Here is a 57,618-nt window from a genome sequence, read left to right on the forward strand (position 1 = left end):
AACAGTGTAAATCAGAAGTGGAGATACGACAAGCGATTGAAGATTATATTTATCACTACAATTACAAACGTATTCAAAAGAAACTAAAACAACGCGCGCCGATTGAATATCGACACGCGTTGGCAGCTTAGCTTTTTTATGTTGTCTACTTGACAGGGGTAAGACCATCCCACTGGATAAGGTTTTTTATTATAAGGTTGCGCGTTTTTCTTTTCGCCATTTTATACCCTTGTCAGACAAAAGCCGAGTTTTTGAAAGAGAATAAATCGTTAGTGCCGACCAAATGAATATAAATGATAACAACTGCACGTTTGAAAAATGTTCATGATAAACAAATATGCCTAAAATCAAGGTTAAGGTTGGGGCGATATATTGCAGGAAGCCAAGTAAGGAGAGCGAAATTTTTTGTGCTCCTTTTGCAAAATACAGCAGCGGCACAGCGGTCGCGACGCCTGCGCCAATTAATAGCCAATCCGTTCCTACACTAGCAGATAAAAAAGAGCTAGAGCTGTTAAAGAATAGGAACAGCATATATATCGCAGCGATGGGCATCACTACAAGTGTTTCTAATGTTAAGCCAACAGCGGAATCTACATTTATCATCTTTTTAACCAACCCATATAAACCAAAGGAAAGTGCCAAAACAATGGAGATCCAAGGAAACTTACCATGAGAAAAAGTAATAATCAATACTCCGATAGCGGCTAAACCGAAGGAAACGTATTGGTAAAAGGATAATTTCTCCTTTAGAACAATCATTCCTAATAAGATACTGACAAGTGGATTAATATAATAGCCAAGACTCGTATCAATTATATGACCGTTATTTACCGCCCAAATATAGGTAAACCAATTCATACTAATAAGGATTGCCGCAAGTGTCAGGGCATACACCTGTTTTTTATTTTGAGCAAAGCCTTTAATCGTTCGTAAAAATAATTCCCATTTTTTCGTAAAAATAAGAATAATCACCATAAAAATAAACGACCAAAAAATTCGGTTCGCGAGAATTTCCTTTGCCTCAACATCGTTTAATAGCTTCCAATAGATTGGCAATAATCCCCATAGAAAATAGGAAAAGCCTGCATGGATTGCCCCAAGTTGTGTTTCACTTTTTTTCATCTTTCCTCGAGCCCCTATTCTTTCTAGTTTCGAAATAATCTTTATTATAACGTGAAACTGTGTGAATTGGGGATTTTTTTACTTACAGCCTACTCCTTTTTATAGACAATATCTCCGCCAATAACCGTCATCACCGCATTAACAGTGGAAATCCTTGATGGGGGAAGATTAAAAATATCCTCATCTAGTACGGTAAAATCAGCTAAAAAACCTTCCTTAATCATACCGCGATCCACTTCATGACAAGCAGCATACGCACTACCCTTCGTAAATAAATTGATCGCCTCATAAACACTTAAAGCCTGTTCTTCACCATAGACAATCCTTTTTGAATCATTTCTATTTGTCCTTGTTACGGCAGCATGGATGCCAAACATTGGGTTAGGTAATTCAATCGGTGCATCGGAGCCGCCAGCACAGTTAAGCCCTTCGTTTATTAATGTTTTCCATGCATAGCAATATTCCATTCTGTTCTTGCCGACGCGGTCGATAACCCAAGGAAAATCCGATGCTAAAAATACCGGCTGTATATCGAGAATAACCGGAAGTCTTTTTGCACGCTCAATTAGGTCTTGCCGTAAAATCTGCGCATGAATTAACCGGTCACGCCCAGTACCTACCAGCGGGTGTTCCTCAATCGCATTTAATACATACTCAAAGGCTAAGTCACCGATCGCATGGACGGCAACAGGGAGGTTGTGTTTCCGTGCTTTGACAACTAAATCATTTAATTCCTTCTGACTAAAAATAGCCACTCCATTTGCCTCCGGAGCATCATGGTAGGGACGGCTTAGAAGCGCAGTCCTGCCTCCTAGGGCACCATCAGCAAAAATTTTCATCGCACCAAACTCAATCCATTCGGAACCAGATAAAAAGCTCGTTCCAGCATGTGCCATGTCCTCTACAACCTCATGGTGAACAAGCAGATGGGCACGTAGCTTTAGCCCTTCCTCCTCAATTACTTTTTTAAACGTCCTAAAGGTACGATCGAAGCCACCATAATAGTTTAAATCCTCAGTGTGGACACCTGTGATGCCAAGCTGATATAAATCTTTTATGGCTGCTCTCATTGCTTTTTGTAAATAATCTTCTGAAACAACGGGAATGGCAGCGAGAATAAAATCCTGAGCCTTGTCTTTTATCAGGCCTGTTAAACGATCCTCCACATCCTTTTCCAAGACCCCTCCAGGAGGACAAACTGTTTCTTCAGTTACTCCAGCCAATTCTAGCGCCTTTGAGTTTACAATCATGGCATGGCGGCAAATCCGTTTTAGCATGACGGGATTTTCTGGAGAAATTTCGTCTAATTCTTTCCGGTGAATCATTTCTGTCCGTGCCCAGCGGTTTTCATTCCAGCCCTCACCAATAATCCATTCTTCCTTGTTAAGCTGTTTAGCATACTCTTGAACAACAGCAAGGACCTCATCTTTTGAATTCAGCTCTGAAAGGTCAAGCCGGACTAACGTTTCACCATGGCCAATTAAATGAATATGGCTGTCTACAAAACCAGGAAACATCGTTCCGCCCATCAGGTCCACCCGTTCACATATTCTTTCGTTAAAAATTTCTTCTATCTCTGCTATTTCCCCTGTTTTAATTATTCGATTCCCTTCAGTATAAATAGCCTCAACCATTGCCCCTTCCTTTTCAAGAGTATAAATGGTGCCGCCAAACCACAATTTTCCCATTTTTCATTCCTCCGGCTTCTAAAAGTGAAGAAGCAGACGGTAATTCACCGCCTGCCTTAATCATAACCCACATAATTAAACTTGTTTGGCTGATTCCATTTCCTTTTGACGAAGTTCTATCCGGCGAATTTTCCCTGAGGTAGTTTTTGGAAGTTCATTCAAATACTCTATTTTTCTCGGATACTTATATGGTGCCGTCAGTGTCTTGACATGCTCCTGCAGGTTTTTCGTTAATTTAGGGTCATTTGAATCTACATCCTCTTTTAAGACGACAAACGCTTTTACAATAAAGCCACGAATTTCATCAGGGCTTGCTACTACCGCACATTCCTTAACAAATGGATGCTTCACAAGGGCATCTTCTACTTCAAAAGGTCCAATAGTATAGCCTGAACTAATAATAATATCATCCCCACGGCCTTCGAACCAGAAATACCCTTCCTCGTCCATTTTGGCTTTATCGCCGGTTATATAATAATCACCGCGGAACTGCATCGCTGTTCTTTCTGGATCTTTATAGTAATTTTTGAATAAGGCAGGTGTTTCCACATGTACAGCAATATCGCCCACTTCACCGACTGCGCAAACCTCTCCTTCTTCGTTAATGATTTCGACTCTATTTCCTGGTGTCGGTTTGCCCATTGAACCAGATTTCAATTCCATCCCTTTTGTTATACCCACAAGTAATGTATTCTCTGTTTGACCATAGCCATCACGGACATCAATGGTAAAATATTTCCTAAAGGTATCAATAACCTCCCGATTTAACGGTTCCCCAGCTGATACTGCACTATGGAGCTTGGGCAAATGATATTCACTCAAGTTGTCGACCTTTGCCATTAACCGGTATTCGGTAGGTGTACAGCAGAGGACGTTCACATCATATTTTTGCAGCAGACTTAAATACTTTTTGGGGTCAAATTTTCCGTTGTACACAAGTCCAGTTCCCCCTGAACCAAGAACGGATAAAAATGGGCTCCAAATCCATTTTTGCCAGCCTGGACTTGCCGTTGCCCAAACCGTATCACCCGCTTCAATACACAGCCATTTTGCGGCAGCTGTTTTTAAATGGGCAAAGGCCCATCCATGTGTGTGGACAACACCCTTTGGGTTTCCTGTCGTTCCAGAAGTATACGATAAAAACGCCATATCATCTCTAAGGGTATCAGCAATCGCAAATTCTTCTGCTGCTTTTTGCATTTCAGCATCAAGATGGATCCAGCCTTCCTCCTCGCCACCAATCGAAAACTTTGCCAGTAGCTGGTTTTCTGTAAAATTCTTAAATTGGTCAACGTAAGGATAATAACTTACGACGGCTTTCACATCACCGTGTGTAATACGGTATTGCAAATCCTTTTCCCTCAACATTTCTGAACTCGGAATCACAATCATTCCTGCTTTTAAGGCTGCCAAATACACAACATATGCCTCAATCAATCGCGGCAAAATAACAAGAACGACGTCACCTTTTTTCAAACCATGTTGCAAAAAAACATTCCCAGCTTGGTTAACTTGTCTCAATAAATTCTCATATGTAACTTGGTTTGTTTCTCCAGATTCACTTTCCCATTTTAATGCAACATTATTCGGATTCTTTGCAAACCGCTCTACTTCAGAAACAAGATTATACTTTTCTGGTGCAATTAAATCTTCCCGTTTCATACTATTTCCCCCTCGTAAATTTTTCGTACATCCCACAAACTACATTATACAAAATTATTGTAAAATTTGAAATTATTATTCATCTAGATATTATTTCTGTACAACACAAAAAGAGAGCAGGAATTGTTTCCCGCTCTCTGTAGCCATTTTTATTCATTTTTAATTAACGAGAAAATCCGCCGCCTAATTGAGATTCAGCCATTTGAACTAAACGCTTTGTGATTTCACCACCAACTGAACCGTTAGCACGTGAAGTAGTGTCAGCCCCAAGATTTACACCAAATTCAGTTGCAATTTCGTATTTCATTTGGGAAAGAGCTTGCTCTACACCAGGAACTAGTAATTGATTTGAAGTGTTGTTTGCCATGTGATATCACCTCCTTGTGAGTATAGATTGTGTAGAACACACAAGGTTCATTCTATTTCACAACTGGTAATTGTTCACAAAAAATTCAAAATTTGCTTTATTAGAATAGCACGTTAAAATCTGAGTCCTTTTCGTTGTCAGGTTTAATGACAATCGTTTCAGTCTCTTGAACAGCTTCATGAAGCATTGGTTCAAAATCAAAAAAGCTTTCATAGTGCTGAACCTTTTCTCGCTTCGGTTTCGTTTTTGGCGAGGAAGGCACAAAGATGGTACAGCAATCCTCAAAAGGTCTGTTTGATATTTCAAGTGTATCAATTTCTTGGGCAATTTTAATTATATCCGTTTTATCCATCGTAATTAAAGGGCGTAACACAGGCGTATTCGTCACTTCATTAATCGCATACATACTTTCAATCGTTTGGCTTGCCACCTGCCCGAGGCTTTCTCCGGTAACAATAGCAAGACCTTCATGGTTTTTCCTAATTTCATCGGTAATTCGCAGCATCATTCTTCTCGTTGTTGTCATCGAATAATTTTCAGGTATTTGTTCGCGAATCGCTTGCTGAATATCCGTAAACGGTACAATGTGTAACGTTATCGACCCGTAAATCTCAGCCAGCTTTTTTGATAAATCAATGACTTTTTCCTTTGATCTTTCACTAGTAAACGGTGGGCTGAAAAAATGAACGGCTTCAATTTCTAAGCCTCGCTTCATTGCTAAATATCCTGCCACCGGACTATCAATGCCGCCGGAAAGCATGAGCATTGCTTTGCCGCTTGATCCGATAGGAAGACCACCAGCACCTTGAATCGTTTCACATGATAAATAAATAGCTTCTTTTCTGACTTCAATTCGCAAATTGATATCGGGATCTCTCACATCCACTTTGAGTCCAGGAATATTCTTTAGCAAATGTCCACCAATCGTTTGATTGATCCCATCTGTGTTCAGCTCAAATGTTTTATCAGACCTTTTTGGTGTAATTTTAAAGGTTTGACCTTCCCTATATAGAGAGTGAACTAATTCAAGAGAGGTCTGCTTTAACACTTCTACATCTCTGTCTACCTTTATTGCCGGACTGAAGGATTGAATCCCAAATATATTCTTTAATTTTTCGATGATTTCTATTCCATTTTCACCATTTAATAATACATACATCCGGTCTCGGCTTGCTTCCACTTTTATTTTTGGAAAGGGGGCAAGAGCACTTCTTACACTTTTCCTTAACTTTTCAACAAATTTATTCCGATTTCTACCTTTTGTTGATATTTCACCATAGCGTATTAGTATTCGATCATAATTCATTTATTCCAAAACCTTTCGTAGTTGGTTTGCTGCTTTTTCAATTGCTCTGATAGCTGTCATCGCCTCTTCTTCGGTATTATTAAACGAAAGGCTTATTCTGACGGCACTTTCAGCTAGGGCTTCAGGAACGCCCATTTCAATGAGCGTTTTACTTGGTGATTTCCTTTTTGAAGAACAAGCACTAGTTGTCGAGACAAAAATTCCTTGCTGCTCAAGGGCATGGATAAACACTTCAGATTTCAGCTCGCAGAGTGAAAAATTTAGAATATGTGGTGCTGCATTTTCTGTAGGGGTATTTACTCTAATTCCTTCGATCCGATTTAGCCCTGTTCTTAACATGCTCTGAATTTTCTTCATTCTCTCGATACCAGCTGCCCTTTTCTCTATCGTCATTCTAAGCGCTTTTGCCATCGCAACTGCACCCGCCACATTTTCAGTACCGCTGCGAATCTTCCGCTCTTGACTACCTCCGGAAAATAACGGAGCAAGTCTTGCCCCTTCCCGAATAAAGAGGGCGCCCGTACCCTTTAATCCGTGAAATTTGTGCCCTGAAATGGAACAAAAATCTATTCGATTTTCGTGTATGGAAAGGGGGATTTTTCCTACACTTTGGACTGCATCGACATGAAATAAAATGGTTGGATGTTTTTTTAACATTTGACCGATTTCTTCAATCGGCTGAACCGTACCCACTTCATTGTTCACATGCATGATTGAAATGAAGATGGTATCTTTTCGTATCGCTTTTTCGATATCAGCAACACAGACTTTTCCCTGCTTATCAACTGGCAAATAGGTTACTTCAAAGCCTTTCTGTTCAAGCTGCTCCATGGCAGCCCTAACTGAGGGATGCTCAACACTTGTGGTAATCAAATGCCGGCCTCTATTCCCATTTAATGAAGCAGCGCCTTTAATCGCTAAATTATTACCTTCCGTGCCGCCGGAAGTAAAATAAATTTCAGATGGTTTGACTGTTAAAAGCTTAGCCACTTGTTCTCTTGCCTGTAATAAGAGTTTTTCAGCTTGTCCACCGATACTATGTAGTGAAGATGGGTTGCCAAAATATTCACTAGAAACGGTTACAAAAGAATCAATTACTTCTTTATAGGGTTTAGTCGTAGCACTATTATCAAAATAAATCATTTTTTCTCCTCCAAAACGCAAATGGCGTTACCTGCCACCATCTATTATGGAAATATACTTCTTTCAAAAACCCAGTCTTACTTTCTAAAGGCGGTGTGAGCAGAGCTTATCTTATCTCCATTCAGCGTGAAAATTGTTTGTTTTTCACTGCATTAGATAAACTGATTCGTTTTTGTGGCGCTCCGCCCCTTTTCCACGCAAAGTAAATCTTATCATAAACCAAACTTTTGAAAAAGAAAAAACCGATTCGTCCTTTTATGGCTGAACCGGTTTCTTTATTGATTGTCTTACTTCTGCATAAAATAATACATATGGATTTTCATTGTTATTCAGTTTCAACAGAAGCTTTAATTTTCTTCAAAGCATCTGGATCAATTGCCTCAAGTGATGCTGCTACTTGTTCTAAAGCCTCTTGATAATCATATTGTCTAAAAGCCATTTCCGCCTCAGATAATCCTTTTGAAACTGACTGATACTGGCTTCGATAACGATTTCCATACTGAATTGCCTTCTCGGCAAGCGAGACATTCTCAATCATCTCAATTGTTGAATTAACCAATTTTTCAACAGTTAATTCAGCAATTTCTAAGTACTGATTCAAAGCAGAAACATTCAAAGGCTTTTCTTCAAGCTGATATCTAACATTTTGAATACTCTCGTTGGTGTCCTCACATAAATACTGATAATCCGCTGGCAGGCCTGGAACATTGCTTTTAGACACAAGGCGAACCATATCCCCAACCCTTTTTGTAAGCTCCTTAATCTTTTCTCTTGCCTCTAATTCATCTTTTCTAAGTGCTTGAAGTTTTTGAGCAAAATCTTGTTGCCCCTCATGGATGATATCCAGTTGTTCTTTAATTCCACTCAATTCTTCACTAAGGACTGTTTGGGCAGTTTCATTCAGCTTTAATTTTTCAACGAGAATTTCATAATGCTTATATACAATTGCAAGTTCCTTTTCCAGATTCCGTTGTGTTTCAAAATCACTTTCAGACAACTGATAGCTTTGCTGAACATGAATTATTTCATTAGAAAGTTTCTTATTCTCTTCTTGAACAGAAGTAAGGAGTTCAATGGCTTCCTTTTCATTCCTTAAAACAAAATGCTTGGCGTGAACTTCTTTCTCCATAAGATCAAAAAGGATATCCATTCTATCCTTTACTTCTTTAATTCCTTCTTCTGCTTTATCAATTTCCGTTGTTTCAATCAGAACCAAATTCTCAGCAAGCTTTTCTTCCAAGCGGATTATTTCCTTTTTGACATTAATATGATCCAAATAATATTCCTGCTTAGTCATTTCACTGTGTCCATCCAAACACTCAGAAAGCTGATTCGGCAGAAGCGATTGGCATTCAATCAAAAGCTGGGGAACTAAATCCATATGGTTTTTTATCATTCCAAGCTGACTATGAATCACTAAAACAACTTCACGGGCTTCAAGGTAGTTGCCCAGCTCTGTTTTTTCATCAAAATCTTGAAATTTTTGTGCCACATCATTAAGCTGCACTTCCAAGTGTTTTTCGGAATTACCAAAGCTGTGACGGTGTGCAAGCAAAATCTTTTTCGATTCCCGATATAGATCTTTTAGTTCCTCAATTTCAACCCTATTTTTTTCCTCACTGCCTACTAGTTCATGTAACTCTTCCAAAATCTTCTTTATCTGATCCTCTGTTTCCTGTAGTTTACTTTGAATTGCCTGTTGGACACCCTTAGCTTTTTTGAATCGATACCGATCTATGTACTCTTCTGCATCAAAAAGCATTTCTTCTAAATCAGGCAGCTGTACCGTAACAACTTCGTCCCATTGATTCCGCCAACGTTCGAAAAGCTCTTCCGTTTGTCCTGTCATATTTAATTGCTTAACCTTTGACATTTCATCCAGTACTGGTCGGTTCATTAAATCGATTTTCCACGCTTCCAATCGATCCATTTCTTTAAAATATTTTTTCTTTATAAAATATCCGATTACAAATAACGCAAGTAACAGGATGAAAAATCCAATGAAATATTTCACATCTAAGCCCCCTATTTACAACAACATTGATTCCTTTAATGCAATCCGCTCATCTATTTATAAAAAAATTCATAAGTTCCATTCAATGCTATTATGATACCATGTAAACGACAATTTTTGACTATTATTTTCAATTTTTTTGTAAAATAAAATAAACATGGGTTTCAAGTCCTAGCCCATTCATGAAAAAAGCTAGGTAATGAGTAAGATATCCACCTAATTAGGTGGTGTAGCTCAAAAAAAAAAATAGCGATTAGTCGCTATTTTATTATTGCTCCCTTATTAATTGGTATATCTGTGCAAAGTGTTTTATCAATCCAAAAATGGATATCCTTTAGATATTTTTGTTCGAAAAATGGCTCATTTGGAAAGACGTACAAGACTTCTCTCATATAATGAGTATTCATAAACGGCATCATTAAAAGACCTTTTAGCTGTATGATTAAATAGGGAATCGAATGGGGACGGAATTCATTCCATTCGAAGCCTCGTTCAAATATTTTTTGAAAATAGTATTTTTCTTTCAGAGAATACGTCGACATGATTTCCCTAACAACTTGCGAGTCTACCGACATTTCTCGATACACAAAACTGGTTAGCTGATTATTTTCACATTGATAATGAAGCAAATTGGCTACAATTCGCTTTAAACAATCTTTTGCCCCACGATCAATCGATGCGTAAATCTCCTCCATCTTGCCGATGTACTTTTCAAAAAAATACATAAAACAATATTCTAACAGACCTGTTTTATTATTAAAATGGTAGGCAATGGTTGCTGTATTGACTTTTGCTAAACTGGCAATATCTCTGATAGACGTTCCCGAATACCCATTTGCATGAAACAATGAAATGGCGGCCTTAACAATTGCTTCTTTTGCATTATTCTTCATTGATTCTCCCCCTTCAGATAAATCCCGTAATCCCCTTTACATAATGATTCTTTGTGTCACCATTGATTCCTTTATGAAAATATCGACAAAGTATGCTCATTTTCTTCAATTTTTGATAAAATAAAATATAAAATTTAAGAAATAAAGGGGTATTAACATGTTTAACGTCGAAATGTACACCGGGAACCGGGAAAAAAATTATGAATTAGTCAAAAAGCAATTGCATGCCCTGATACATGATGAGAAAAACCATATTGCGAATCTAAGTAATGCCGCTGCCCTGTTAAATCAATTTCTTGACCGCATCAACTGGGTTGGATTTTATTTAATCGATTCCAATGGTGAACTTGTGCTTGGACCATTTCAAGGACTTCCTGCCTGTGTCCGTATTCCTGTTGGTAAGGGTGTGTGTGGCACAGCAGCTTTGAAACAAGAAACTGTACGTGTGCTAGATGTTAATCAGTTCCCTGGACACATCGCTTGTGACGCCGCCTCCCAGTCAGAAATAGTCATTCCTCTCGTGAAAGACGGCCAATTACTCGGGGTATTAGATATTGATTCACCTGAAACAAACCGCTTTGATGAATTGGATCAACAGAAGCTCGAAGAATTTGCCACTTTACTTATAGAACATCTATAAAGAAAACTCGCCAGTGTGAAGTGTCGACTGGCGAGTTTTCTTTATAATTTTCAAGTGGCTAACTTACCTTAATATTATCTTCTTGGGTAACAACCTTGTTCTTTCCTGTCCCTTTTGCGAGATAGAGTGCTTCGTCTGCTCGTTTAAATAAATATTTATAAGAATCTAGACTTTCTTTATTCCAATAGGAAACACCACATGACACGGTAATATGTGGGGTAGAGCTTGCAGATACTTTTTCCACTAATCTTTCAGCTATGGTTGTACCAACATCTAAAGGTACCAATGGAAGATAAATAGCCAGTTCTTCCCCGCCCCACCGGGCGCCAACATCATTTCCACGGATGTTCCCTTTAATTAAATTGGCTACCTGTATAAGCAGTTCATCTCCGATTTGGTGCCCATAGGTATCATTGATTTCTTTAAAATTATCGATATCAATGAGAATAAACGTTCCTTCCTCATCCTTTTTCATGGAGTTCTGAATTTTTTCATCCAAAAACTTGCGGGAATGGAGCTTAGTTAGATGATCAGTGATCACCAATTTTTCTAACTCCTCTCTTAACATAGAGTTAGTTAGTGCTAATGATGAATGATGTAAAAGCGATTGAAGCAGCTTAAATGTTTCAAATGAGAAGAAATAAGGGGTTTGATGCATGATAATCGAAAAGCCCTTTAAATTCTCACTTTGTATCATCGGAATTGCGATTATGGAATGGAAACTTTTAATATTTTTAAAAGACGGGAGGGTTATATCTCCAATAAATAACGGTTCGTTTCCTTTTTGTATTTTTTCTTTTATGTAGTCGATATAGATTCGTGCCTGTTTAGTAAAAAAATATGTAGTAGAACCTGGGAGTACTTTAATTGTTTCTTGATCTTGAGAAAATAGGAAAAAGCCAACCTCTTCGGCTTCAAAAGAAGAAATGATTTGTTCAGACATGAATGTCATGGTTTCAGCTAAACGCAGGTTAGAATTTAACCGATGAGAGGTTTCGTTAATTAATTCCAAATCAGCAATTGCCCTTCTTGATTGCTGATAAAGCTGAGCATTTTCCAGCGCGCTTCCTGCACTTCCCGCCAATAAAGTAATAAATTCTACTTCCATATCGGGAAATTCAGCCGTATTCGGTGCGATTACCTGTAATACTCCATAAATTCCCTGCCTTCCCTTTAACGGGGCATAGAGAATTACATGCTTATCGACAATAGAATATTCAAATTGAACAATCCCCAGCACATAGGCATTAATGGCTGCAATATTTTCACCATCATACTCAAGATCAATTATCGGCAGGTCGCTGTGGCTATGAGTATCCTGTGACAAGAGTAAGTAATAGGAAAAATCAGGATATACCTCTTGAAGAGTTATAAATAATTCACCAATTAGAATATCCACATCCAATGAAGAATGAAATTTATTTGTTATATGAAATAATCTCTTATATTTATTTACTTCCAATAGGAAATCTCCTTCAAGATCATCCATTTTATCCACACCTAACATTCATTCCAAATTTATACATCATATCCTAATTATAGATAAAAACATAGTACTTTTGAAGTGTTTTTTTAAAAATTTGTTAATCTTTCTAAATGATTTATTAATCTAATGGATAACAATGATAGATACCTTAAATATACTTGACTTAATAGGTATAAAAATTATATAATACTCTTTGTGTAAAATATTGCAGCCTATGTGAACACTTTAATCGTCTCATTTTGTTCCTCATTAAAGCATCTTGCTTTAATTTGATGGTGCATCTTGTAACCCTCTGCTGCTAGGGCGAAGGTGCATGAAAACAAAATGGCTACTAAAGAGTCTCATAACGGTTTTTATTTTACCAAAATAAAAACACGAAGGAGGAGTCATTCATGGCTCGTTATACCGGCCCAAGCTGGAAATTATCCCGTCGTCTTGGAATCTCTCTAAGCGGCACAGGTAAAGAAGTAGAAAAGCGTCCTTACGCTCCTGGACAACATGGTCCAAACCAACGTAAAAAGCTTTCTGAATACGGATTACAATTACAAGAAAAGCAAAAACTTCGTCATATGTACGGAGTAAATGAGCGTCAATTCCGTAACCTTTTTGTTAAAGCAGGCAAAATGAGCGGCGTTCACGGTGAAAACTTCATGATTCTTCTTGAATCACGTCTTGATAACCTAGTTTACCGTTTAGGTCTTGCTCGCACTCGTCGTGGAGCTCGTCAGTTAGTTAACCACGGACACATTTTAGTTAATGGTTCTCGCGTAGATATTCCATCATACCGTGTAGCTCCTGGTCAAACAATCAGCGTTCGTGAAAAATCACGTAACCTTGATGCGATTAAAGAAGCAATCGAAGTAACTAACTATATTCCAGATTATGTTACTTTTGACGCTGACAAATTAGAAGGTACGTTCACTCGCTTACCTGAGCGTTCTGAACTTGCTGCTGAAATTAACGAAACATTTATCGTTGAGTACTACTCACGTTAATTGATTTGCTTATTAAATAGCAATCACAAAAACCCTAGGAACTGCGTTATATCAACGCTTCTAGGGTTTTTCATTTTTACTTTGCTTAGTAGAATTTTGTATTAAATAGGATGTGGCATTTTTACCATACGCTTTACACTTGTCTCTCCTAGCTAAGCAACCTTCCTTTTAACCAGGCACGGGGACGGTATGGACCGACCGGGATTTGGATTAGGCTTGTTTTTCCTTTCGAATCGATCCCGTAAAGTTCATCACATTGATTCGCGTCAAATCCTAATAGTGGGTGCCCTCCCATTCCTAAGGGACACGTTACCAAGAGCAATCGTTGTACTAGTATGCCTGCTTCCATTTGTTGAATGCGGTATCCTCTATATCCCAATTCCTTTTTGAGGTGTTCCTTATCTCCAACAACATGCAGGCAAAGCGGAACTTGAAACAGATTTACGTTGGGCATTGTTAATCCATATTGTAAAAACTCCCGAAAATCCCCCTGAGTTATTCTCCGAAGTGCATGAGCGCTTTTGTCATAAGCGTAAGCACCATTTGGAACTCCCTCCACGTTATAAAAACTGCCGTATAAAGAAACTCGGGTCTCAGCATTCCCGTGTCTGTCGTCAAGATCGTTCTGATACGGTAAGGAAAATGTCTCATTTAACAAAGTGGATAGTTGCGTTTGACTGACTTCACCTATCATAAAATCAATATCAGGAGAATGCCGCTCCCTGCAAACGGATGCAAGATCGTACGAAAAGCGCTCAGCAAAGGGAAGCAAGAGCATTTCCGAATCTAAGGAAAGTTTCACACTACTATCTTTCTTTATCTTCACAAACGACTCTGTTGTTTCAAACATTGATGCTTCATTAAATTTCCTCAGCAGCGGATAATCAATAACCCTCTTTGAACGGTTATAGGAAGCATGCTCCAATAGTGGCACTTCCCGACACAATTCAGTGGCAGAAACAATTTCCCCTCTATTATAATCGTCGTCAACACTAATGTTAGATGGATTAACCGATAATGGAATAACCGCATATACACTTTCATCCTGACTAGAAAGCCCAAGCAAATGATTAATAGACCTATCAAGAAATTGGTAGCATACCCGAGATGAAAACCCCATCGTATTGGCCACTTCTAAAGATTGCCCAATTAACACACCTGCATCTAGCCCTTGGAGCCTGTAGGAAAAATTATTGTATTTATAAAAATTTTTCCAAAAAAGTGTCGAGACAAAAATAGTACAGAAACAGTCAGAAAGATCACAGCTATTTCCAAGACTTCTTGATAAGTAGGAATCATAATTTCCTTCTCGCAGCAAGAGGAGGCGGTGGTGAGCCGCATCGTAATGGTAAATTCCCATTGGTGCGTCCTTCAGCTTTACATACACATATAATTCATTGGGATATAACGCCCCGCCAGAGGGTACAAATCTGCGGAATAACTGGGCATAGCTCACATCAGCTTTTTCCTTAGTGTCCTCGATTAAAGCGGATTGAGCGTATTGAGTAAGGCCGTATACATACCATAAGAAATGTCCCAGCTCCTTAAGACTGGGTTCCGTCTGAAATTCCCGTCCGCCCAGTGTTAATGGTACATCTGCGCTAAGTGGAACCTCTGGTAAGCCGCGGTAAAGTTTATAGGGCAGTGGTGCATCCTCCCAGTCCACTTGCCAATCTGGCGGAGCAACTTTTTCCGTATCAAAGTGAAGATGATGTACAAATGTTTCTAGCTCCAATCTTAAACCTCCTACTTTTCAATTATGGGAATGGGTGGGGATAGGGATTAAGCTGTTCATACGATAATGGCTGTTTCATAAATCCAAGTTTCATTGGCACACTAAGGACCCTCTCCAGCCCTTTCACACGGGTCAGGTGATGTCCGAATGTCATCGGTAACATACCAGGGATCAATACTTTCACACAGAATAATCCATTCCGTTTGGTTATCGGTGTCGTTTGGTCCACCACAATGACCTCCAGATCTAACTCGCGGAACTTCTGAAGAATATCCTGAAGATCTTCCTTCAAATCAGTATTTGCAGGCGGCTCCTTGAATTCTTCTGCAAACGTACGTAATGGACGTTGATCATCCAATAAAAAAGTCAGCCGTTCCTCTGCTTCTCGCAGCCCGTAGAGCAAACCATGATCCTCCATGGTACGGACTGCGAATGGATTCTGCAACATATGTTGATATTTCTGCTGGTTAGCTTCCAATATTTCGTCATGCCTAACTATCATTCCCGCAAGCTCGTAAATTGCACTTTTAACTGCCCTTACAGGATCCGGGTTAGCTCCCGCTGCACAAATGAGATTTACACCCTTGGATCTTCTGTTTTTTGCCACTGCCCACACGCTTGGAATCGTATGTTCCATCGTCGAATTGAAAAAATGAAGGTCATATCCCGCCACCTCACGCATCCGGTCGACCATCAGCTGTAATTCTTTATCGTTTGCCGAACTAAGGTCAAGACGCGGAAGGGGGAGTTTTGCATACCAAGTTAACAAGAATGAATCTCGCTCGACAACCTCCATAATGGCATGGAAAATAGCTTCTTCTAAACTCCCCCCTAAGGCACATCCATTGGAGGTTTCATAAACAAATCCCTCTCCATACCCCAAACTGTAATAGGCGAGTAACTCCGGAACAAGTATTGGACGTTCTTGTAAAAACGAATAGCCCCAGACCCAATTCATTGGGTCATCAGGATGAAACGGTTTAAACGGAAAATGCGGCTTTGTATATTGTTCCTTTTCATGCAACCCTACTCTTGCAGGATTTAGTGCATTTTGCTTTAAATTATGATAACTATCACGAACTACCGTCCTTTTGCCTCGGGGCTCGACCCCGCAATATCGTTCCAACCCTTCTAAAATGGCAGTCAACTCACTCATTTCATAAGAATTAGACCGGCCAGCGACTCCCTCGTCTGCTTCAAATAACGGCATGTTCACTATAACATCAGCAAATGGCAGCGTGAAATCTTGCACTTTTCCATTCATGACACCTGTACGATAATCCAGATAGTCTTTGACTAGTACTGTTTTAAATTCATCCATCGAACGGCAGCGATAACCTCGGCCATTAAATTTAGGGCTAGATTCTAACCTAATTTGGGCTAATTCTGGTGTATCATCAGGTAACGGCCTGCAAATCGGGCACAAGGGATTAGGTAAGAAAAGGTGACTAGAATTGGTTAACGTTCTTAGGTTCATAATGAACACTCTTTCTTCTAAATTGCTGGGTTCTCCTTGAAGAACTCTTTGAACTTCGTTACATATCAATTCTGCCATTTGAGATAGTCCCGTTCGTGATGCCCATGCATCTTGCATGACACCTTCTTCTGTTGCCACTTTTAGCTGAAGCTGCCACATTTCTTTCCGATCGGATCCAGCTATCAAGCGCCGTATGTCAGCACAGATAGAACATCCCGGTGTATCCGAGCGAACTAAAGGACCAATGATTCCCTCCCCAAATGAAACGAAACCTCGAAGCCACGGGATACCAGTGTTCCTGTATTTTTCTTCCGCTTTTTGATGAATGGCCGGATTCCAGGCATCGTGCAACACCAAAGCTAATTCTGTTTCTTCGGGAACCTTTTCTAATAGGCTTTGACGCCTTACGAGATAATTGCCGGACAATTGATCAAAGACATAATCCGCTAATAAACCCTCTCCGTCAATGACAATATGGGCGGCCATTAGGATTCCTCCTCTCGAACCTGCACACCATACACCCCTGCCAATTCCTGTTTTAAAAAAGGCTCAAACGCAAGATCATAAACGAATAGGCGTTTGCTGTTCTGGTTCAAGACCTGAACGGAAGATTGTAATAGCTCCAATTGTGTTATCTCTTCACAAGAAGGGATTTCGAGTTTAAATTCCCTTTCTTTCAAAAAAACAGCTGACTCCGATATCCTTTCGGTTGCATGCACCTGATTTTGTTTATCCAAAAGCGCTTGTTGTAATGCACTCCGTAAAGCCAACGTAATATTTAAACCTGTACTTGTATACCGACGCCCCTGCGACTTTACCCATATTACAGGGAAGCCTAGTATTTCATTATCTAAACCGATGGTCGGTGCACCATTTAAGGTAGTCAGGGCATTTAAATAAAATCTGCAGCGTTGATCTTCAATTTCTCCCAGTTGTACGCGAAAAACAGGATTCAGTAGATCGTCCTTTTTATTTCTCAATTCTTTTTCTAAATAGGCTTGCAAGCCGCGACAAACTGCCTCTTCGACTGTTTCCCCTGCACCAATGCCGATCAAACCCTCTGGTATGTTTTCACCAGCCTTATCTTTTTGATCACTACATTCCTTGACCATTTGTGAAACATACATTTCAATACCAGTCAGTCCCGCTTCCCTCTTTGCCTCCTCATGCGTAAAACCCGAACAGACAACCTCTGGCAGGAGGTCTGCCGGTCCCTCTGACACTGGATTAGCCGCTTGAACATAGCACTGTGAAAGAGGAAGCTGTTTCAAGTTTCGCTCCTCCCAGGTATGGAAAATTCCTGTTTCTTCCGAAGTTAATAGACTGAAATATTCCAAGAGGTTACTCGAAGGTTCGTTTTTACTCTTTTCTTGCTTTATCCTTACATCAAGATCTTCCACCAGTCCAGAAGAGACACTTTTATTTGCAACCAATGGGTGTGTGATGTATGAAATCCAGTCTCCTTCCAGCGTTTCAAGATCAAGTTTGTAAATTTGGTTACTCTGATTTGACCCTGCAATTCCTGTAGCCTTCTTAAAAAATTCGAATACGGTGACATTAGCGAGAATGGCTCCGGCAGTTGTAGAGAAAGATTGCGGCTGCCGATCTAATTGCAATAAAGATTGATGGATTCGGCGCCATGCTGACTCCCAGCATCCCTCTGATTCCGGATGAACCAATGGACCAGCAAGCCCTACTTGGTCTAAACATATGGCAGGAAAAAATCCTTTCCTTTGCTCTTTGCAAATCATATTCAGATTCCTAAGTTCTTTTACATTTCCATCCTGAGAGACATATAGAATCCAATCATATGGATGCAAAGCTTCTTGCCAAAAACTCCTTCCGTCACTTTTTTCAATTGGTACCTGCTCAACCTCCACCTCAGAGTCATCATTGTAGGCATTGCGTACTAACTCATTTATCCGCAATTGATTTGTAGCTACTGATTCTGTCACCATGAAATGGAATTTTGGCAATCCCGATTCAATTAATGCGGCAGCCAATGAAACCATTAAGGATCCAGAACCGATAGCCAGAACTTTAGCTTGACGGTATTCTTGAAAATGGTACGCACCAGAATCTACAAAATTCTCGATAAATTCAATTTGTGAAGCATACTTTTCTAGGACTTTTGGGTTTAAATCATGTGTCCTATCTTGGCTAACATCTCGAACAAAGCCATTCTTGTACAACGTTTCTCCAATCTCATATACCCTGTTGCGATACGGCGCCGTTAATCCCTCTGTTAAATCTCCCAATGATTGCTCCCCGTTAAACATCGGCACTAATTTTTCAATCCATTGGTAAATCGTATTTCCTTCCATTCGGAATGAACTTAAGTTATTTCTAAAATACACACCACCCTTTGGATCTGGCAGATAAAATGAATCCCTTTTGACCTTCAAACGTGTGGACGAGTTAAGTTTTGTCATTCAGCTCCTCCTTAATTCAAATCAATCCTAATTATGCACTATCATTTTATGTACATTTATTTGTCCATTATGATTAGAAAAGCGGAAGCGCCCTGTTCAGCGGCGTATGGCCTCCTCGAAAAAGCTAACGCTTTTTCTTCGTGCGATGCTTATGCTGCCGAAGCCTTCCTTGTGGAGCGCTCCAACTGAGATAAAGGAAACACGAAGAGCCGGAAGCGATTCGATGTTGACTTATCGTAGGGCGGAGCGCGAAGGACACTAGCTGCTAGGGCGCTGGAGCTGGACAATTCTCAAAGTCCAATGATATATAAATTCTGATATTACCAAAAAGAAGTGCCTCCTGCTGCACATGTCCATGCAGGGGGCACTTTCTGTTCATAAAATAACTATTTTTTTCTGAGACTCCAAAATAACTAAATAAAACCAATACCGAAACAGCTAAAACCGAGACCGAAACAGCTAAAACCGAGACCGAAACAGCTAAAACCGAAGCAGCCACCACAACCGCCACAACGGAAACCGCATCCTCCGCAACGAAATCCGCAGCCCCCGCAACGAAAGCCTCCGCAACGAAAGCCTCCGCAACGACCTCCGCAGCCCCCGCAACGCATTCCAAACACACGCAGATCTTGGCTCTGAGGATCTATAGGAATCAATTCACCAACTTGGTAATGATCCATTCCTAATGATTGTAAACCATTCTGAAAATTATGCATTTTTTCCTCCCCTTTGTATTTAATCAACAGGTTGCACCTGAAAAGAGAGTGGAAACGAAGGTATTTTGTCAGTTTTGTGTAAATTAAACTTTAAAGTACCACGAGTACTCTCTTCAACAAAATATGATTTTTTTAGGTTGTTGCCACTGATTTAACAGCCTATTTTACGTTGAAGGTGTAAATTGAATATTGCTCACTTTACGAAGCACTCATGGGTTGATGATTCCTATTTAAGCTTATTTCAAAGGAACCTATTTCATTGAAATTTAATTTAACAGCCTAAAGGTAGATATCTTTCAGCAAAAGTTTCAAAAAGAACATCGAGTTATGAGTTATGGTGAAAAAATATTTTCGTGGTCAAAAGCTATTTTTAAGTAAATCGGTTTAACGTGGAATAATGTGGATTTTGACCGTAAAACCATCACGGTAGAACGTACAAGAGCTGTTGTAAGGAGGCTTCGCCGTGGATAAGACGCGTCATCTCTTCCGCTAGTGCCTTTTGGGCTTTACGAAGGTGCGGTTCTTCCGCAACAGCCGTTTCTAATTGTTCAATTTCCTCGTGCGATAGGACTTTTCCATACAAAATAAAAACGCCCCTGCAAATATGCAGGGACGTAAACTTACGTGGTACCACCCAGCTGAGGATATAAATCCTCCAACTTGAAAAAATAACGGTTATGACCCTTCTTCACTACTAATAATAACATTCACAGAGAAGGCTCGAGGACGTAATTCATTCTTCTATATATACCAGCTTCCACCACCGCTGGCTCGCTTTTAATAGGAATAGAAGAACTACAGTTGATTCCCTTCACAGCTTTTTATTAAATTTAACTTAAAGCATTTTTACCATATTTATATCTGATGTCATACACAAACTGGAAATTTCAGAAAAATGTAGAAGTTTATCAGCTTTTATACCACCTATATGCTATAATGTATGTGATTTTAGAAGAGGTGATGCTTTTGAAAAATGAAAAATTACAAGTGTGGATAGAAAAAGCAAAATCCGTAAGAAACTTTTTTACTAATAAAAAAACGGTAAAAAGTGCACGAATTACATCTCAAGTCGTTTGGAACTTATTTCTCCTTTTAATGACAGTCGTCATTATTGGAGGCTCATTTGCAACAGGGGTTGGGGCCGGTTATTTCGCTTCACTCGTAAAGGACGAACCCGTCCGCTCATATGAAGGTATGAAAAAGGATATTTATGATTACACAGAAACCTCGGAATTATATTTTGCTAATGATGTCTATCTTGGTAAACTCAGGACCGATCTTGAACGAGAAGAGGTAAAACTGGATCAAGTATCGAAGGATTTGATCAATGCTGTTGTCGCAACCGAAGACTCATACTTTTACCAGCATAATGGGGTCGTCCCAAAAGCTGTTTTCCGTGCCGTCTTTCAGGAAGTGACTAACTCCTCTGTTCAATCAGGTGGCAGTACCTTAACCCAGCAATTAATTAAGAATCAAATCTTAACCAATGAAGTTTCTTTTCAAAGGAAAGCCAACGAAATATTACTTGCCCTTCGTTTAGAGAAATTTTTCAACAAAAAAGAAATTCTTGAAGCCTACTTGAATGTCTCGACATTTGGAAGAAACTCATCTGGACGAAACATTGCCGGTGTTCAATCGGCGGCTAAAGGGATCTTCGGGAAAAATGCCAGTGACTTAACCTTACCACAAGCGGCCTTCATTGCCGGCTTGCCTCAAAGTCCATTTGGCTATACCCCTTTTACAAGAGAGGGCACGATTAAGAACAATCTTGAACCAGGTCTTACCCGAATGAAAACGGTATTAAAGAGAATGTTTGATGGTGGGTACATTAACCAGAAACAATATGCCGAGGCATCTGCCTACGATATTACTAAGGACTTTATTCCGCCAGTTGCTAATCCACTCGAAAAATATCCTTGGTTGACGGTTGAAATTGAAAAGCGGGCGATTGAGACTCTGACTACTGTACTTGCCAAAAAAGACGGCTATACAGAAAAAGACTTAAAAAATGATGACAATCTTTATTACAAGTATCAAAGATTAGCTGACCATAATTTGCATCAAAATGGGTACCAAATTCATACAACCATTGACAAAGATATTTACGATGCGATGCAAAAGGTTAAAGATAATTATAAATATTATGGGCCAGATAAACCTCAGGAGAAGCTAGACCCGGAAACTGGGGAAAAGAAAACAGTCATAGAGCCTGTGGAAGTTGGAGCAGAACTGATTGAAAATAAGACCGGGAAAATTATCAGCTTTGTTGCCGGGAGAGATTACAGCAAGCAGCAGCTCAATCACGCAACTCGTGCACTGAGACAAAACGGCTCCACCATGAAACCATTGCTTGTCTATGGTCCTGCGATTGAGTTAGGAAGAGCAGCACCAGGAACGCCGCTTCCAGATGTTGAATTAAGACTCGATCCGACTCGAAGTACTCCATGGCCGCGTAACTATGATTTAAGGTACAGCGGGATCGTTTCTGCCCGCTATGCACTGGCAAAATCCTATAATGTTCCTGCTGTGAAATTATACAAGGAAATCCTTGATCAACGACCGGCAAAGTATCTTGAAAAGATGGGATTTACCTCTCTGAAAAAAGCTGATTATGAAATCCCTGCAACCTCTATTGGTTCCTTGACGACTGGGGTTACCATTGAAGAGAATACAAATGCCTTTAGTACCTTTGCAAATGGCGGCAAATTTATTGATGCTTATTTGATTGATAAAATTGTCGATAATAACGGTAAGGTCATTTATCAGCACGAAGTGAAGCCAGTGGACGTATTCAAACCGCAAACAGCCTATCTAACACTTGATATGATGCGCGACGTTGTCAAAATGGGGACTGCCGCTGGAGTTAGAAGTAAATTGAATTTCCGCGCGGATTGGGCTGGGAAAACGGGTACAGGGAATGAATACATCGATTCCTGGTTCGTTGCGACAAACCCTAACGTTACCTTTGGTATTTGGACTGGCTATGATACACCAAAATCCCTAAAGACTTCTGGGATGTCTTACAGCCAGCGCACCAATAACCTTTGGGCTGAACTAATCAATGCCGCCTATAAAATTAAGCCAGATTTAGTTGCTCCAAAAGAATCATTTAGCAGGCCTGAAGGAATTGTGAAACGTTCCTATTGTGCTGTTTCAGGAATGCTGCCATCAAATGCCTGTTCAAAAGCAGGATTAATCGAGAGTGATTACTTTAACGTGAATAATGTTCCAAGCAAAATTGATGATAGCTTGATTGAAGGGAATTTTGTCACTATCGGAGGCAAAAAATATTTAGCCTTAGATTCTACCCCAAAAGAGTTTGCCCAGTTTGGTCTTATCTTAAACCCAGACTTTATAACTCGAATGGTCGGTAAGAATTTCAAAAATATAAGCCAGCTTATTCCTCAAAAGGACCGTTGGGGAAAAATTCTAGTCCCTGACGCAAAAATGGTCGATAATGGGAAGAATCCTGATAGTGTAAGCCTAAAAGTTTCAGGTAATACATTAACTTGGTCAGCCGCAGCGGATAATGATATTGTCGGATACCGTGTCTATCAAGGGGGCATAATTTCAACTAAAGTCGCTAGCATTATCAGTGGTTCGAATCTTTCATTTACCGTTGGAAACGGTACCTATTATGTAACAGCAGTTGATATCGCTGGGAAAGAATCCGCTCCCTCCAATCTAGTTGAGGTAGGGGCAGTAGATCCTCCAGCACCGCAGTAAAGAACAACGTTAGAGCTAGACCATTATCGAAGTCCATTATCTCTTTTCTTTTAATAAAGAACAGCCCCGAAATGAAATTCGGGGCTGTTTCTTTATGTGAATAAAATCATTAATCTTCCAATGTTGATAAATCACCTGTAGGTAAATTAAGCTCCCATGCCTTCAAGACACGGCGCATTATTTTACCGCTTCTTGTTTTCGGCAGTTTGTCACGGAAATCAATTTCCCGTGGGGCAGCATGAGCTGCAAGACCTTTCTTCACAAATTGTCTGATTTCCTCTTTTAATTCATCTGAGGCTTCGTAGCCGTCACGAAGGGCAACAAAGGCTTTTATGATTTCCCCGCGGACTGGATCCGGTTTTCCAATAACACCTGCTTCCGCTACGGCTGGGTGCTCGACTAGCTTGCTTTCCACTTCGAATGGTCCTACCCGCTCTCCTGATGTCATAATGACATCATCCACGCGACCTTGGAACCAGAAATATCCGTCCTCATCCATGTAGGCCGAATCTCCGGAGACATACCAGTCATTTGGCATAAAGTAGGATTCATATTTCTCAGGGTTATTCCAAATAGCATTCATCATGGATGGCCAACCTTTTTTAATCGCGAGGTTCCCCATTCGATATGGAGGGAGTTCAACCCCTTGATGATCGACAATCGCCGCTTCCACACCAGGAATCGGTTTCCCCATCGAACCTGGCTTAATCTCCATGCAAGGATAGTTACTGATCAATTGGGCACCGGTTTCAGTCATCCACCAGTTATCATGAATTCGGTGATTAAATACCTTTACTCCCCATTTGACAACCTCAGGGTTTAGCGGCTCTCCAACACTTAAAATATGACGAAGGCTGCTTAAATCGAATTTCTTTACGACCTCATCACCCGCACCCATTAACATCCGGAATGCTGTTGGGGCACTATACCAAACAGTGACCCCGAAATCTTCAATCATTTGATACCAGGCTTCAGGACTAAACCGTCCGCCAATAATCACATTGGATGTTCCCGTTAACCACGGGCCAAATATTCCATAAGATGTCCCGGTAACCCAGCCTGGGTCGGCTGTACACCAGTAAACATCGTCCTCTTTTAAATCAAGAACCCATTTTGCTGTTTGATAATGCTGAATCATAGCATTATGCACATGCAATACCCCTTTTGGTTTCCCAGTGGAACCGGAAGTATAATGCAAGATAAGGCCATCAGTCCGGTCTACCCATTCAATTCTCAATTCTTTACTTGCCTCTTCAAATTTTTTCAAGAAATTGATATGAGGGCCCTCATCATCTACATTTTTTCCAACAAGGAAAATATGCTTTAATGCGGATAATTCGGCTACAGGAACACGGTCCAGCAATTCCGGGGTCGTAACTAAAACTTTAGCTTCACTGTCTTGCAGACGATCTCTGACGGCCCCTTCCATGAAGGCCTCAAATAATGGGCCGACAATTGCTCCTAGCTTAATCGCACCCAACACAGTAAAATAAAGCTCAGGTGAACGTGGCATGAAAATAAATACACGGTCGCCCTTTTCTACATCACCATAATTCTTTAACACATTCCCTGCTTTGTTTGAAAGATCCTTCATTTCCTTAAAGGTGTACTTCTCATTTCTTGATGCATCGCGATAGTAGAGGGCAACCTTATTTTTTCTAAAGGATTTCACATGCCGGTCAATGGCCTCATAGGCCAAATTAACAAGCCCAGTTTCACTCCAAGAGAATGCCTTTTCTGTTTCTTTCCAGTTGAAATGCTTATACGTCTCTTCATAATTACGTAAATTATGCTCTCCTTGCATAACTGGTAACGCTTCCACTTTCATTCTATCTCCCCCTCTTCAGATATATGAAATTATTATAGAACAAATAGTAACTATTCACAATTTTAAAAAATTATTTACTATTATTTTAATGTTTATCTAATATTATTTTGAATATTTTTTACAAAACTGAAAATTTTGTAAAATCATCTTAATTTAATAGATTTTATGTATAATAGAACTGATACACTAACCATTATTTATTTAAGGTAGGTGACCGTATGGAACACAAAAAGACATACAATGCTAAACAACTGAAAACTCCTCATGGGAACTTAATCATTGAAGGTCCTATTTCTTCAGATAAACTAGCTGGCTATGAATTTCATGAAGATCTTGTCGCGTTTCGCCCCCCCGCCCAGCAGCATGAGGCCTTAGTTGGAATTGCGAAACTAGAAGAAGGCAGAATTATTATCGCAAGAAATCGGCATACCATCGTTGGTTATGTGACATACCTTTACCCAGACCCGCTTGAACGGTGGTCTGAAGGTAAAATGGATAATTTAATTGAGCTTGGCGCCATTGAGGTGATTCCAGAATTCAGAGGCTACGCTGTCGGTAAAAACCTTTTAATCGTATCGATGATGGATGATGCGATGGAAGATTATCTTATTATCACAACAGAGTATTATTGGCATTGGGATTTAAAAAACACCAAATTAAATGTCTGGGAATATCGAAAAGTCATGGAAAAGATGATGAATGCCGGAGGCTTAGAGTGGTATGCAACCGATGACCCCGAAATTTGCTCGCATCCGGCCAACTGCTTGATGGCCAGAATCGGTAAACGTGTGGAATTAGAGTCCGTCCAAAAATTTGATCGTCTACGCTTTATGAACCGGTTTATGTATTAATAGAAAAGCGGAAGCACCCGTTTAGCGAGGCATACTAGTCGCTGGGGCTTAAGCTAGACACCAAATTCTATTAGATTTTAGGGGGTTTTCCTAATGATTGTAGAAGAAATTATGAAAACAGATGTGGTAACCTTATATCCTACTAACTCAATTGCTGATGCCATTCATGTGATGGAAACCAATAATATTCGCCATATTCCCATCGTTAATGAGGAAAATAATTTAGTTGGTCTTATAACCATTTCCAGATTAAAAGAGGCACTACCTTCAACTTTTCGGACGAATGAAAATCCGGACGATTTGAAAAAAACACTTGAAATGATTATGGAGCGAGATGTCATCACTGGACATCCACTTGATTTTGTTGAAGAGGTTGCTGCAATATTTTATGAACATAAAATAAGTGCAATTCCCATTATTAAGGATCGGGAATTAGTTGGAATTTTAACGGAGACAGATATACTGCGAACTATGGTTGAGTTAACAGGGGCCCATCAGCCGGGATCGCAAATTGAACTACGGGTCCCTAATATCTCTGGTGTTCTCAGCGATATTGCGGATATTATTCGCAAGAGAAAGGCAAATATTCTTAGTGTACTAGTATACCCGGATAGACAGGATGAGCAATATAAAATACTCGTTATCAGGGTGCAGTTGATGAATCCAACCGGATTAATTCAAGAGCTTAAAGAGGCAGGCCATCAGGTCTTATGGCCAAATCTACCGGGGATTTCTTTATGAAAGATCGAGTAGCCTTCATTTATTCAGAAGAACAGCTGAACTATAAATTCAGTAGTCATCATCCTTTCAATCAATTCCGGCTTAAACTAACAATAGACTTATTAAATAAAGTTCATGGATTAGATGCTGAACATATTATCCCGCCGAGAATGGCAACTGAAGAAGAGCTTGCTCTCATTCATGATCCAAGCTATATTGATGCTGTTAAAAAAGCAGGACATGGTCAGCTTCCAAAAGAAATCGCAGAGAACTATGGATTGGGTACTGAAGATACTCCTGTATTTCCTAATATGCATGAGGCAAGCTCCTTATTAGTTGGCGGCACATTAACAGCTGTCGATCAAGTAATGACAGGCAAAGCCCTACACGCACTTAATCTTGGCGGAGGCTTGCATCATGGTTTTCGCGGAAAAGCATCAGGATTTTGCATTTACAATGATAGTTCAGTAGCAATTAAATATCTTCAAGAAAAATACAATGCCCGTGTTTTATATGTGGATACAGATGCGCACCATGGTGACGGCGTCCAATGGTCCTTTTATGATGATCCTAACGTGTGTACCCTGTCGATTCATGAGACAGGAAGGTATTTATTTCCTGGAACAGGAAACCTCAACGAGAGAGGCCAGGGATTAGGTTACGGCTATTCCTTCAACATTCCGGTTGATGCCTTTACTGAAGATGAATCCTGGCTGCAAGCCTACACCCAAGCCCTAAAAGAAGTGGCGGAATTTTTTAAACCGGATGTGATTTTGACACAAAATGGGGCAGACTCACATTATTATGACCCCTTAACACATTTATCTGCAACGATGAAAATTTACCGGGAGATTCCGAAGCTTGCTCATGAAATTGCGCATAAGTATTGCGGGGGTAAATGGATTGCTGTAGGCGGTGGCGGTTATGATATATGGAGAGTGGTTCCAAGGGCCTGGGCCCATATCTGGTTAGAAATGTCAGAAAACTCAAATTGTTATGGCAGTTTACCGGCTGATTGGATAGCATATTGGCAAAAGGACTCGCCTGTGGTATTGCCAAAGGAATGGGACGACCCTGAGAACTTATATACCCCGATTCCAAGAAAAGCGGAAATTACAGAAAAGAATTTAATAACGCTTGAAAAAGCATTGTATCCAATTCGAAATCAGCAAAAAAATTAATCAAATTACTTCAAAAAGGGCTACCAATTATTTGGCAGCCCTCAGGCTGTCGAAAAACCTTCGACAGCCTTAATTTATTTATGTTACTTTAACATTTCACCGCGTTAATTTGTTATAACATTATTAATGCGACATGTCTGTTGATTTGCGCTCCAGGCGCTTCGCTTTCCGCGGGCGTGCCGGGGAGCCTCCTCGGCGCTAGCGCCTGTGGGGTCTACCGCAGGAGTCTTCGCGCCTTCCGCTCCAATCAACAGGTGCTAATTCAATAATGTCATCACACAACCAGAAAAATAAGTGATGAAATCTCTGTTTAAACCAAGAGAATCTTCCCAAAGTGAATAAAATTGCCTTATAAATTTAGAAGGAAAAAATGGAGCGAAGCTTCGCAGACTCAAAAGAGCTGCATGGGCTTCGCTACTGCTGGTTACGGGGATTAAAGAATGCAAGTGAACAGGCTCTCCTTACAGCAGCCTGCCAAAATATAAAAAAGATTGCGACACACTTAGCCAGGTTAGAAAAAGTGTGTTGCAATTCTTTAGGTTGATTTGCCACCCTGTTGATTGGAGCGGAGGGCACTCGACTCCTGCGGGATAGAGAGGTCACGGGAGACCCCGCAGGCTCCAAAGGAGACGAGGAGGCTCCCGGACCTCCCCGCGGAAAGCGAGTGCCTGGAGCGGAAATCAACAGGCCAGTTAGCAGGGCCAATCCATTATTAAAAAATTGCCGAGAAATATACCCTTTCTCGACAATGAAAAGGGCCACCAATAATTTGGCAGCCCTTTTCATTTTCTAACTTGGAGCTCACAGAGTCTCCCTTGCTCTTCTCTTTTATTTCGTGGATTGACGGTGTTCAATCCGGTGTGGAAGAACAACCGTGTGTTCACTTATTTGTTCCTTATTCATTAATTTTGTTAGTAGCCTCATCGCAACGGCACCAATATCATATAACGGCTGAACTACAGTTGTCAGCTGTGGTCGTACCATCAGAGACAGCCTTGTATTATCCGAAGTGATAACCTCAAAATCGGTAGGAATTTTATAGCCTTTGTCCTCTGCGCCATGAACCACTCCTAGGGCCATCTCATCAGCCCCAACTAAAATAGCCGTTGGTCTCTCAGCAGCTTCTAGCAATTTTTCAATCGCTTCAATCCCTGAGTCATACGTATAGTCACCTTCAACAACAAGTTCTTCATTATATGGTAGACCTGATTCTTGAAGAGCTCTTTGATACCCTCTGAGTTTTTTCTGGGCATTTTTTGGCTCGTGAAGAGGCCCGATAACAAAAGCGATATGCTTATGACCTTTTTCAATGAATTCCTTAACAGAATCAAAAACAGCTTTTTCGTAATCAATATTCACTGAAGGAATTTTTTCTGACTCTTCAATAGAGCCCGCAAGAACAATCGGCACAGGTGATTTTTTAAATTCCTCCACGTGATCAGCGGAAATATTTCCTCCCATGAAGACAATCCCGTCCACTTGTTTGCCTAACATCGTGTTTAGCAAATGAAATTCCTTCTCTTTATTTTGATCGGAATTGCTTAAAATGATATTGTACTTATACATTGTGGCAATATCTTCAATTCCCCGGGCTAATTCAGCAAAAAAGATATTTGAGATATCCGGAATGATGACGCCGACGGTTGTTGTTTTTTTACTTGCCAATCCTCTTGCAACAGCATTTGGGCGATAGCCTAATCTGTCAATGACTTCTAAAACCTTTTTGCGGGTAACGGGCTTTACATTTGGGTTCCCATTGACTACACGGGAAACGGTTGCCATCGAAACATTGGCTTCTCTGGCAACATCATAAATAGTTATATTCACTAATAACACTCTCCTAAAACGTTCAATGTTTTCTTTATTTTACATCATCTAATTTAAATCTAGTCATTGTGATGAAATATACAATCTTATTTATGTACTTAATGATACGACAAGATGAGTAAAGCCGCAATTGCATTTGTCAACATTTTTCGCTAATTTTCTAAAAAATATCAAAAAAACCTCCTGCATGAATGCTGCAGAAGATTTTTTAATGAAGATTCCCATTAATAATTAAATCCTGACAAAGTTTGATGCAAGTAATTCATTATAGAAATTGTCAAATTGGTTAAGGTCCATTTGCTGCTGGGCATCGGAAAGGGCAACAGCAGGATCCGGATGAACCTCCGCCATCACTCCGTCTGCTCCAATTGCAATGGCGGCCTTTGCACATGGAAGGAGTAAATCTCTTCTGCCTGTAGAATGAGTAACATCCACGAAAACTGGTAAATGGGTTTCTTGTTTTAAAATGGGCACTGCCGAAATATCAAGTGTATTTCTTGTTGCCCGCTCGTACGTTCTAATTCCGCGCTCACAAAGAATGATTTGTCCATTTCCTTGTGCCATAATATACTCAGCAGCATTGATAAATTCTTCGATTGTTGCTGCAATTCCTCTTTTTAACAAAACAGGCTTTTTGACTGCACCAGCAGCTTTTAGTAATTCAAAGTTTTGCATATTCCGTGCCCCAATTTGAATAACGTCAATATAATCAACTGCCATTTCAATATCAGCAGGATTGACAATTTCACTAATAACAGCCATATCGAATTCGTCTGCTACTCGTTTGAGAATTTTTAATCCTTCTACCCCAAGCCCTTGGAAATCATAAGGAGAAGTTCTTGGTTTGTAGGCCCCTCCACGTAGCAACTTTAAGCCTTTTTCTTTCATTGTTTTTGCTACAGTTGCTACTTGCTCATATGACTCAACTGCGCACGGTCCAAAAACGAAATGCGGCTTTCCATCACCAATATTTTCACCTTTTAACGTGACAATGGTATTTTCCGGTTTTTTCTTTCTAGAGACAAGCAACGCCTTACTGTGGTCATCCTTTTGCAAATCAAGGCCTGCTTTAAAAATTTCCTTGAAAATATGATCGATGGTTGAATTTTCGAACGGACCATCGTTATGCTCCTTGATTACTTCAAGCATTTTTCTTTCGCGGACTGGATCGTAACGATAAACTCCTTGATTTCCTTTTACCTGTCCAATCTCTTGGACGAGCTCAGCTCTTTCATTTATTAGCCTAAGTAGCTCCAAGTTAAGTTCATCGACACGAGCCCGTAATTGATCCAAATCATTTTTGCCCATCATTCGTCCCCATCCTTTCAGATGCAAATCAGCCTTATACCATAGTTTGTTTCATCCAAGCATAAGTTACTGGCTTACAAGCAAAAAATTTAAAATTTTATAATTTTTTAAATTAGGCTTTATTATAGCGGAAATATATTTCTTTGTCATCCCTTTTTTCTTTAACAATTAAACGCTTTTATGCGTTAAAGTAAATTAGCTTATATTTTGTTAAAATATGATCAAAACAACTATTATGTGCTATCTTTTCGGCAATTTTTTAACTATGCTGATCAATGCAACCTTATATATTTTCAGTCCTTGAATTTACCAAAGAACGATTCGTTATTTTCCAGTGTGAGGCGCTCCATAATGCTTCTCCGTTAGAAAATAGAATCGCTTGCGGGGATTCATGCTTAATCTGAAATTTCTCTGCTATTTCGTTAGACAACGGGCGTGATTCCTGAACAGCTAAATAAAATGTTGGAATATCTTGATGTTCATCTGCATATTTTTCATATTCTTTGTACGCGGCGTGACTAATTGGACAGGTTAAACTATGTTTTAAAAGATAAAATTTACTTTCTTTTTCTAATAGTTCATCGAATTGTTCCATGGAATCAATTTTCTTAAGCATACTAACAACCTCCATAAATAAACGGTGAAGTAATTTTATCACTTCACCGTTTGTATCACAAATAAACTGTTTTACTTGATAAAACTTTAATTTTTTACTTTGCTCTCTTCCTCGTCAAAAGCTTTTTGAGCTTCCTCCAACTTTTTTCTAATCGAAGTGCTATCTAATGTTTCAATTGCGATGGTTTTTTTGGAAGTTTTCTTTTCTTTTGGGTCAGAGATCGAAATATAAGTAATTTCCGATTCTTCATCGACAACATCTTGAATGTTTTTTTTTCCTTTTACTTTATTTAATAGTTCAGAGGATTGCTGGACAAGCCCTTGAGAAAGAGAAGAAGATTTAGATACCAATTCATTGCTTTTGTTCATCACATTTTTCCGCAATAAAACTGATTTATCCTTGATGGTCCCTGCTTGATTGGTTAAACTAGTTCGAAGCTCTTTGCCAGACTTAGGAGCCAAAAGCAGTGCAGCCGCCGCCCCAATCACTCCTCCAATTATTGCTCCTAGTAAAAAACTATTAGAAGATTCTTCTGTCCGAGTTTGATTCGTTTCACGTGATTCATATTCTCGATTGGACATAAATTTATATACCTCCTTAAATTTCTAATGAGATCTAACCTTCTTACCCTTGTCTGAGCCTATTTTGTTTTTTGCTTGCTTTCTGGCCTGCCAGTTATCCTTAAGTTCAAGCAAGACATTACTCCATTGAACGATTTGCGAGATTTTCTCTTTATTTTCATCTACTTGCTTATCAACTGAATCCGTTATGTTCTTTAGGGTATCATTAAATTTAGTGACTGTTGTCCCAACGCCCTTTACCGCATCAACCACACTATTTAAACTTTCGGATTTATGCTGAATATCTTCAGCAAGTGCATTTGTTTTTTGTAAAAGCAGCGTCGTTTCACTTGTCACACTATCCAGTTGTTTTTCCAATCCTGTTAACGTTTTCGAAACGCTTGTAAGTGTACCTTGAAGTGATTTAAGTGTAGTCGACAAGTAAATGACAAGCACTAAAAACGCAATTGCTATCAAGGCTACGCTTAAGTATAAAATAATTTGCATCGTGCACCTCCGCCTTAATCCTATCATTATGTATTACCCATCCAAGATGGATATAAACCTTGCTAATAATCTTATACTAGTTCCATATCTTTGTCTTGTTTTCCTGCCATTTGTTTAAAAAATTTCACCTTGAATTTGTTGTACAAGTATTATTTTTCTACATTAAAGCTTCATTCGGGTACAATAAGAGAGTTATTACATATTTTAAGTTGGAGGCGTTACTTTTGAAAGATCCTCGTATTGAAAAACTAGCGAATAATTTAATTAACTATTCTGTACAGCTGCAAAAGGGTGAAAAAGTATTAATTGAAAACTTTGGCCTTCAGCGGGAACTCGTAACCGCACTTGTGAAGGAAGCCTACGCGGCAGGTGGTTATCCATTTGTATTACTAAAGGACCAACAAGTCGACCGCTCCCTATTATTAGGTGCACAGGAAGAGCAGTTTAACATGATGGCGGAGTTTGAAGCAAATGTGATGAGCAAAATGGATGCATACATAGGGCTTCGTTCTGGTGATAACATCAATGAACAGGCCGACGTCCCAGCTGATAAAATGAAAATCCACGGAAATACGATTGGCAAAAAGGTTCATAGCAATATTCGTGTTCCAAAAACAAAATGGGTGGTTCTCCGATACCCTACTTCATCCATGGCTCAGTTAGCAAAAATGAGCACAGAAGCATTTGAAAACTTTTATTTTGAAGTATGTAACTTAGATTATGGAAAAATGGATAAAGCCATGGATAGTCTGAAGGACCTCATGGACCGGACAGATAAGGTTCGCCTTACTGGACCTGGAACCGATCTTTCCTTCTCGATTAAGGATATTCCTGCGATTAAGTGTGCCGGAAGATTAAATATTCCTGACGGAGAAGTTTATTCGGCTCCCGTTCGTGACTCCGTCAATGGGGTTATTACCTATAATACCCCTTCCCCATACCAAGGCTTTACATTTGAAAATGTGAAGCTGACCTTTAAAGAGGGAAAAATTGTTGAAGCCGAGTCTAACGATACCAGCCGCATTAATAAAATCTTTGATACAGATGAAGGAGCACGTTACGTTGGCGAGTTTGCGATTGGGGTAAATCCGTTTATCCTCAATCCAATGCAGGACATTTTGTTTGATGAAAAAATCGCAGGCAGCTTCCACTTTACTCCAGGACAATGCTATGATGATGCCTTTAATGGCAATCATTCAAATATCCATTGGGATATGGTGAATATCCAACGCCCTGAATACGGTGGAGGAGAGATCTATTTTGATGATGTGTTAATCCGTAAAGATGGACTGTTCGTCATTCCAGAATTAGCAGGATTGAATCCTGAAAACTTAAAATAACAGTAAAAGGATGCCGGCATGTCGGCATCCTTTTTAATTTAAGATAATTGTTTTTCGTAAGATTCCTGAAACTTCTGGATGTCGCCAGCGCCCATAAAAATAATAACACTGTTGGCATGTTCAATTAAGACCGAAGTAATTTCTTCAGTAATAATTTCAGACTCATCTATTTTATCTTGTAAGTCCTTGATTGTCAGCTTTCCATGATTTTCACGTGCCGAGCCAAAAATCTCACATAAATACGTTTTATCTGCAAGGCGTAAGCTTTCGGCAAAATCCTCTAAAAAGGCTTGGGTACGCGTAAAGGTATGCGGCTGGAATACAGCGACAATCTTATGATCAGGGTATTTTTGTTTTGCTGCCTGAATAGTTGCTTTTATTTCTGTAGGATGATGGGCATAATCATCAATTAATATTTGTGTGCCAATTCTTTTTTCAGAGAATCTTCTTTTCACACCTTGGAACGTGGTTAACTGTTCCTTAACGACATCAACATTTATTTCTTCATAATGACACAACCCGATTACAGCAAGTGCATTTAAGACACTATGGTCGCCGAAGGTCGGAATGGAAAAGGTATCATAGAATGTATTACGAATAAAAACATCAAAGCTTGTTCCATTTGTCGATTTGACTAGATTTTTGGCCTGATAGTCATTTTCTTCGCCAAATCCGTAAAACAAAACAGGAACCTTTGCTTGGATTTTTTGCAGATGTTCATCATCGCCATAGGCAAATATACCTTTTTTCACCTGTATCGCCATTTCTTGAAAGGCTGAAAAAACATCTTCAATGTTGGCAAAATAATCAGGGTGATCAAAATCAATATTTGTCATGATAGCATAGTCTGGAAAGTACGATAAGAAGTGTCTTCTATATTCACAGGCTTCAAATACAAAATATTCTGCGCCTTCTTCCCCCTTACCAGTACCATCACCAATTAAAAATGAAGTAGGCTTAGCACCTGCTATTACATGTGCAAGCAGTCCTGTAGTAGACGTTTTCCCGTGAGCACCTGTAATCGCTACACTTGTAAAGTTCTGCATAAAATCGCCTAAAAAGCGATGGTAACGTACAATAGGAAGTCCGAGCTTCATCGCCTCTTGAATTTCCTCGTGTGTATCAGGAAATGCATTTCCTGCAATAATTGTCATTCCTGGCTTGATATTTTCCTTTTGAAAGGGAAGGATCGTAATCCCTGATTGTTCAAGGGCATCCTGAGTAAAAAAGTGCTTTTCGACATCAGAGCCTTGCACCTGAAATTTCATATCATGTAGAACTTGTGCGAGCGCACTCATTCCAGACCCCTTTATACCTACAAAATGGTAAATAGTCATAGAAAGAACCTCCAACGAACGTAATACTGTAAACAGTATATGACATCTGTTTTTATTTGCTAATTGCTGAGAAACTCAGAAACATTATAGATATTTTTTTCACTTAAAGAAAATCATTTAATTATTATACCATTGTTCGTTTATAAAAACTATTTGTGACCATTTCACTTTGAATCCACTCTGGTCATTTTATTATTTGTCCTTGTCTCCAAAGAATACAAAAGATTATTGAATTGTACTAGTCTTGAATAGCCTCTAAATCAGCCTCAGTTATTAATACATCACGCGGCTTGCTACCATTAGCTCCTGTAATATAACCGTTTTGCTCAAGCATATCCATTAATCTTGCTGCCCGGTTATAGCCAATTTTAAAGCGTCTTTGCAGACTTGAGGTGGATGCACCACCTTGCTCAATAATAAATTCACAGGACTCGTAAAAAAGTTCATCTTCGTCTTCCGTTACTTGTGCCTTTTTTAACAACTCTTCTTGCTCAAACAAGTATTCAGGCTCCCGCTGCTCCCTTACATGGGCAACAACAAGATCAATTTCTTCATCAGATACAAATGTTCCTTGCAAGCGGACAGGCTTTGAGGAGCCATTTTCTAAAAATAGCATATCACCTCGGCCTAATAATTTCTCCGCACCGCTTATATCAATAATCGTCCGTGAGTCAACCTGGGATGAAACTGAAAAAGCTATTCGTGTTGGTATATTTGCCTTAATTAATCCTGTGATAACATCCACCGATGGTCTCTGTGTTGCAACAATAAGATGGATGCCGCAAGCTCTTGCTTTTTGGGCAATCCTACATATCGCCTCTTCTACATCTGCCGGTGACATCATCATTAAATCGGCTAACTCATCAATTACGATAACAATAAACGGTAGCTTATCTGAATAGCGCTTATGCTGCATGGCCAGTTCATTAAAGCGGTTGATGTCCCGAACACCCGTATGAGCAAAAAGCTCGTAGCGCCGCTCCATTTCATCGACAGCCCATTTTAACGCGGCAGTTGCTGCCTTCACATCTGTGATAACCGGGCTAACTAAGTGTGGAATTCGATTATATGGTGCTAGCTCCACCATTTTTGGATCAATCAGTAAAAGCTTTAAATCTTCCGGGCTTGCTTTAAATAGCAGGCTAACTAAAATCGTGTTAATGCAAACACTTTTTCCCGAACCTGTCGCCCCGGCAATTAATCCGTGTGGCATCTTCTTTAAGTCGGTAACAATCGGTTTTCCGGCAATATCTAGACCAAGTACTGCCGTTAACGGGGAAGAGGATTCTTCAAAAACACTGGTCTGAATAATTTCATTAATGAGTACAGGCCTTGATTTTTGGTTTGGAACCTCAATACCAATCGTATGTTTTCCTGGAATTGGGGCCTCAATCCGAATATCTCTTGCGGCAAGGCTTAATTTAATATCATCACTTAAGTTGGTTATCTTGTTTACTTTTACGCCCGGCTCCGGCTGAACCTCAAAGCGGGTAACGGACGGACCTTGGGTCACATGAACAACACTTGCTCCGACATTAAAGTTTTGTAATGTAAGGTTTAAAAGCTCCTCTTGTTCTAGTAACCATTTGGTATCCCTTACCTCAGTTACCGGTGGACTTAACAAACTAGATTTTGGGAGTGCGTATAAACCATCATCCATCTTATGCGGGATTTCCTCCACTATGTTAGGAAAGTGCTCATTTATCCGATTAACCTTTTCGACAGGTTTGGTTTCAGTTAAAACCATTTGCTGCTGTTCTAGTTCTTTTCTTCGTCTTCTATCTTCCCAATTTTGTTTATCCTGTTTTAACATCATTACATTGAAAGGCAAATGGGATCGTTTTGGTGCTGATGGTTCTGATTCTGGTTCTGATTCTGATTCACGTTCAGGTTCTCGTTCTGGTTTAGGCTCCATTTCAAGTTCGGTTTCGAGTCCTGGTGCAGCCTCTTCCACTACTTCTTTTTGGTCATAATCTAACTCGTCGGCTCGAGGTTTCTGAATGATTTCAATAGCTTCCGTGGCTATAGTAATAACCTCTTCTGTCTGATTGTTTTCCAGGGGATATCGTTCGTTAACTAGAACCTCGTGAACTGGAGTTGTTGGCAAACTTTCAGTTATAGTCTCCTCTAGCCGAACTAGATGGTCTTGCCGATTATCAGGGTTCTCATCTAAAAAATGACTCAATTCATGCTCCACAATTGTGTTCGTCTTTTTCGGCCTGTTAAATCCGAAAACCGGTGAAGGTATTTCGGTTGGCTGAAACGGACCCCGATTTCTTCTTGGGGTTTGTTCTTTTTTCATAATAGGGACTTCATTTTTTACTGGATGGACTTCCTTTTGTTCTATCTTCCTTCTCACCTCAGGAAGCTTTTTCTGTCTCTTTTGGAGTCCGGTCTCTTCCTTTGCTTTTCTGATAACCTGTGGCGAAGGAGAAGGACGAACGCTCCCTTTTGGATATTGATAGGAAATTCTTGTATCTAAATCTTTTAGACTTTCATATTGGTTAACTAGCGGGAAATCATCCGGTTTATGATTATGTAAAATGTATTCGTCGTATTGTTCTTCATCATCTCTTTTGAATTTTTGGAAAAAGTCTTGAATCCAACTCAAAACTATCACTCTTTCTACTTTATCTATCATTCTATTTTAGCAGTAATTATTTTTTTTTCGACATTATTCTTGAGAATGAGTCAAAATAAATTCAAATTGGATACATAAGGAAAGTAGTCATGAAAAAAGACCACTCTTTTCTGTGATCCTTCTCCGATTTGTTATTTATTTTTCCCCATAATAAAAATCGGCTCTAATTCCCCATTTTCATATAAAAATGACAACGCTGTGATGGGCACATGCCCATTTGCAAAAAAGCTCATTGCCATTTGGGCAATAATGTCATAGCCTCGGTCATTTCGGATATCGGCAATAATTAACACATCCTGATGGGGAACGGCAAGTACCATTGTCCCTGTTAGTCGCTTTTCAATATCATTTAAGAATCCCTTATTTAATATTCGAGTAGCATCATAGCCATCATTGGTGTTTAGAAAATAAAACGTATTCCCTGCAACCTGATCCTCTTTTAACGGAGTAGATAGAGATCTTGCATTAAATAAAGCAATTTCCTTAATCCTGCTAGGGGACCATCCCTCTTTTTCCATAATACGTTTGTCAATTAAGCGATACGTGTTACCCATATCATAAGCATAATAAATCTTGGTTTCCGCAGTATGTTCTTCGCTTAAAAATGGGACTCCCTCTTCTGCTTCAGTCGGAAAAGACGTTGAGCGAATGACAGGATATATTTTTCGCTCGTGATCGTTCAATTGGATGGGGTCCTCCATTGCATGGAGTCCTTCTTCCACGTAGTAAACAATTTCATCGATGGCTTTTTCTTGTTTGACATGCCATTTAGCCACAATTCCAGGCAATGAGATCGTGATCCCCTTACCATTCAATTCACTTTCGATACGAAGCTGATCTTTTTCTCGGTCATAAGAAATCACTCTGTCTTTTCCAGACAATCGTTCTTCTAATTCCCGTCGCATTTTCTTGCTATCCATTTTCATATTAAACCCACCATTTCTAGGAGCTGTAAATCCTATTGTACATTAAAAAACCCCCATCTCAAAGAAGATAGAGGGTTTCATCCATTTTATTTTAAACCTGAAATAAATCCTTCGATTTCCTCTTGCGTTTTGCGGTCTTTACTTACAAAACGGCCAAGCTCTTTTCCGTTTTCATACGCGATAAAGCTTGGAATTCCATATACGTCCACCTGTTGGCATAAATCAATAAATTGATCACGATCAACATGTATAAAAGTAAATTCATTAAATTTTGCTTCTATTTCTGGCAGCACAGGTTCGATAAAGCGGCAATCCCCGCACCAGTTCGCAGAAAACATAAAGATTGTTTTTTCTCCGTCACGAAGTTGGGCAAATTGCTCCATTGACTCTAAGTTTTTCAAATTCAACGCCTCCGTTTGAATATATGTGTTTTAGGAACTTGCTAGTGAAAGCATAACAACCATAATGCTTTTCAGTCCAATAATATGCACCTGATATATTTTCGCAAAAGGATGATCACATACGATTATTGTGCCCAGAACCGGGCTAACATTATAAGATTTATTCTTTTTCTGTCCAATTCCAATATTCGAATTTCCCTAATTGTGCTCCCTGAATGACATCTAGTTCCTTCAACTTCAATAATTCCTTTACTGGGCCTGTTACAACTGCACCATACACCTGAAAACCATTCTTTTTCAAATAATGGTATCTATCGTTTAAATACCTTAAACCTAATACATTCTCGAGATAGGTGTCACTTTCATTATCGATCAGCATTTTCATATTAGAGAGCATGATTTTCTCATTATCTTTAATCGTTTCCTTCCTAATACCACTTAGGCTGTAAGATTGGTAATCATCTGTTTGTCTTGCTTTAGATAATCCGAGTGTATCTACAGACAAATAATTATCTCCCCCCAGTGAAGAACCCACATCCCTAATTTCCTTTAGTTCTCCCGTATATAAAGGCATCCATTGGACATCGACATCGTAATCTTTTAATCGATCCAGCAATTCCTCCGGTTTAAGAAAGGTCGTTGTCGAAAAAGCTAAGTTCGCGACGGTCCCTTCATGTACCTTATTCAATGAATTCCAGACTTCAGGAGTGCTAGAAAGTTTAAAAGTTTTTCCCGTTCGCGGGTCTTCTGGTAAATAGAACTGAAATATTTTTGAATCTGCTGGATTTAAATAGGTTATTTCTTTTCTGGAAAAGGTGGGAATCATCCTTTTCGTTAAATTCACCGTTCCAATTGCTTGTTCTTCCTTACCAATGGTTCGATAAAGAGGAAACGAGATTTTTTGACTAAAAAACGGTGTGATTTCCCCATGAAATCCAGTTTCTCCATAGTTTCCTGCTTGCGTCCAATCAATCGCCAAATTCATTTCAAACTCATTTTTGCTATAGAGATTCGTTTTAGAATACCCAATTGATAATAGCATCATATATATCCCATAAATTAATGAAAGTATGACGATAACTCTAATAATTCGAAACGTTAACAAAAAGCGGTATCTCCATAAGACTTTCTTTTCTTTATCCTTTGTCCATTCTGTCATATTCACTCTCCCCCTTCATATTCTCAGCTAATTCTGTTAACCTCTTTCTGGCCCGAAATAACGTTACTTTCACCTGGGATTCAGTTAATTCCATCGCTTCTTGAATTTCCTGATAGGTAAAGTCCTCATACTCTCTGAAATAAAGAATAGTTCGGTAATTTTCCGGCAGCATGTCTAACAGATTCTCAAGTTCTTGTTTATTTTCTTTCTTAACTACTTCTGTTTCCGGAATTCCGTAGGGGCTAATCATTTCTTCTTTTTCAAAAAACGGAACCCATTTCCACCTTTGCCGCTTTCGCCATTCATCGATATAAGTGTTGCGGGCTATTTTAAAAAGCCATGGTTTAACCTCCTGATGCTTAAATAATGATAAGGAAACAGTCGCACGATAAAAGGTTTCTTGCACCAGTTCTTCAGCTAAGGTAGGGGAACCCGAGAGGCCAAGCAGATAATAATACAATCCTTCTGCGTATTTCCGATAAATATCTTCAAGTTTGTTATGCCGCTTTTCGTCCAAGGCTCCCCCTCCTTTCACATAAACCACGAATGAATGATTAAATAGTTACATCAAATTTATAATTTTTTTCTCAAATATAAATAGAACCTTTGGAAAATGCTTTTTTCTATACGAAAAAAAACGAAGGGGGACTCCCCCTCCGTTTTATTTTTCTGTTTTAACCGAATTGACAATTTCCATCATGACCTTTGAATCATCATTCAAATTACTTGTTTTAACTTGTGACGTTATTTTTGCCCCACCGACACCTATGGTTAGTTCATTTAAGTTATCATCCTTTAACTGCTTAATTGTCAAAAAGCCAAGTTTATTATCATGTGTAAATTTTTCGTTCGTATCAAGAGCTTTATACTGGTCAACCGTTGCTTTATAGTTAACATCACTTGAAGGGTCTTCTTGCGGATTAATGAAAAGAATATAGGTGTCAGCACCCTTTTTTAAAATGATATTATTAGGTGATTCATCTTTTATTTCGTAACTGGCAGGTAAATAAAAATGAATTTTTCCACTTTTTTCATTTGGCTTTTTTGCCTTTTCATTAAATGTTGTCTGTACCGTTTTTATAGTTGCCTTACTTTCTTCTTTAAAGGAAGCATTGTTGCAAGCAGTTAATAAAAGAACCGATAGTATGAAAATAGTAATGGTTTTGAATAAATTCAGATTTTCCGCCTCCTAACAACATGAATAAAGTCCTATTTCCATCATACCGCCCAGAATATTCAAATGACAAGACTTTTGTCGATTTTTGGGGTCGAAAAATAAGTTATCTTTCTCGTTGATAGGTAAATTGTCCAACCAGAAGGTTCATCAGATGGGTAAACATTTCCACTCGGTTAATCCTTCCATTTGTAAAAATCCCAACTGCCCCTTCATGTTTTCTTACATTTTGCCTTTTGGCGTAATCATCCATAACCGGACCGAGCTCTTCGCCTGCTCTAAGTCTAGCAGCTACTTCTTCAGGAAGAAGGAATCTTGCACCACCGGCAATAATCGGCTCCATTTCGTTTGAAGCAAGAGCTCCCCAGTTACAGAGCAGCAAACCGTGGCTCGTTTCTTGTACTCCTCCCTCAAGACCAATCCCAATATCGCCGTTTCCTTGCGTTAAAGCACCTACGGCTCGATTGATCGCTCCCTTAATCGTTTCTTCATCAGAAAACGGCTGTTCGTTTACACCAGATGGAATATCTACCGAGATAAACTCTGCTACTTGGCCAGAAAAACTTTTTTTTACAGCATTAATTTTTGCTGGATTTTTTGACCCGATGATAATTTTCATAACGGTAATCTCCTTTTCAACATTAAAAGGAGACATATAATTATGCCCCCTGGAATATTAACTGTTTGATTTGATGGTATCTACCGTTGTTTGGTCACAAGCTTTTACCAATTTTACCACTAGTTCTTTAGCGGCAGCGTAATCATCAACATGGACGATAGAAGCATGTGTATGAATATAGCGTGAACAAATACCGATAACAGCACTTGGAACTCCTTCATTGGATAAATGAACACGCCCTGCATCTGTACCGCCCTGGGAAACAAAATATTGATATGGGATGTTGTGTGTTTCTGCTGTATCAAGAACAAACTCGCGCATACCGCGATGTGTTACCATGGTGCGGTCAAGGATACGAAGTAGGGTTCCTTTTCCTAATTGACCAAATTCATTTTTATCTCCACTCATATCATTAGCCGGGCTTGCATCTAACGCAAAAAAGATATCAGGATTAATCATATTAGCCGCAGTTTGAGCGCCGCGCAAACCGACTTCCTCCTGAACCGTTGCTCCGGAATAGAGGATATTTGGTAAAGTCTCGTCTTTTAGTTCCTGGAGCAACTCAATCGCTAACCCACAGCCGTAACGGTTATCCCAAGCCTTCGCTAAAATCTTTTTTGGATTTGCCATTGGCGTAAATGGGCAAATTGGCAGGATTGCCTGACCAGGTTTGATCCCGATTCTCTCGGCGTCCTCACGGTCATCTGCTCCAATATCAATAAGCATGTTTTTCATTTCCATTGGTTTATTTTTCTTTGATTCGTCTAATAGATGTGGTGGAATCGACCCCACAACACCAATGACCGGACCATTTTTGGTCATCACTTGAACACGCTGGGCTAGAAGAACCTGGCTCCACCATCCACCTAACGTCTGAAACCGAATCATCCCATTATCTGTAATCGAAGTCACCATGAATCCCACTTCATCCATATGCCCCGCCACCATCACGGTTGGTCCAGTACCATTTCCTTTTTTTACACCAAAAATGCTTCCTAGTTGATCTTGGATAATTTCATCAGAGTAGGGAGAAAGCTGTTCCCTCATAAATTTTCTTACTAAATGCTCGTTTCCGGGTGCACCGGGCAGCTCTGTTAACGTTTGAAAAAGCTTTAAGGTTTGTTCGTTCATTGTGAAACTCCTTTTGGTCATTTTTTAATTCTACGAATAAAGTTTATTTTACAGAAATTTTTGACCGCTTACCAATATTTCATTTCAATATTTGTAATATTACCTTGTTACTTGCAAATACGATATACTGAGAGGAGAATCTTGAATGTAATCTTTTCCAATTAATTTTTTGGAGGTTTTTGCAAATGAACTGGAAGTCGTTTATCCTAGGTGCTGCGGTTGGTATCATTGGGGGATATGCCGCTCACGAAGTCATTACTCAAAAGATAAAAGTCTCACCTGAAAAAGTATTAGAACAGGTAAAAAAGCAATTTAAACAGAATGGACCTATTAGTGGTTCATGGATACATATGGAAGCAGAACCGTATGAAAAATACCAAATCCATTATAAAGTATATAAGGGAGGCATTTCTAAAAATAACAACGGCTCTAGTGAACAGTATGAATTTATAGCCGACGCCCAAACAGGAACCCTCATAGATATATGTCGTTTATCCAATGAAATAGTATCTTGATGAAAGAAAACTCGCCACAATTGAACTGTCCCCCTTTTTTTGGAGGGGCACTTCACAATCGGCGAGTTTTCTTTATCTTGATCGTTTAATACTCTCTGCAATTTGTCCATCGGGTCCCCATTTGACTGCACGGTAAAAAGCGTCATGGTAAAACGTGAACCAGGCGTTTTTTTCAAGTGCATAGGGAATCCACTTTTCTTTTGCTGCAATCGAATCCATTGGGTAATCATCATAGGCCATTACCCAAAGACTATTTTGATGAGCGTGTGTCGCCATCAAATCAGCCATATGAATGGCCATTTCTCCTTCGTCCTCAATGATAAGGATGGAAAGACCATTACTATGTCCTCCGGCATGGACCAACCGAATTGGACCAAGACTCCACGTTCCATCAAACGTTTCAACCTGAGCTTCTATCGCTTCCCAATTTTCTTTCCAATATGTATTTTTCGAACGGATATTAGGGTTGCGCATTTCATCCCATTCGATTTGAGAAGAAATGATTTTTGCATTAGGAAAGACTGATACGTACTCTTCATCTACAAGCTTTGTCAAACCGCAAGCATGGTCAAAATGCAAATGCGTCATTAAGACATAATCAATTTGCTCCAGATTTAAGCCTAAGGACTGTAAAGATTCATCAAGCTCGGATTCTTTCGTTACTCCATAATTCCTTAGTTGTTTCTCTGTTAACTTTCCTTTGCCAATGCCCGCTTCGACTAATATATTTTTCCCATCGATTTGGATCAAAATCGGGTCAGTAGGCAATTCAATTTGGTTCTTTTCATTTGGCGGATATTTCCTTGACCATAGCGCTTTTGGAACAACCCCAAACATAGCACCGCCGTCTAAATTGGTGATCCCCCCTGATAACCACGTAAGTGAAACATGTCCAATCTGTAATGTCTCCATCATCCCAACCTCCTTATTCCCCTATTTTACCATTAGCTGATTATTAATAAAGTGAAACTTCAATCATCGGGGACCTTACTGCCCGTTTATGCTGGAGAAAACAAAAAAAGGACAGCTCTCTTAAAGAACTGTCTACTTTATTAATTCTGATATTTAACCTCACAACGATAAATCCTATTTCCTTTTTCGGAAAATTTCTCTTCATATTCTGTCATGATATTTCCTTCATAGCCACTTTTATGAAAATCAAGACTAAGGTATTTCAATAATAACCCATATTCAGAGAAGCTCATCAGCGAGTATTCAAACAATCCTTGATTGTCCGTTTTAAAATGAATTTCTCCACCATCGACCATGATATCTTCATAAAGCTTTAAGAAGTCTTTATAGGTTAATCTTCTTTTTTCATGACGGATTTTCGGCCATGGGTCAGAGAAGTTCAAATAAACACGATCTACATCATTTTTCGCAAAATATTTCCCTAAATCAGCAGCATTGACATTTAAAAGTTTTAAATTCGGTAAATCCGCTTCAATTAAACGATCCAAAGCCGCTACGATAACACTATCGTATAATTCAATTCCCATATAGTTTATTTCTGGATTGGCTCGTGCCATTTCCGTTATGAAACGGCCTTTTCCGGTGCCAACTTCAATATGAAGCGGCTGATCCTTTTCAAAAACTTTATGCCAATTACCTTTGCTGTTTTCTGGATTTGCCACAATATATTGTGAATGTTCCTCTATTTTGTCCTTTGCCCAAGGCTTATTCCTAAGTCTCATTTTAGCACTCCTAGTAAAAATTATAGTTCAAACCATATCACGCTAAATACACGCATGCAAGCTAAATTAAATGGTAATTAAGGAAAGAAGCATATGTATAAACAAGAAAAGAATTCACAACCTAACTGTGAATTCCTTTTTAAATTCCCACTTTGAAAGGATGTGCTTTCATGCCATTAAATCATAATGACCAAGTAACCTTATTAAAAGATATCTTAAACAATCATCAAACAGATTGCTGTGGATCCGTAGCAGAGTGTGAACAATTGGAACGCCTGGTAAAATCACTGATGGTAAACACTCAAGTTGATGAAAATGTTAAAAACATTTTGCAGGAGGTCTATCAATATAGCCAGCACGGTGCGCAAACTGCTGATTTGGATCAGCATATTTTATCCAACCAAAATAACTTATCACAATGGGTAAACAATATTGATCAGTTTTCTTAACTAGAGGATATCGTTTAAAAACGTTATCCATTTGTTCATTTCTTCCAGGCGATTTTTACTTTTATACCATTGAATCGATGTTAAGGTTTGAAGAGCAACATACCATTTCATTCGTAACCTTAAATGATCGGTAAGCCTTTTTCCGTACATGTTTAGCCAATCTTTCCAGCTTTCTTCTGGAATATACCAATAAAGCAGTAATCCTAAGTCAACGGCCGGGTCGGCAATCATCGCCCCATCCCAATCAATCAAGTACAACTGGTTGTCCTCCGCGAGCAGCCAGTTGTTATGGTTCACATCGCCATGGCAAACGACTTTTTCCTCGCAATAGACATTTACTGCTTCCTTCTTTAAAAAGCTCATCGCCTTTTGCACTTCCGTTAAGGATAACACCTGTTCATCCAACTCATTTACCACCGATTGAAAAAAGGTTTCCGGCAGCAATGGTGAAGTCTCTAACCGACTAAGCATTCCCAGCATCGGCTCTGAACGGTGAATTTTCTTTAATAACCTGGCCACAAGCTCATGGTCCATCTCAAACGGCTTTAGTTCACGGCCTTCTAGCCATTGTTGTGCCGTTATAACATCTCCGTTTTCCAATCGTTTCGTCCAAACAAGCTTTGGGACAATACCCTCTGCTGAAAGAACCGCAAGGAATGGAGAAGAATTCCGCTTTAAAAAAAGCCTTTGATCCTCATAGCATGCATAAAAGGCCTCTCCCGTTGCGCCCCCAGCAGGGATTATTTCCCATTCTTGTCCTAGTATATGTTCCAAAATTGTTCACCTTCAATTTATGCCGTTCTAATGGACTTAATTACCCATCTTATTCAGTGGGAAAACCTATGCTGCCCAAGGATTAATTTAACCACAATCATATCAACAGCTTTTACTTTTTCATAAAGAAAACTCGCCGATTGGCGATCCCCTAAGGGCGGTTCATAAGGGGTAGTTGCCCTTAAGTCCGATATTAAGTTATTTTTTCCTATCGGCAAATAAAAAAAAAGCTATTGATACCATTCCATTCAATAGCCATCTTTATAAATTTTATCTCCAATTGCCTTTTTTCGTCAAGTAATCTTAAGAAACTATTTTTTTAGCAAAACATAAAGCGAAACAGGTTCCATCGTGATTTCTTCTTTAACAGGGACATATTCGGAAGAAATTCCCACATAATCATGATCAGCCAAAATCGACCATTCTCCCTCAGGAAGGGAAATGGATTGCTGCTTGGAGCAAGGATTAATCAACAGAAGAACCTCATGTGGATCCTTGTGTAATACGCAGCCTATCAGCGGTTCAGCTATTAGTAAGGGGTAGATATTGTTACGGATTTCTACAGCAGTTCTCATTCGGAAACAAGGAAAGGCTTTACGAATTTGAATGAGTCCTTTTATATAGTTTACATTCTTTATAAACTGACTTTTCCGCTCCCAATCCAGCTGATTAATATTATCAGGGGAGCGGTAGCTATTTCCATCACCCAGTTTTGTTCGAAAAAACTCCTGCCCGCTGTTAAGAAAAGGAATCCCTTGGGACAATAGGACAATTCCTGTAGCAAGCCGGTGATATTTCATCCGCGTTAAGTCATCCCCTTCAGGGAGACATGAGAGAAGTTTATCCCATAGAGTATGATTATCATGACATTCAACATAATTCACTGATTGAAAGGGTTCATTAAAGAGTCGATTTTCTTTCTTTTGAAAACCAATGCTTCCTGTGATGACCTCGAAAGCAGTGGCTCGATAATATTCATTCCCTAAGGCATATCCTTTATCAAACAAATTAAAGGTACTGCCTTTAATCGTGTCGCGAAATTTATCATTGAACTGAGCAACTTGAGGCATTTTCGCCTGATTGGCAATAATCGCTTTTTGTTCGTGAGGAAGGGGGGTATTGAGGTTCCACCCCTCGCCAAGTATGATCGTTCCTTTTGCCAAACTTTCACACAGTTTACAGATTTCAGACATGGTCTCTACATCCAATATCCCCATTAAATCAAAACGAAAACCATCAATATGATACTCCTCCTGCCAATACCGCACTGAATCAAGAATAAATTTCCTGACCATTCTTCGTTCGGAAGCAATATCGTTTCCGACACCTGTACCGTTAGAGGGCAATCCCATTTCATTATGGCGAAAATAATAGCCAGGGACTACTTTTTCAAAAGAGGAATTTTCACGAATAAAAACATGGTTGTAAACCACATCCATAATCACGCGGAGACCGCTATGATGAATCTGATCAATTAATTGTTTCAATTCGATAATTCTTGTATAAGGATTCGAGGGGTCGGTGGAAAAACTGCCTTCGGGAGTATTGAAATGAAGGGGATTATATCCCCAATTATAGGCTTTATTTCTTTCCAATTCATCAATTCCAGCAAAATCATTAAATGGGAGGAATTCAATATGGGTAATTCCTAAATCTTTTAAATAGGATAATCCAGTTGGCCCACCGTCAATCCCCTTGGTGTTTAGCTCTCCGGCACCAAGATAGAGTCCTTTATCGTGGATTCCACTGTTTTCATGAATACTGAAGTCTCTAATATGAGTTTCATAAATAATCATATCCACCGGACTTTCAAAGGCAGATAACCAATATTTTTGCCTCCGGCTTTTCTCAAGCTTCACAATAGCCCCATGCTCTCCATTGGCTGTCACAGCCTTCGCATATGGGTCAACAGCCTCTCGCCACTCCTGATTCACTTGAATGAGAAAACTATATTGAAAGAATTCTAAATCCCGGTTGACACCCACTGACCATACACCAAAATCCTCCCGCTTCATCTTGATCATTTCGGAAAAATGATTGTTTGGCGGAAGTATTTTTAATTTCACTTGAGTGGCTGTTGGTGCCCAAAGTTTAAAACGAGTTTGATTGGCATCAAAGGTCACGCCAAGATCATTCCCGCCATAATAAAATTTATTATCAAATGACTCCGTTCGAATCACTGCACCTATTTGCAGGTCTGTTTTGCCCCCATGTTCATCCATGATCCAATATTGCTTACCAAATGAAAAATCCCCTGCTAGCTGACAAATATATTTTTGATTATGTTCAATCTGGCTTTTGCTAATGATTGACAGTAGGCTTTTCTCAGAATCATTAATAAGAAAGAATGAGGACGACAGACCATGATGATATGAAAGTGGAAGAAGTACCGTAATGATATTCATCTCATCCAAGTAGGCCAGAAATTTTCGTTCAGAAGATATCATTCGAGCTCCTCTCTTTCAAGTCAACTTCATTCTTATTTTTTCTTCTTGTTAACACCTGCAATCCCTTAACCTTGATATCTATATTTAATGGGGTATAACCAAGATGCTCTCCATCACCATGGACATACAAGGAGGCGGACGAGTGGATAGACACCATTCTTCCCTTAAATGTCTTTACTTCTTTAAAATGTATGTGCTTTCCCCAAAAAACACTGATGAAAACAAGTAATAGCTTCCATCTTGATAATTGTTGGACAACCGTAATATCAAGCTGGCCATCATCCGGTTGTGCGTCAGGGGCAATCTTCATCCCTCCGCCATAATATGGTTGATTGGAGACAGTAACAAACCATGTTTTTTCAAATATATGCTTTTGCCCATCAATTGATAAATCAATTGTTGCTGTTTTATAAGTGAATAATTCTTTTAATAGAAAAAATACATAAACCAAACGGCCGAGGGAAAGCTTATTTAACACTGCCTTTATCCGCGAATGATTCACTTTATAGGCAATGATTGCATCAAATCCTGCACCCATATTGTTAATAAAATAGTGTTCAGTATCATCTTTCATGGTCATTTTTCCAGCATCAATTAATGCTGGCTCATGTTTCATCAGCCGAAGCAGCACTTTTAAGGCCTCTAATGGATCTGAAGGAATTAAAAATCCTCTTGAAAAATCATTCCCAGACCCGCCTGGGATAAATCCAAGTGTTATATTCTTATGCTTGATTACACCATTCATGACCTCATGCATCGTTCCGTCACCGCCAACAGCAATAATGAGTTTTTCGTTATCATTTTTGACGGCAATTTGACTGGCAAGTTTTTTAGCATGGCCTGGATATTCAGTGAAAAATGCCAGATATGGAACCTGTTCAGCCTTAAGCTGCGCTTCAATTTTCCCCCAAATTTTAAAACAATGACCGTTTCCCGCTTTTGGATTAATAATAAAGTAAATGTAATTCATAAAACCAACCTTTATTTATAAAATTCTATGATTGCAATGGGAATCTATTTATTGCTTCATATTTCGGTGTTTGGTGAAGATGTGTTTGGTATAAAACGATTTCATCTGCTTGAAAAAGCAGTGGTTCGGGCTGAAGTTTATTCCATACGTCCAGCAGTTCAATTTGAAATACTGAGGCCCCGTTCCACTTTCGTGCAAGTGTTATATGGGGTCGGAAGGGTCTTGTCTCTAGTTGAAATCCTGCCTCCTCGCAGGCAGAAAATACTTTTTTTCTGATAATCTGTAGCTCCTTGCTTTCCTCGGTATCCGCCCAAAATACCCGAGGAGAATCTTCCACCCCAAAAAATCCCAGTTTGTTAATTTTCAACGGCAAGGCTTTTGCATCCTTTAAAGCCTTTTTCACATTTCGTACTGCTGCATCTAGTTTTACTGTTTCAGCACCGCCAAGAAAGGTCAATGTAATATGGATATCCTCATAGTGGACCCACCGGCTAAAAGAGATGATTTCCTTTAATTGACTGATACGTTCTTTCATGATTAATTTCGTGTCATCGGGAATTCTTACAGCAAAGAAATAGTGGTTTCGCTGCTCCATTTTATTCATTCCTTTTTCTCAATTTTAGTCTATTTTCTCCTAATTGTATCTATTTGCTTACGAAGTTAACCGATATTTTTTATAATGATAAAAAATATATTTATGATGGAGGTAGAAAGAATAAGAAAGGGAGGTCCTTGCTAGAGGAAGGAATTCTCGTTGGCCCGTCCTGTTGTGCAGCTTGCTTTGCTGCAATAGAGGTCGCGAAGCACTTTTCGTTCGTCTGATCAGGTGGTCATTTGCATTGCCTGTGATACAGGAGAAAGATAATTATCGATTGATTTGTTTCAGTTTGACTAAACTTTTGAAAAAAGACGTGTCGCAGGTTGCTAACACGTCTTTTTTTACTATAATAAAATCTCGTCTTTAAGATTGCCACATTGTTTTACAATTTCTCGCTCAAATAGTTCTTGCAGTTTTCTTGTTACAGGTCCAGTTAAACCTTCTTTGACTTTTTTTCCATCTATTTCAACAATCGGCATGACCTCGGATGTCGTGCTTGAGAGAAATACCTCATCCGCCTGCTCCAGCTCTTCGAGAGTAAATGTTCGTTCCTCAACCGGAACATTGTTGTCCGTGCAAACCTGCAAAATCACATCTTTCGTAATGCCCTTCAAAATTAAATTATTCGATTCATGGGTAATAACAACGCCATTTTTAACGATAAAAACATTCGACGAGCTTCCTTCTGTCACATCTTGTCCCCGATGCTGGATCGCTTCAAAGCAACCTTCATCAGCTGCTTTCTGTTTGGCTAATAAATTGCCCAGCAAATTTAAACTTTTAATGTCACAGCGTAGCCAGCGAATATCCTCCATAATGATTGTTTTCACACCCGAATTTAAACTATCCTCTGGTCTAGCAACTTCCTTCGTATAGGCAACAAGAGTTGGTGATACATCCGCAGTTGGAAAGGCATGATTACGTGGGGCAACTCCCCTTGTAATTTGCATATAAATGGTTCCAAGATGAAGCTTATTTTTTTCAATGAGTTCTTCAAGAGATTCCGTTAATTGATCAATTGTGTATGGGATATATATGCCGATACTTTCGGAACTTTTGACAAAACGCTTCAAATGTTCCTTGGCAGTAAACATTTTTCCGTTATAGACACGGATGACTTCATACACCCCATCGCCAAATTGGTAGCCACGGTCCTCTACATCCACTTTCGCTTCCGACCGGGCAATCATTTTCCCGTTTAAAATTGCATACTTCATTCTCCCATTTCTCCTCTGATTTACTTATTCATTTTGTGTGAGCTCATAAATGGCTTGTGCATAAATCGCCGTTGCTCTCAGTAAATCCTCTATATACATATATTCATCTTTTTGGTGTGCAATATCAGGTCTTCCAGGAAATAATGGACCAAACGCCACACCAGCTTTTAGCGAACGGGCATAGGTACCTCCTCCGATCGCAATTAACTCCGCCTTTTCTCCTGTTTGTTCTTCATATACTTTTTTCAAGGTTTGAATCAGAAATTCTTTTTCGTCGACATGATGTGGTTTAGAGTCAGAAAAGTTTTCAATCTCGAAGCCTTTATTTAACAATAGATCATCTAGCTTCGTTTTTGTTGCTTCCATTTTGTTAGTCACAGGATATCGGCATGTCATTCCGATTCTTCCACCAGAGTCCTTGGTATATGAAAGCTTACCAGGGTTGATGGTTAATTCTCCGGAAATATCATCTGAATAAGCGACACCAAGATTGACACCACGTGAATCGTTAAAGAAATAGTCGGAAACGAATTGGAAATAATGTGCGGCCTTCGCATCTAAACCTAGATTAGAAAGAAATTCCCCTAAAAACAAACCGGCATTTGTCCCATTCTTGGGCTCCATTCCATGGGCAGAGATACCTTTCACTTCTAATATTAATTCTCCGTTTTCGATATGGTAATCATGTTCTAGCTCATGTTGCTTCATAAAATCTTCAAATTGCTGGACGACATCATCTTGATTATCCTTAATCAAAATGGTTGCTTTGGCATGATCGGGAACCATATTGTATCGTTTTCCAGAAACAAAGCTCACGACCTCAACATTTGTCACAGGTATATCTTGTAACATTTTTTTCTGAACGAAATCAAAATCAGCAATCCCTTTTTCCGCATTAATAATTGGGAAATCAGCATCTGGAGCAAATCCTAGAGTCGGCATTTCTTCATGCTTAAAATAATGATCAACACAGCGCCAGTTACTTTCTTCGTCTGTACCAATAATCATCCGAACACGCTTCTTAAGTGGCAGACCAAGTTCTTTCACAATTTTCATTGCATAATACGCCGCCATTGTCGGCCCCTTGTCATCTAATGCACCGCGGGCAAAAATTTTTCCATCACGAATTTCTGCTCCATAAGGATCACTTGACCAGCCATCCCCTTCCGGAACGACGTCCACATGGCAAAGGATACCGAGCAGTTCTTTCCCTTCGCCAAATTCTAGGTGCCCTGCAAGATTGCCCACATTTTTCGGTGTAAAGCCATCCCTTTCACCTAGCTGAAGCATAAAATCTAGTGCTTCTTTTACTCCTTTCCCTAGCGGTGCATCATCCGTTGCATTTTCTTCATCCAATAGGCTTCTAATATGTAATAAATCCTGAGTGTCCTTTATAAGAGCCTCTTTTCTTTTTTCCACTTCATTTTTCCAATTTATCTGTGCCAATATTGTTTACCCCCTGTACAAGATATTTACCCATTATTAACAATATCATTATTGCAAATATCTAAGCAATTTTGCTTAAGAAAAACACTGTTTTTTTTAGTAGCAAATATACCATAAAAAAGAGAAAAATTTATTTAAAAATTGAGACAATTTATCATAATCCAAACATTGTACACCATAACTTATAGTATGAGAAAAATAAAGGAGGCGGCAAATTCAAACAATTTTTAGAAGTTATTAAAGTTAACTTTGTAAATTTTTTCTATAGTGGTAGAAATTTTCAAAAATTGTGGGTACAATAAGAATAGATATATGACATCTAAGTACTCACTTCAACCCATCTAAAGAAAACTCGCCGATTGGCTAGCCGTTAGGCGAAGTCAGAGGCGTAGTTGTACTTATGCCTGATAGGAAAGTTATACTTTCCTATCGGCCAGAAAAAAGGAGATGGCTGCGCGGAAAAGAAACTACATATTTCTTGAAGAGTAATCTTCAAAGAGGCTGTCGGTAGAGGGATTAAGCCATAGGTTTGAAAAAAGGATAGGGAGTGGTTCTTTGAAACCTTCAACTAACCGGATGTTAAACCGCATCAAATGTATCTACATGTTTATCCGCAATAACGGCACTGTCACAACACAGGAACTTGTAGAGGAATTTGGTATCACTCCTCGCACCATACAACGAGATTTAAATGTCTTAGCCTATAATGACTTGGTCATAAGCCCAAGCCGCGGAAAATGGACGACTACACAAAAGAAAGTGAAGATGTCATCTTAATATTAAATATAAACTTTAAATGATATTCATAAAAAATGCACGCGCAATCTGCGTGCATTTTTGTTTTTCAAATAATAATTTATCGCTATTCATGTAATTGTGTAAAAGAATTAATCTTGTTAAATTCTTGCTCGCTTAAGATTCCCAGCTTCTTAAAAACATACGAATAAATGAATATCCTCCGTTGCAATCGAAGGCTTGTAATCATATAAATCAACCTCCTAGTTTAATAAATTATATTCACCGCCCTCAAATAAGTTTCCTTTAGCCAAAAAAATACTTATATTTTCTAGTCAAACATCTATATCAAGTTGACAGTGATCGAAAATATGATATATTAGTATAATAATTACTTTAGCGCTTAAAAGCGTTTAAGCAATATAGAAAAGTAGGTAAAATCATCATGAAGGATAATCATCAGGAATTAAAAAAGGGGCTATTGCCAAGGCATGTCCAGTTTATGGCTTTAGCAGGTATGATAGGAACAGGAATTTTCAAAGGGAGTTCCGACACATTGAATATTGCCGGACCGAGTGTTGTGTTCACTTATTTATTTGGTGGACTAATATTACTTGTTATTATGGCAGCATTTGGGGAAATGGCGATAGCTTTTCCAAATTCCAATGTTCAACATCTAGTTAACAAAGCATTTGGATTCCAGTATTCGTTTATCATCGGTTGGCTTTATTGGATCAACTGGACGATCGTAACTATTGTGGAATTATTAGCAGCAGGAAGTTTTCTGCAATTCTGGCTTCCTTCAATACCTTTATGGCTTCTCAGTTTTTTCTGCGCGGTAATTATTGTAGGAATCAATTTATTTCAAGTGAAATATTACGGGGAGCTTGAGTTTTGGTTTGCTGGTATTAAGATCATTGCCTTGATTGCTTTTATTATTTTAGGCTGTTTACTTATTTTAGGTATTATTCCCAGCACTATACAGGATCCATTCTCGAACTATACTGCCCATAGTGGATTTTTCCCGCACGGAATTAAAGGAACCTTAAGTGCCCTTTTAGTCGTCATGTTTTCCTATGGCGGTGCAGAATTAATTGGCGTAGCTGTAACGGAGACAAAAGATGCAGAGAATGTCCTGCCCAAAATTATTAAAGGAGCCGTATGGCGAGTTATCATTTTTTACATTATGCCTATCCTTATTATATGTGGAATCACGCCATGGAACAAAGTCTCTAGCGTAGATAGTCCTTTCGTTCAGGTTTTCAGTATCACAGGATTACCAGGTGCTGCACATATTATGAACTTTGTTCTTTTGACAGCCGTACTCTCCGCGGCTAATTCTGGTATTTATGCCACTTCTAGAACATTATTTTCGATGGCACAAAGCGGGGTTGCACTTAAACGCTTAGCAAAAACATCTAGTAAGGGCACCCCATTTAATGGGATTTTGATCACAAGTGTATTTATTTTAGGAGCTGTTTACTTAGCCTATTTAACACCCAGTCAGGTCATTGGTTATCTCATGACCATCCCAGGCTTTACCGTCATGATGATTTGGATTAGTATTTGTGCAGCACATTTAAAGCTAAGACCGCAATACAAAAGTCAACCAGCTTTTAAGGTAAAATGGTTTCCAATCACGACCATCTTTGCAATGGGATCTTTGAGTGTTATCTTAATTGGGTTCCTATTCAATTCAAATAATGTCATCGGTTCATCCGTAAGCATTGCAACAATCGGATTTCTATTCATTCTCTCTTTTATTCATAAGAAAACTAGTGCTAAAGAAATTACCGTTTAAAGATAGCCACAAATCTGAGCCAGCAAATTTATTTCTTGCTGGCCTTTTTCTATTAACCAGTTAACTTCAACTATTAATTCTAATATTAACACTAGATATTTCAAGAAAATGGGCGGTTTTTTTTGTTAGCAACAGAAAAATACCGAATATGAATTTGTATATTCTTATTGATTTGACGTTTGATAATAGACTCGTTTTTTAAACTTCCCAGAGAAAGGAAAATTCATCGACTTTAGGATTTTATATCCAATATTACCGGAGTCAATATGAAGAAACTGGCAAAGTTCCGCATTCGTTATCGAGGGTTTTATTAATAGGAAATAATCTTTGATTGTTTGAATATGTGCGGTTTTAGAAAGCGTTTTGCACTTTGAACAACACCATTTTCCACTTTTATAATCCATTTGTATGGAACTGCACTTCGGGCATTGGACACCGGAAAGAATATCTTTTGGAGATAAATTGTAGGCTTGGAGGATATCTGGGTTATCTGGTGTGTGGTTGGTTAAAAGGAGACGCTTTATCTTTTTTAACTCTTTTTTGTCTAATTTATCGCTATTGTAATATTTTGTAATTTGTTCAATTTTTTCTAATAAATTTTCGCTATTACAAATGTGTTGAATCATTTGTTCATTCCTAGGTTCCGTTTTTATGATCGTCTTTTCATTACTGTTTACAAAAAAGTAATGAATCGGAACTTCAGAACAGTTGTGGTCCCGCAGCCAATTTTTTAGCTTTCTTACCTGAAGCCTTGCTTGTATCACAGGATTTTTGATTCTTTCCTCTACCTCATTTCTTTTCCAAGTGACCTGTTTAAAATCCTTTTCAAAGGATATCTCTCCAGTCATATTTTTAACCTCTAGAACCATTGCAAAAATTGAACAAAGGAGGAGGATATCAATTTGGAAGTAGAATTGCCCATATATTAAGCGAAGTCCATGAAAAATAAGATATTTCGAATCGGGAAGCATACTTAAATGAAAGTCCAGCGATTTCTCGCCTCGATATCCCGCCATTCTCCTTTTATAGTCTGCCAGCGCAACAGACCATTTTGGATGAGAAGTAGGCAATCTTCTGATAAGAGCCTCCAGCTTTTCCATTCTCGGTGTTATACAAATTTCTTGGGCTATCCAAATACATCATTCCTTTCTATTTTTCTTCTTATTTCTCTTTTTGAATTCCCTATGCCTGCAAAAATCGACATTGTTTGTGACCACTTTATGAATTTAGTTTCCCTTCTTAGAGCTGGATTTTTGTTACTCGTCAGTTTTTTTGATTTACCCGTCTAAATGGTGGATTTACCCGTCTATTTCTCCCTTTTACTGAAGCTAGTATAAAAAGTGGACACCGGTTGTGGCGTCATGTTAAATCATAAATAACAAAAATAGGATGTGTTTAACATGGCGAAAAATCAACAAAAGTACTCTATTGAATTTAAAGAGTA

Annotated in this window: 48 protein-coding genes, 3 pseudogenes and 1 other annotated feature; of the genes and pseudogenes, 14 read left to right on the forward strand and 37 right to left on the reverse strand. The window is 39.1% G+C overall.

The window, feature by feature from the left end:
* Nucleotides 1-17 precede the first annotated feature (17 nt).
* A complete protein-coding gene (locus tag M5A78_RS25020; RefSeq protein ID WP_406603730.1) occupies nucleotides 18-131 on the forward strand; it encodes an IS3 family transposase in 114 nt (37 codons plus the stop codon).
* A gap of 58 nt (nucleotides 132-189) precedes the next feature.
* Here the strand turns inward: M5A78_RS25020 and rarD are convergent, their stop codons facing one another.
* From rarD to refZ, 8 genes are all read right to left on the reverse strand, one after another.
* The gene (gene rarD / locus M5A78_RS20780; RefSeq protein WP_248737197.1) at nucleotides 190-1,122 is read right to left on the reverse strand and encodes an EamA family transporter RarD; all 933 of its coding nucleotides are present in this window, start codon (nucleotides 1,120-1,122) and stop codon (nucleotides 190-192) included.
* Nucleotides 1,123-1,211: 89 nt separating this feature from the next.
* A complete protein-coding gene (locus M5A78_RS20785; protein ID WP_248737198.1) occupies nucleotides 1,212-2,810 on the reverse strand; it encodes an amidohydrolase in 1,599 nt (532 codons plus the stop codon).
* 75 nt (nucleotides 2,811-2,885) lie between these two features.
* On the reverse strand, nucleotides 2,886-4,472 hold the full coding sequence (gene mbcS, locus M5A78_RS20790; protein ID WP_248737199.1) for an acyl-CoA synthetase MbcS: 1,587 nt from the start codon (nucleotides 4,470-4,472) through the stop codon (nucleotides 2,886-2,888).
* Between the two features lie 163 nt (nucleotides 4,473-4,635).
* On the reverse strand, nucleotides 4,636-4,839 hold the full coding sequence (locus tag M5A78_RS20795; protein WP_248737200.1) for an alpha/beta-type small acid-soluble spore protein: 204 nt from the start codon (nucleotides 4,837-4,839) through the stop codon (nucleotides 4,636-4,638).
* Nucleotides 4,840-4,939: 100 nt separating this feature from the next.
* The gene (gene thiI / locus M5A78_RS20800) at nucleotides 4,940-6,145 is read right to left on the reverse strand and encodes a tRNA uracil 4-sulfurtransferase ThiI (RefSeq protein ID WP_248737201.1); all 1,206 of its coding nucleotides are present in this window, start codon (nucleotides 6,143-6,145) and stop codon (nucleotides 4,940-4,942) included.
* A complete protein-coding gene (locus tag M5A78_RS20805) occupies nucleotides 6,146-7,288 on the reverse strand; it encodes a cysteine desulfurase family protein (protein WP_248737202.1) in 1,143 nt (380 codons plus the stop codon).
* Between the two features lie 325 nt (nucleotides 7,289-7,613).
* Nucleotides 7,614-9,302, reverse strand: a complete 1,689-nt coding sequence (gene ezrA, locus M5A78_RS20810) for a septation ring formation regulator EzrA (RefSeq protein WP_248737203.1) — start codon at nucleotides 9,300-9,302, stop codon at nucleotides 7,614-7,616.
* Between the two features lie 260 nt (nucleotides 9,303-9,562).
* The gene (refZ, locus tag M5A78_RS20815; RefSeq protein ID WP_248737204.1) at nucleotides 9,563-10,195 is read right to left on the reverse strand and encodes a forespore capture DNA-binding protein RefZ; all 633 of its coding nucleotides are present in this window, start codon (nucleotides 10,193-10,195) and stop codon (nucleotides 9,563-9,565) included.
* A 157-nt stretch (nucleotides 10,196-10,352) separates the two neighbouring features.
* Here refZ and M5A78_RS20820 point away from each other — a divergent pair, with 157 nt between their 5' ends.
* Nucleotides 10,353-10,835 (forward strand): GAF domain-containing protein, encoded by a 483-nt coding sequence (locus tag M5A78_RS20820; RefSeq protein WP_248737205.1) that lies wholly within the window; start codon nucleotides 10,353-10,355, stop codon nucleotides 10,833-10,835.
* A gap of 58 nt (nucleotides 10,836-10,893) precedes the next feature.
* Here the strand turns inward: M5A78_RS20820 and M5A78_RS20825 are convergent, their stop codons facing one another.
* Nucleotides 10,894-12,324 (reverse strand): sensor domain-containing diguanylate cyclase, encoded by a 1,431-nt coding sequence (locus tag M5A78_RS20825; protein WP_248737206.1) that lies wholly within the window; start codon nucleotides 12,322-12,324, stop codon nucleotides 10,894-10,896.
* 389 nt (nucleotides 12,325-12,713) lie between these two features.
* Here M5A78_RS20825 and rpsD point away from each other — a divergent pair, with 389 nt between their 5' ends.
* Nucleotides 12,714-13,316 (forward strand): 30S ribosomal protein S4, encoded by a 603-nt coding sequence (rpsD, locus tag M5A78_RS20830; protein ID WP_248737207.1) that lies wholly within the window; start codon nucleotides 12,714-12,716, stop codon nucleotides 13,314-13,316.
* A gap of 148 nt (nucleotides 13,317-13,464) precedes the next feature.
* Here rpsD and M5A78_RS20835 read toward each other — a convergent pair whose 3' ends face one another.
* The 5 genes and pseudogenes from M5A78_RS20835 to M5A78_RS20855 all read right to left on the reverse strand — a co-directional run.
* Nucleotides 13,465-15,051 (reverse strand): SagB family peptide dehydrogenase, encoded by a 1,587-nt coding sequence (locus tag M5A78_RS20835; protein WP_248737208.1) that lies wholly within the window; start codon nucleotides 15,049-15,051, stop codon nucleotides 13,465-13,467.
* A 22-nt stretch (nucleotides 15,052-15,073) separates the two neighbouring features.
* Nucleotides 15,074-17,014 (reverse strand): TOMM precursor leader peptide-binding protein, encoded by a 1,941-nt coding sequence (locus M5A78_RS20840; protein WP_248737209.1) that lies wholly within the window; start codon nucleotides 17,012-17,014, stop codon nucleotides 15,074-15,076.
* Entirely contained in the window at nucleotides 17,014-18,960 is a 1,947-nt protein-coding gene (locus M5A78_RS20845) for a putative thiazole-containing bacteriocin maturation protein (protein ID WP_248737210.1), read from the reverse strand. Before M5A78_RS20845 ends, M5A78_RS20840 begins: the two co-directional genes overlap by 1 nt.
* A 413-nt stretch (nucleotides 18,961-19,373) precedes the next feature.
* On the reverse strand, nucleotides 19,374-19,676 hold the full coding sequence (locus M5A78_RS25025; RefSeq protein ID WP_406603731.1) for a heterocycloanthracin/sonorensin family bacteriocin: 303 nt from the start codon (nucleotides 19,674-19,676) through the stop codon (nucleotides 19,374-19,376).
* 430 nt (nucleotides 19,677-20,106) lie between these two features.
* A pseudogene (locus M5A78_RS20855) lies at nucleotides 20,107-20,250 on the reverse strand (tyrosine--tRNA ligase); the annotation flags it as partial.
* A gap of 31 nt (nucleotides 20,251-20,281) precedes the next feature.
* Nucleotides 20,282-20,500: a binding site (T-box leader), on the reverse strand.
* A 136-nt stretch (nucleotides 20,501-20,636) separates the two neighbouring features.
* Here M5A78_RS20855 and M5A78_RS20860 point away from each other — a divergent pair.
* Nucleotides 20,637-23,402 (forward strand): transglycosylase domain-containing protein, encoded by a 2,766-nt coding sequence (locus M5A78_RS20860; RefSeq protein WP_248737212.1) that lies wholly within the window; start codon nucleotides 20,637-20,639, stop codon nucleotides 23,400-23,402.
* 109 nt (nucleotides 23,403-23,511) lie between these two features.
* Here M5A78_RS20860 and acsA read toward each other — a convergent pair whose 3' ends face one another.
* A complete protein-coding gene (acsA, locus tag M5A78_RS20865; protein ID WP_248737213.1) occupies nucleotides 23,512-25,230 on the reverse strand; it encodes an acetate--CoA ligase in 1,719 nt (572 codons plus the stop codon).
* 218 nt (nucleotides 25,231-25,448) lie between these two features.
* On the opposite strand from acsA, the gene M5A78_RS20870 reads away from it, so the two are divergent.
* The 4 genes and pseudogenes from M5A78_RS20870 to M5A78_RS20885 all read left to right on the forward strand — a co-directional run.
* Nucleotides 25,449-26,081, forward strand: coding sequence for an N-acetyltransferase (locus tag M5A78_RS20870; RefSeq protein ID WP_248737214.1), 633 nt, complete (start codon nucleotides 25,449-25,451; stop codon nucleotides 26,079-26,081).
* Between the two features lie 93 nt (nucleotides 26,082-26,174).
* Nucleotides 26,175-26,822, forward strand: coding sequence for an acetoin utilization AcuB family protein (locus M5A78_RS20875; protein ID WP_248737215.1), 648 nt, complete (start codon nucleotides 26,175-26,177; stop codon nucleotides 26,820-26,822).
* Complete coding sequence (locus M5A78_RS20880) at nucleotides 26,819-27,982, forward strand: acetoin utilization protein AcuC (protein ID WP_248737216.1); 1,164 nt, start codon at nucleotides 26,819-26,821, stop codon at nucleotides 27,980-27,982. The genes M5A78_RS20875 and M5A78_RS20880 overlap by 4 nt, the downstream gene beginning before the upstream one ends.
* A gap of 361 nt (nucleotides 27,983-28,343) precedes the next feature.
* Nucleotides 28,344-28,526, forward strand: a pseudogene (locus tag M5A78_RS20885) (transposase); the annotation flags it as partial.
* 284 nt (nucleotides 28,527-28,810) lie between these two features.
* Here the strand turns inward: M5A78_RS20885 and ccpA are convergent.
* The 5 genes from ccpA to M5A78_RS20910 form a co-directional block, all read right to left on the reverse strand.
* Nucleotides 28,811-29,809: a catabolite control protein A gene (gene ccpA / locus M5A78_RS20890; RefSeq protein ID WP_248737217.1), complete on the reverse strand. Its 999-nt coding sequence runs from the start codon at nucleotides 29,807-29,809 to the stop codon at nucleotides 28,811-28,813.
* A 231-nt stretch (nucleotides 29,810-30,040) separates the two neighbouring features.
* The gene (locus M5A78_RS20895) at nucleotides 30,041-31,117 is read right to left on the reverse strand and encodes a bifunctional 3-deoxy-7-phosphoheptulonate synthase/chorismate mutase (protein ID WP_248737239.1); all 1,077 of its coding nucleotides are present in this window, start codon (nucleotides 31,115-31,117) and stop codon (nucleotides 30,041-30,043) included.
* Nucleotides 31,118-31,400: 283 nt separating this feature from the next.
* Complete coding sequence (ytxJ, locus tag M5A78_RS20900) at nucleotides 31,401-31,733, reverse strand: bacillithiol system redox-active protein YtxJ (protein ID WP_248737218.1); 333 nt, start codon at nucleotides 31,731-31,733, stop codon at nucleotides 31,401-31,403.
* Nucleotides 31,734-31,819: 86 nt separating this feature from the next.
* Nucleotides 31,820-32,314 carry a YtxH domain-containing protein gene (locus tag M5A78_RS20905; RefSeq protein WP_248737219.1) on the reverse strand — a complete coding sequence of 165 codons (495 nt, stop codon included), beginning with the start codon at nucleotides 32,312-32,314 and terminating at the stop codon, nucleotides 31,820-31,822.
* A 24-nt stretch (nucleotides 32,315-32,338) separates the two neighbouring features.
* Nucleotides 32,339-32,800: a DUF948 domain-containing protein gene (locus M5A78_RS20910; protein ID WP_248737220.1), complete on the reverse strand. Its 462-nt coding sequence runs from the start codon at nucleotides 32,798-32,800 to the stop codon at nucleotides 32,339-32,341.
* A 224-nt stretch (nucleotides 32,801-33,024) separates the two neighbouring features.
* On the opposite strand from M5A78_RS20910, the gene M5A78_RS20915 reads away from it, so the two are divergent.
* A complete protein-coding gene (locus M5A78_RS20915) occupies nucleotides 33,025-34,140 on the forward strand; it encodes an aminopeptidase (RefSeq protein WP_248737221.1) in 1,116 nt (371 codons plus the stop codon).
* A gap of 38 nt (nucleotides 34,141-34,178) precedes the next feature.
* Here M5A78_RS20915 and murC read toward each other — a convergent pair whose 3' ends face one another.
* The 8 genes from murC to M5A78_RS20955 form a co-directional block, all read right to left on the reverse strand.
* Complete coding sequence (gene murC / locus M5A78_RS20920; protein WP_248737222.1) at nucleotides 34,179-35,477, reverse strand: UDP-N-acetylmuramate--L-alanine ligase; 1,299 nt, start codon at nucleotides 35,475-35,477, stop codon at nucleotides 34,179-34,181.
* 238 nt (nucleotides 35,478-35,715) lie between these two features.
* Entirely contained in the window at nucleotides 35,716-38,118 is a 2,403-nt protein-coding gene (locus tag M5A78_RS20925; RefSeq protein ID WP_406603729.1) for a DNA translocase FtsK, read from the reverse strand.
* Nucleotides 38,119-38,249: 131 nt separating this feature from the next.
* Nucleotides 38,250-39,038 carry a DUF1444 domain-containing protein gene (locus M5A78_RS20930; protein WP_248737240.1) on the reverse strand — a complete coding sequence of 263 codons (789 nt, stop codon included), beginning with the start codon at nucleotides 39,036-39,038 and terminating at the stop codon, nucleotides 38,250-38,252.
* Nucleotides 39,039-39,130: 92 nt separating this feature from the next.
* Nucleotides 39,131-39,445 carry a thioredoxin family protein gene (locus tag M5A78_RS20935; RefSeq protein WP_248737224.1) on the reverse strand — a complete coding sequence of 105 codons (315 nt, stop codon included), beginning with the start codon at nucleotides 39,443-39,445 and terminating at the stop codon, nucleotides 39,131-39,133.
* 160 nt (nucleotides 39,446-39,605) lie between these two features.
* The gene (locus M5A78_RS20940) at nucleotides 39,606-40,604 is read right to left on the reverse strand and encodes an anti-sigma factor (RefSeq protein WP_248737225.1); all 999 of its coding nucleotides are present in this window, start codon (nucleotides 40,602-40,604) and stop codon (nucleotides 39,606-39,608) included.
* Nucleotides 40,582-41,121, reverse strand: a complete 540-nt coding sequence (locus M5A78_RS20945) for a sigma-70 family RNA polymerase sigma factor (protein ID WP_248737226.1) — start codon at nucleotides 41,119-41,121, stop codon at nucleotides 40,582-40,584. Before M5A78_RS20945 ends, M5A78_RS20940 begins: the two co-directional genes overlap by 23 nt.
* A gap of 763 nt (nucleotides 41,122-41,884) precedes the next feature.
* A complete protein-coding gene (locus M5A78_RS20950; protein ID WP_248737241.1) occupies nucleotides 41,885-42,397 on the reverse strand; it encodes a DUF84 family protein in 513 nt (170 codons plus the stop codon).
* A 57-nt stretch (nucleotides 42,398-42,454) separates the two neighbouring features.
* Nucleotides 42,455-43,528, reverse strand: coding sequence for a M42 family metallopeptidase (locus M5A78_RS20955; protein WP_248737227.1), 1,074 nt, complete (start codon nucleotides 43,526-43,528; stop codon nucleotides 42,455-42,457).
* 185 nt (nucleotides 43,529-43,713) lie between these two features.
* Between M5A78_RS20955 and M5A78_RS20960 the strand changes: the two genes are divergently transcribed.
* Nucleotides 43,714-44,043, forward strand: a complete 330-nt coding sequence (locus M5A78_RS20960) for a PepSY domain-containing protein (RefSeq protein WP_248737228.1) — start codon at nucleotides 43,714-43,716, stop codon at nucleotides 44,041-44,043.
* 72 nt (nucleotides 44,044-44,115) lie between these two features.
* Here M5A78_RS20960 and M5A78_RS20965 read toward each other — a convergent pair whose 3' ends face one another.
* Nucleotides 44,116-44,955 (reverse strand): YtnP family quorum-quenching lactonase, encoded by an 840-nt coding sequence (locus M5A78_RS20965; protein WP_248737242.1) that lies wholly within the window; start codon nucleotides 44,953-44,955, stop codon nucleotides 44,116-44,118.
* Nucleotides 44,956-45,095: 140 nt separating this feature from the next.
* Nucleotides 45,096-45,737, reverse strand: coding sequence for a tRNA (guanosine(46)-N7)-methyltransferase TrmB (trmB, locus tag M5A78_RS20970; protein WP_248737229.1), 642 nt, complete (start codon nucleotides 45,735-45,737; stop codon nucleotides 45,096-45,098).
* 170 nt (nucleotides 45,738-45,907) lie between these two features.
* Between trmB and M5A78_RS20975 the strand changes: the two genes are divergently transcribed.
* The gene (locus M5A78_RS20975; protein ID WP_248737230.1) at nucleotides 45,908-46,186 is read left to right on the forward strand and encodes a YtzH-like family protein; all 279 of its coding nucleotides are present in this window, start codon (nucleotides 45,908-45,910) and stop codon (nucleotides 46,184-46,186) included.
* Here the strand turns inward: M5A78_RS20975 and M5A78_RS20980 are convergent, their stop codons facing one another.
* From M5A78_RS20980 to thpR, 4 genes are all read right to left on the reverse strand, one after another.
* Entirely contained in the window at nucleotides 46,187-46,960 is a 774-nt protein-coding gene (locus M5A78_RS20980; RefSeq protein ID WP_248737231.1) for a phosphotransferase family protein, read from the reverse strand. It lies immediately after the preceding gene.
* Nucleotides 46,961-47,271: 311 nt separating this feature from the next.
* Nucleotides 47,272-49,407: a type I pullulanase gene (pulA, locus tag M5A78_RS20985; RefSeq protein WP_248737232.1), complete on the reverse strand. Its 2,136-nt coding sequence runs from the start codon at nucleotides 49,405-49,407 to the stop codon at nucleotides 47,272-47,274.
* A complete protein-coding gene (locus tag M5A78_RS20990; protein ID WP_248737233.1) occupies nucleotides 49,394-50,377 on the reverse strand; it encodes a diacylglycerol/lipid kinase family protein in 984 nt (327 codons plus the stop codon). Before M5A78_RS20990 ends, pulA begins: the two co-directional genes overlap by 14 nt.
* 25 nt (nucleotides 50,378-50,402) lie before the next feature.
* Nucleotides 50,403-50,972 carry an RNA 2',3'-cyclic phosphodiesterase gene (gene thpR, locus M5A78_RS20995; RefSeq protein ID WP_248737234.1) on the reverse strand — a complete coding sequence of 190 codons (570 nt, stop codon included), beginning with the start codon at nucleotides 50,970-50,972 and terminating at the stop codon, nucleotides 50,403-50,405.
* A gap of 137 nt (nucleotides 50,973-51,109) precedes the next feature.
* Here thpR and M5A78_RS21000 point away from each other — a divergent pair.
* Nucleotides 51,110-51,242: pseudogene (locus M5A78_RS21000) on the forward strand (cysteine synthase A); the annotation flags it as partial.
* Between the two features lie 77 nt (nucleotides 51,243-51,319).
* Here M5A78_RS21000 and dat read toward each other — a convergent pair.
* Together dat and pepV are read right to left on the reverse strand one after the other, a co-directional pair.
* The gene (dat, locus tag M5A78_RS21005) at nucleotides 51,320-52,192 is read right to left on the reverse strand and encodes a D-amino-acid transaminase (protein WP_248737235.1); all 873 of its coding nucleotides are present in this window, start codon (nucleotides 52,190-52,192) and stop codon (nucleotides 51,320-51,322) included.
* Between the two features lie 24 nt (nucleotides 52,193-52,216).
* On the reverse strand, nucleotides 52,217-53,638 hold the full coding sequence (gene pepV / locus M5A78_RS21010) for a dipeptidase PepV (RefSeq protein ID WP_248737236.1): 1,422 nt from the start codon (nucleotides 53,636-53,638) through the stop codon (nucleotides 52,217-52,219).
* 555 nt (nucleotides 53,639-54,193) lie between these two features.
* On the opposite strand from pepV, the gene M5A78_RS21015 reads away from it, so the two are divergent.
* Together M5A78_RS21015 and M5A78_RS21020 are read left to right on the forward strand one after the other, a co-directional pair.
* On the forward strand, nucleotides 54,194-54,415 hold the full coding sequence (locus M5A78_RS21015; RefSeq protein ID WP_007086548.1) for a DeoR family transcriptional regulator: 222 nt from the start codon (nucleotides 54,194-54,196) through the stop codon (nucleotides 54,413-54,415).
* Nucleotides 54,416-54,818: 403 nt separating this feature from the next.
* A complete protein-coding gene (locus M5A78_RS21020) occupies nucleotides 54,819-56,174 on the forward strand; it encodes an amino acid permease (protein WP_248737237.1) in 1,356 nt (451 codons plus the stop codon).
* A 164-nt stretch (nucleotides 56,175-56,338) separates the two neighbouring features.
* On the opposite strand, the gene M5A78_RS21025 is transcribed toward M5A78_RS21020, so the two are convergent.
* Complete coding sequence (locus tag M5A78_RS21025; protein ID WP_248737238.1) at nucleotides 56,339-57,244, reverse strand: nuclease-related domain-containing protein; 906 nt, start codon at nucleotides 57,242-57,244, stop codon at nucleotides 56,339-56,341.
* Nucleotides 57,245-57,618: the final 374 nt, after the last annotated feature.

The sequence above is a fragment of the Neobacillus rhizosphaerae genome (assembly GCF_937468385.1).
In the GTDB taxonomy this organism is placed as follows: Bacteria; Bacillota; Bacilli; order Bacillales; family Cytobacillaceae; genus Neobacillus; species Neobacillus rhizosphaerae.

What these genes read in the sequence shown, in the direction of transcription:
- rarD (WP_248737197.1), bottom strand. Translation starts at nt 1,122, where the DNA reads ATGAAAAAAAGTGAAACACAACTTGGGGCAATCCATGCAGGCTTTTCC.
- M5A78_RS20785 (WP_248737198.1), bottom strand. Translation starts at nt 2,810, where the DNA reads ATGGGAAAATTGTGGTTTGGCGGCACCATTTATACTCTTGAAAAGGAA.
- mbcS (WP_248737199.1), bottom strand. Translation starts at nt 4,472, where the DNA reads ATGAAACGGGAAGATTTAATTGCACCAGAAAAGTATAATCTTGTTTCT.
- M5A78_RS20795 (WP_248737200.1), bottom strand. Translation starts at nt 4,839, where the DNA reads ATGGCAAACAACACTTCAAATCAATTACTAGTTCCTGGTGTAGAGCAA.
- thiI (WP_248737201.1), bottom strand. Translation starts at nt 6,145, where the DNA reads ATGAATTATGATCGAATACTAATACGCTATGGTGAAATATCAACAAAA.
- M5A78_RS20805 (WP_248737202.1), bottom strand. Translation starts at nt 7,288, where the DNA reads ATGATTTATTTTGATAATAGTGCTACGACTAAACCCTATAAAGAAGTA.
- refZ (WP_248737204.1), bottom strand. Translation starts at nt 10,195, where the DNA reads ATGAAGAATAATGCAAAAGAAGCAATTGTTAAGGCCGCCATTTCATTG.
- M5A78_RS20820 (WP_248737205.1), top strand. Translation starts at nt 10,353, where the DNA reads ATGTTTAACGTCGAAATGTACACCGGGAACCGGGAAAAAAATTATGAA.
- M5A78_RS20825 (WP_248737206.1), bottom strand. Translation starts at nt 12,324, where the DNA reads ATGGATGATCTTGAAGGAGATTTCCTATTGGAAGTAAATAAATATAAG.
- rpsD (WP_248737207.1), top strand. Translation starts at nt 12,714, where the DNA reads ATGGCTCGTTATACCGGCCCAAGCTGGAAATTATCCCGTCGTCTTGGA.
- M5A78_RS20840 (WP_248737209.1), bottom strand. Translation starts at nt 17,014, where the DNA reads ATGGCCGCCCATATTGTCATTGACGGAGAGGGTTTATTAGCGGATTAT.
- M5A78_RS20845 (WP_248737210.1), bottom strand. Translation starts at nt 18,960, where the DNA reads ATGACAAAACTTAACTCGTCCACACGTTTGAAGGTCAAAAGGGATTCA.
- M5A78_RS25025 (WP_406603731.1), bottom strand. Translation starts at nt 19,676, where the DNA reads ATGCATAATTTTCAGAATGGTTTACAATCATTAGGAATGGATCATTAC.
- M5A78_RS20860 (WP_248737212.1), top strand. Translation starts at nt 20,637, where the DNA reads ATGCTTTTGAAAAATGAAAAATTACAAGTGTGGATAGAAAAAGCAAAA.
- acsA (WP_248737213.1), bottom strand. Translation starts at nt 25,230, where the DNA reads ATGAAAGTGGAAGCGTTACCAGTTATGCAAGGAGAGCATAATTTACGT.
- M5A78_RS20870 (WP_248737214.1), top strand. Translation starts at nt 25,449, where the DNA reads ATGGAACACAAAAAGACATACAATGCTAAACAACTGAAAACTCCTCAT.
- M5A78_RS20875 (WP_248737215.1), top strand. Translation starts at nt 26,175, where the DNA reads ATGATTGTAGAAGAAATTATGAAAACAGATGTGGTAACCTTATATCCT.
- M5A78_RS20880 (WP_248737216.1), top strand. Translation starts at nt 26,819, where the DNA reads ATGAAAGATCGAGTAGCCTTCATTTATTCAGAAGAACAGCTGAACTAT.
- M5A78_RS20895 (WP_248737239.1), bottom strand. Translation starts at nt 31,117, where the DNA reads ATGGGCAAAAATGATTTGGATCAATTACGGGCTCGTGTCGATGAACTT.
- ytxJ (WP_248737218.1), bottom strand. Translation starts at nt 31,733, where the DNA reads ATGCTTAAGAAAATTGATTCCATGGAACAATTCGATGAACTATTAGAA.
- M5A78_RS20905 (WP_248737219.1), bottom strand. Translation starts at nt 32,314, where the DNA reads ATGTCCAATCGAGAATATGAATCACGTGAAACGAATCAAACTCGGACA.
- M5A78_RS20910 (WP_248737220.1), bottom strand. Translation starts at nt 32,800, where the DNA reads ATGCAAATTATTTTATACTTAAGCGTAGCCTTGATAGCAATTGCGTTT.
- murC (WP_248737222.1), bottom strand. Translation starts at nt 35,477, where the DNA reads ATGACTATTTACCATTTTGTAGGTATAAAGGGGTCTGGAATGAGTGCG.
- M5A78_RS20925 (WP_406603729.1), bottom strand. Translation starts at nt 38,118, where the DNA reads ATGATAGATAAAGTAGAAAGAGTGATAGTTTTGAGTTGGATTCAAGAC.
- M5A78_RS20930 (WP_248737240.1), bottom strand. Translation starts at nt 39,038, where the DNA reads ATGGATAGCAAGAAAATGCGACGGGAATTAGAAGAACGATTGTCTGGA.
- M5A78_RS20940 (WP_248737225.1), bottom strand. Translation starts at nt 40,604, where the DNA reads ATGACAGAATGGACAAAGGATAAAGAAAAGAAAGTCTTATGGAGATAC.
- M5A78_RS20950 (WP_248737241.1), bottom strand. Translation starts at nt 42,397, where the DNA reads ATGAAAATTATCATCGGGTCAAAAAATCCAGCAAAAATTAATGCTGTA.
- M5A78_RS20955 (WP_248737227.1), bottom strand. Translation starts at nt 43,528, where the DNA reads ATGAACGAACAAACCTTAAAGCTTTTTCAAACGTTAACAGAGCTGCCC.
- M5A78_RS20960 (WP_248737228.1), top strand. Translation starts at nt 43,714, where the DNA reads ATGAACTGGAAGTCGTTTATCCTAGGTGCTGCGGTTGGTATCATTGGG.
- M5A78_RS20965 (WP_248737242.1), bottom strand. Translation starts at nt 44,955, where the DNA reads ATGGAGACATTACAGATTGGACATGTTTCACTTACGTGGTTATCAGGG.
- trmB (WP_248737229.1), bottom strand. Translation starts at nt 45,737, where the DNA reads ATGAGACTTAGGAATAAGCCTTGGGCAAAGGACAAAATAGAGGAACAT.
- M5A78_RS20975 (WP_248737230.1), top strand. Translation starts at nt 45,908, where the DNA reads ATGCCATTAAATCATAATGACCAAGTAACCTTATTAAAAGATATCTTA.
- pulA (WP_248737232.1), bottom strand. Translation starts at nt 49,407, where the DNA reads ATGATATCTTCTGAACGAAAATTTCTGGCCTACTTGGATGAGATGAAT.
- M5A78_RS20990 (WP_248737233.1), bottom strand. Translation starts at nt 50,377, where the DNA reads ATGAATTACATTTACTTTATTATTAATCCAAAAGCGGGAAACGGTCAT.
- thpR (WP_248737234.1), bottom strand. Translation starts at nt 50,972, where the DNA reads ATGGAGCAGCGAAACCACTATTTCTTTGCTGTAAGAATTCCCGATGAC.
- dat (WP_248737235.1), bottom strand. Translation starts at nt 52,192, where the DNA reads ATGAAGTATGCAATTTTAAACGGGAAAATGATTGCCCGGTCGGAAGCG.
- M5A78_RS21020 (WP_248737237.1), top strand. Translation starts at nt 54,819, where the DNA reads ATGAAGGATAATCATCAGGAATTAAAAAAGGGGCTATTGCCAAGGCAT.